General features: G+C 48.1%; 67 protein-coding genes (2 of these 67 running past the window's edge). 58 read left to right on the top strand and 9 right to left on the bottom strand.

Annotated features, from left to right (window positions below; translation table 11 throughout):
- From AXG56_RS12555 to AXG56_RS12365, 39 genes are all read left to right on the top strand, one after another.
- A protein-coding gene (locus tag AXG56_RS12555) for a type B 50S ribosomal protein L31 (protein WP_008632303.1) crosses the window boundary here: on the top strand, positions 1–103 show its final stretch. Its footprint begins 143 nt before the window's first position; only the last 103 of its 246 coding nucleotides appear in the window; its start codon lies off the left edge, out of view; the stop codon is at positions 101–103.
- A 369-nt stretch (positions 104–472) separates the two neighbouring features.
- Positions 473–1099, top strand: coding sequence for a thymidine kinase (locus AXG56_RS12550; RefSeq protein ID WP_008632306.1), 627 nt, complete (start codon positions 473–475; stop codon positions 1097–1099).
- Between the two features lie 128 nt (positions 1100–1227).
- Positions 1228–1518: a hypothetical protein gene (locus tag AXG56_RS12545; protein ID WP_026577865.1), complete on the top strand. Its 291-nt coding sequence runs from the start codon at positions 1228–1230 to the stop codon at positions 1516–1518.
- A 73-nt stretch (positions 1519–1591) separates the two neighbouring features.
- The gene (locus AXG56_RS12540) at positions 1592–1996 is read left to right on the top strand and encodes a YhcN/YlaJ family sporulation lipoprotein (protein ID WP_062514869.1); all 405 of its coding nucleotides are present in this window, start codon (positions 1592–1594) and stop codon (positions 1994–1996) included.
- 129 nt (positions 1997–2125) lie between these two features.
- Positions 2126–3196 carry a peptide chain release factor 1 gene (prfA, locus tag AXG56_RS12535; protein WP_008632311.1) on the top strand — a complete coding sequence of 357 codons (1071 nt, stop codon included), beginning with the start codon at positions 2126–2128 and terminating at the stop codon, positions 3194–3196.
- 1 nt (position 3197) lies between these two features.
- Positions 3198–4070, top strand: coding sequence for a peptide chain release factor N(5)-glutamine methyltransferase (gene prmC, locus AXG56_RS12530; RefSeq protein WP_062514864.1), 873 nt, complete (start codon positions 3198–3200; stop codon positions 4068–4070).
- Positions 4071–4154: 84 nt separating this feature from the next.
- On the top strand, positions 4155–4808 hold the full coding sequence (gene spoIIR / locus AXG56_RS12525) for a stage II sporulation protein R (protein ID WP_008632313.1): 654 nt from the start codon (positions 4155–4157) through the stop codon (positions 4806–4808).
- Between the two features lie 54 nt (positions 4809–4862).
- Positions 4863–5174 carry a hypothetical protein gene (locus AXG56_RS12520; protein WP_008632314.1) on the top strand — a complete coding sequence of 104 codons (312 nt, stop codon included), beginning with the start codon at positions 4863–4865 and terminating at the stop codon, positions 5172–5174.
- A gap of 237 nt (positions 5175–5411) precedes the next feature.
- A complete protein-coding gene (locus tag AXG56_RS12515; protein ID WP_008632316.1) occupies positions 5412–6446 on the top strand; it encodes an L-threonylcarbamoyladenylate synthase in 1035 nt (344 codons plus the stop codon).
- A gap of 60 nt (positions 6447–6506) precedes the next feature.
- Positions 6507–7043 (top strand): manganese efflux pump, encoded by a 537-nt coding sequence (locus AXG56_RS12510; protein ID WP_008632318.1) that lies wholly within the window; start codon positions 6507–6509, stop codon positions 7041–7043.
- A 71-nt stretch (positions 7044–7114) separates the two neighbouring features.
- Positions 7115–7729 carry a low molecular weight protein arginine phosphatase gene (locus tag AXG56_RS12505; protein ID WP_062514861.1) on the top strand — a complete coding sequence of 205 codons (615 nt, stop codon included), beginning with the start codon at positions 7115–7117 and terminating at the stop codon, positions 7727–7729.
- Positions 7730–7856: 127 nt separating this feature from the next.
- Positions 7857–8297, top strand: a complete 441-nt coding sequence (rpiB, locus tag AXG56_RS12500; protein WP_008632322.1) for a ribose 5-phosphate isomerase B — start codon at positions 7857–7859, stop codon at positions 8295–8297.
- Between the two features lie 107 nt (positions 8298–8404).
- Positions 8405–8974, top strand: coding sequence for a TIGR01440 family protein (locus AXG56_RS12495; protein WP_062514859.1), 570 nt, complete (start codon positions 8405–8407; stop codon positions 8972–8974).
- Positions 8975–9001: 27 nt separating this feature from the next.
- On the top strand, positions 9002–10258 hold the full coding sequence (gene glyA / locus AXG56_RS12490) for a serine hydroxymethyltransferase (RefSeq protein ID WP_008632329.1): 1257 nt from the start codon (positions 9002–9004) through the stop codon (positions 10256–10258).
- A 266-nt stretch (positions 10259–10524) separates the two neighbouring features.
- Positions 10525–11157, top strand: a complete 633-nt coding sequence (upp, locus tag AXG56_RS12485) for a uracil phosphoribosyltransferase (protein WP_008632331.1) — start codon at positions 10525–10527, stop codon at positions 11155–11157.
- Between the two features lie 32 nt (positions 11158–11189).
- On the top strand, positions 11190–12338 hold the full coding sequence (gene wecB, locus AXG56_RS12480) for a non-hydrolyzing UDP-N-acetylglucosamine 2-epimerase (protein WP_026577871.1): 1149 nt from the start codon (positions 11190–11192) through the stop codon (positions 12336–12338).
- Between the two features lie 109 nt (positions 12339–12447).
- Positions 12448–14598, top strand: coding sequence for a S8 family serine peptidase (locus AXG56_RS12475; protein ID WP_062514858.1), 2151 nt, complete (start codon positions 12448–12450; stop codon positions 14596–14598).
- Positions 14599–14918: 320 nt separating this feature from the next.
- Positions 14919–15137 (top strand): AtpZ/AtpI family protein, encoded by a 219-nt coding sequence (locus AXG56_RS12470; protein ID WP_008632348.1) that lies wholly within the window; start codon positions 14919–14921, stop codon positions 15135–15137.
- Position 15138: 1 nt separating this feature from the next.
- Positions 15139–15507 carry an ATP synthase subunit I gene (locus AXG56_RS12465; protein WP_008632351.1) on the top strand — a complete coding sequence of 123 codons (369 nt, stop codon included), beginning with the start codon at positions 15139–15141 and terminating at the stop codon, positions 15505–15507.
- Positions 15508–15531: 24 nt separating this feature from the next.
- Positions 15532–16254, top strand: coding sequence for a F0F1 ATP synthase subunit A (gene atpB / locus AXG56_RS12460; RefSeq protein WP_008632352.1), 723 nt, complete (start codon positions 15532–15534; stop codon positions 16252–16254).
- 50 nt (positions 16255–16304) lie between these two features.
- Positions 16305–16517, top strand: a complete 213-nt coding sequence (atpE, locus tag AXG56_RS12455) for a F0F1 ATP synthase subunit C (RefSeq protein ID WP_008632354.1) — start codon at positions 16305–16307, stop codon at positions 16515–16517.
- A 229-nt stretch (positions 16518–16746) separates the two neighbouring features.
- Positions 16747–17271, top strand: coding sequence for a F0F1 ATP synthase subunit B (gene atpF / locus AXG56_RS12450; protein WP_026577873.1), 525 nt, complete (start codon positions 16747–16749; stop codon positions 17269–17271).
- Entirely contained in the window at positions 17268–17813 is a 546-nt protein-coding gene (locus tag AXG56_RS12445; RefSeq protein ID WP_026577874.1) for a F0F1 ATP synthase subunit delta, read from the top strand. Before atpF ends, AXG56_RS12445 begins: the two co-directional genes overlap by 4 nt.
- 18 nt (positions 17814–17831) lie before the next feature.
- Positions 17832–19340, top strand: a complete 1509-nt coding sequence (atpA, locus tag AXG56_RS12440) for a F0F1 ATP synthase subunit alpha (RefSeq protein ID WP_008632357.1) — start codon at positions 17832–17834, stop codon at positions 19338–19340.
- Positions 19341–19373: 33 nt separating this feature from the next.
- Complete coding sequence (locus tag AXG56_RS12435; protein WP_008632358.1) at positions 19374–20237, top strand: F0F1 ATP synthase subunit gamma; 864 nt, start codon at positions 19374–19376, stop codon at positions 20235–20237.
- A gap of 42 nt (positions 20238–20279) precedes the next feature.
- Positions 20280–21692, top strand: coding sequence for a F0F1 ATP synthase subunit beta (gene atpD / locus AXG56_RS12430; protein WP_008632359.1), 1413 nt, complete (start codon positions 20280–20282; stop codon positions 21690–21692).
- A gap of 75 nt (positions 21693–21767) precedes the next feature.
- Positions 21768–22172, top strand: coding sequence for a F0F1 ATP synthase subunit epsilon (locus AXG56_RS12425; protein WP_008632360.1), 405 nt, complete (start codon positions 21768–21770; stop codon positions 22170–22172).
- 221 nt (positions 22173–22393) lie between these two features.
- Positions 22394–22627, top strand: coding sequence for a DUF1146 family protein (locus AXG56_RS12420; protein WP_008632363.1), 234 nt, complete (start codon positions 22394–22396; stop codon positions 22625–22627).
- Between the two features lie 98 nt (positions 22628–22725).
- Positions 22726–23436 carry a YwmB family TATA-box binding protein gene (locus AXG56_RS12415; protein ID WP_008632365.1) on the top strand — a complete coding sequence of 237 codons (711 nt, stop codon included), beginning with the start codon at positions 22726–22728 and terminating at the stop codon, positions 23434–23436.
- A 34-nt stretch (positions 23437–23470) separates the two neighbouring features.
- Positions 23471–24781 (top strand): UDP-N-acetylglucosamine 1-carboxyvinyltransferase, encoded by a 1311-nt coding sequence (gene murA, locus AXG56_RS12410; protein ID WP_008632366.1) that lies wholly within the window; start codon positions 23471–23473, stop codon positions 24779–24781.
- A 125-nt stretch (positions 24782–24906) separates the two neighbouring features.
- On the top strand, positions 24907–25953 hold the full coding sequence (spoIID, locus tag AXG56_RS12405; RefSeq protein WP_062514856.1) for a stage II sporulation protein D: 1047 nt from the start codon (positions 24907–24909) through the stop codon (positions 25951–25953).
- A 170-nt stretch (positions 25954–26123) separates the two neighbouring features.
- Positions 26124–27071 carry a M23 family metallopeptidase gene (locus tag AXG56_RS12400; RefSeq protein ID WP_235601502.1) on the top strand — a complete coding sequence of 316 codons (948 nt, stop codon included), beginning with the start codon at positions 26124–26126 and terminating at the stop codon, positions 27069–27071.
- 373 nt (positions 27072–27444) lie between these two features.
- Entirely contained in the window at positions 27445–27726 is a 282-nt protein-coding gene (gene spoIIID, locus AXG56_RS12395) for a sporulation transcriptional regulator SpoIIID (protein WP_008632369.1), read from the top strand.
- Between the two features lie 261 nt (positions 27727–27987).
- A complete protein-coding gene (locus AXG56_RS12390) occupies positions 27988–28986 on the top strand; it encodes a rod shape-determining protein (protein ID WP_008632370.1) in 999 nt (332 codons plus the stop codon).
- Positions 28987–29017: 31 nt separating this feature from the next.
- Positions 29018–29833: a flagellar hook-basal body protein gene (locus AXG56_RS12385; RefSeq protein ID WP_026577876.1), complete on the top strand. Its 816-nt coding sequence runs from the start codon at positions 29018–29020 to the stop codon at positions 29831–29833.
- Between the two features lie 14 nt (positions 29834–29847).
- Positions 29848–30672, top strand: a complete 825-nt coding sequence (locus tag AXG56_RS12380; RefSeq protein ID WP_082794483.1) for a flagellar hook-basal body protein — start codon at positions 29848–29850, stop codon at positions 30670–30672.
- Positions 30673–30692: 20 nt separating this feature from the next.
- Positions 30693–30983: a DNA-directed RNA polymerase subunit beta gene (locus AXG56_RS12375; RefSeq protein ID WP_008632376.1), complete on the top strand. Its 291-nt coding sequence runs from the start codon at positions 30693–30695 to the stop codon at positions 30981–30983.
- 150 nt (positions 30984–31133) lie between these two features.
- Complete coding sequence (locus AXG56_RS12370) at positions 31134–32465, top strand: NAD(P)/FAD-dependent oxidoreductase (RefSeq protein ID WP_008632377.1); 1332 nt, start codon at positions 31134–31136, stop codon at positions 32463–32465.
- Positions 32462–33544, top strand: a complete 1083-nt coding sequence (locus AXG56_RS12365) for a trans-aconitate 2-methyltransferase (protein ID WP_062514854.1) — start codon at positions 32462–32464, stop codon at positions 33542–33544. Before AXG56_RS12370 ends, AXG56_RS12365 begins: the two co-directional genes overlap by 4 nt.
- Before the next feature lie 42 nt (positions 33545–33586).
- On the opposite strand, the gene AXG56_RS19340 is transcribed toward AXG56_RS12365, so the two are convergent.
- On the bottom strand, positions 33587–33730 hold the full coding sequence (locus AXG56_RS19340) for a lmo0937 family membrane protein (protein ID WP_008632381.1): 144 nt from the start codon (positions 33728–33730) through the stop codon (positions 33587–33589).
- A 148-nt stretch (positions 33731–33878) separates the two neighbouring features.
- Between AXG56_RS19340 and fabZ the strand changes: the two genes are divergently transcribed.
- Both fabZ and AXG56_RS12355 read left to right on the top strand, forming a co-directional pair.
- Entirely contained in the window at positions 33879–34301 is a 423-nt protein-coding gene (gene fabZ / locus AXG56_RS12360; protein ID WP_008632383.1) for a 3-hydroxyacyl-ACP dehydratase FabZ, read from the top strand.
- Positions 34302–34415: 114 nt separating this feature from the next.
- Entirely contained in the window at positions 34416–34709 is a 294-nt protein-coding gene (locus AXG56_RS12355) for a hypothetical protein (RefSeq protein WP_152413287.1), read from the top strand.
- Positions 34710–34730: 21 nt separating this feature from the next.
- On the opposite strand, the gene AXG56_RS19540 is transcribed toward AXG56_RS12355, so the two are convergent.
- Together AXG56_RS19540 and AXG56_RS12350 are read right to left on the bottom strand one after the other, a co-directional pair.
- Positions 34731–34898 (bottom strand): hypothetical protein, encoded by a 168-nt coding sequence (locus AXG56_RS19540; protein WP_161484928.1) that lies wholly within the window; start codon positions 34896–34898, stop codon positions 34731–34733.
- Between the two features lie 46 nt (positions 34899–34944).
- A complete protein-coding gene (locus AXG56_RS12350; protein ID WP_062514851.1) occupies positions 34945–35124 on the bottom strand; it encodes a YjfB family protein in 180 nt (59 codons plus the stop codon).
- A gap of 195 nt (positions 35125–35319) precedes the next feature.
- Here AXG56_RS12350 and AXG56_RS12345 point away from each other — a divergent pair, with 195 nt between their 5' ends.
- From AXG56_RS12345 to AXG56_RS12330, 4 genes are all read left to right on the top strand, one after another.
- Entirely contained in the window at positions 35320–35940 is a 621-nt protein-coding gene (locus AXG56_RS12345) for a hypothetical protein (protein WP_026577878.1), read from the top strand.
- A gap of 290 nt (positions 35941–36230) precedes the next feature.
- Positions 36231–37580, top strand: coding sequence for an efflux RND transporter periplasmic adaptor subunit (locus AXG56_RS12340; protein WP_008632407.1), 1350 nt, complete (start codon positions 36231–36233; stop codon positions 37578–37580).
- Positions 37567–40641, top strand: a complete 3075-nt coding sequence (locus AXG56_RS12335; protein WP_062514850.1) for an efflux RND transporter permease subunit — start codon at positions 37567–37569, stop codon at positions 40639–40641. Before AXG56_RS12340 ends, AXG56_RS12335 begins: the two co-directional genes overlap by 14 nt.
- Before the next feature lie 138 nt (positions 40642–40779).
- Positions 40780–41733, top strand: a complete 954-nt coding sequence (locus tag AXG56_RS12330) for a class F sortase (protein ID WP_062514848.1) — start codon at positions 40780–40782, stop codon at positions 41731–41733.
- Positions 41734–41796: 63 nt separating this feature from the next.
- Here the strand turns inward: AXG56_RS12330 and AXG56_RS12325 are convergent, their stop codons facing one another.
- Positions 41797–42156 (bottom strand): PilZ domain-containing protein, encoded by a 360-nt coding sequence (locus AXG56_RS12325; protein WP_152413288.1) that lies wholly within the window; start codon positions 42154–42156, stop codon positions 41797–41799.
- A gap of 81 nt (positions 42157–42237) precedes the next feature.
- Positions 42238–42954: an HPP family protein gene (locus AXG56_RS12320; protein ID WP_008632413.1), complete on the bottom strand. Its 717-nt coding sequence runs from the start codon at positions 42952–42954 to the stop codon at positions 42238–42240.
- A 251-nt stretch (positions 42955–43205) separates the two neighbouring features.
- Between AXG56_RS12320 and AXG56_RS12315 the strand changes: the two genes are divergently transcribed.
- The 3 genes from AXG56_RS12315 (at position 43206) to AXG56_RS12310 (ending at position 44347) form a co-directional block, all read left to right on the top strand.
- The gene (locus AXG56_RS12315) at positions 43206–43535 is read left to right on the top strand and encodes a helix-turn-helix domain-containing protein (protein ID WP_008632415.1); all 330 of its coding nucleotides are present in this window, start codon (positions 43206–43208) and stop codon (positions 43533–43535) included.
- A gap of 339 nt (positions 43536–43874) precedes the next feature.
- Complete coding sequence (locus AXG56_RS19535) at positions 43875–44045, top strand: hypothetical protein (RefSeq protein ID WP_161484927.1); 171 nt, start codon at positions 43875–43877, stop codon at positions 44043–44045.
- Between the two features lie 56 nt (positions 44046–44101).
- Entirely contained in the window at positions 44102–44347 is a 246-nt protein-coding gene (locus tag AXG56_RS12310; RefSeq protein ID WP_008632417.1) for a hypothetical protein, read from the top strand.
- Between the two features lie 257 nt (positions 44348–44604).
- Here the strand turns inward: AXG56_RS12310 and AXG56_RS12305 are convergent, their stop codons facing one another.
- The 3 genes from AXG56_RS12305 to AXG56_RS12295 are packed head-to-tail and all read right to left on the bottom strand — an operon-like array spanning position 44605 to position 45419.
- On the bottom strand, positions 44605–44898 hold the full coding sequence (locus tag AXG56_RS12305) for a hypothetical protein (protein WP_008632418.1): 294 nt from the start codon (positions 44896–44898) through the stop codon (positions 44605–44607).
- A 1-nt stretch (position 44899) separates the two neighbouring features.
- Positions 44900–45220 carry a hypothetical protein gene (locus AXG56_RS12300; RefSeq protein ID WP_008632419.1) on the bottom strand — a complete coding sequence of 107 codons (321 nt, stop codon included), beginning with the start codon at positions 45218–45220 and terminating at the stop codon, positions 44900–44902.
- A 4-nt stretch (positions 45221–45224) separates the two neighbouring features.
- Positions 45225–45419 (bottom strand): hypothetical protein, encoded by a 195-nt coding sequence (locus AXG56_RS12295; RefSeq protein WP_008632420.1) that lies wholly within the window; start codon positions 45417–45419, stop codon positions 45225–45227.
- A 43-nt stretch (positions 45420–45462) separates the two neighbouring features.
- Here AXG56_RS12295 and AXG56_RS12290 point away from each other — a divergent pair, with 43 nt between their 5' ends.
- Positions 45463–45921: an Hsp20/alpha crystallin family protein gene (locus AXG56_RS12290; protein WP_008632421.1), complete on the top strand. Its 459-nt coding sequence runs from the start codon at positions 45463–45465 to the stop codon at positions 45919–45921.
- On the opposite strand, the gene AXG56_RS12285 is transcribed toward AXG56_RS12290, so the two are convergent.
- Complete coding sequence (locus AXG56_RS12285) at positions 45915–46349, bottom strand: Hsp20/alpha crystallin family protein (RefSeq protein WP_008632422.1); 435 nt, start codon at positions 46347–46349, stop codon at positions 45915–45917. The genes AXG56_RS12290 and AXG56_RS12285 overlap by 7 nt on opposite strands.
- A gap of 359 nt (positions 46350–46708) precedes the next feature.
- Here AXG56_RS12285 and AXG56_RS12280 point away from each other — a divergent pair, with 359 nt between their 5' ends.
- The 9 genes from AXG56_RS12280 to AXG56_RS12240 all read left to right on the top strand — a co-directional run.
- Complete coding sequence (locus AXG56_RS12280; protein WP_008632423.1) at positions 46709–48016, top strand: ABC transporter substrate-binding protein; 1308 nt, start codon at positions 46709–46711, stop codon at positions 48014–48016.
- 163 nt (positions 48017–48179) lie between these two features.
- Complete coding sequence (locus AXG56_RS12275; RefSeq protein WP_008632424.1) at positions 48180–49040, top strand: carbohydrate ABC transporter permease; 861 nt, start codon at positions 48180–48182, stop codon at positions 49038–49040.
- Positions 49040–49864: a carbohydrate ABC transporter permease gene (locus tag AXG56_RS12270; RefSeq protein ID WP_026577881.1), complete on the top strand. Its 825-nt coding sequence runs from the start codon at positions 49040–49042 to the stop codon at positions 49862–49864. Before AXG56_RS12275 ends, AXG56_RS12270 begins: the two co-directional genes overlap by 1 nt.
- A 21-nt stretch (positions 49865–49885) precedes the next feature.
- Positions 49886–50923 (top strand): LacI family DNA-binding transcriptional regulator, encoded by a 1038-nt coding sequence (locus AXG56_RS12265; RefSeq protein WP_008632432.1) that lies wholly within the window; start codon positions 49886–49888, stop codon positions 50921–50923.
- 25 nt (positions 50924–50948) lie between these two features.
- Positions 50949–51668: a trehalose utilization protein ThuA gene (locus tag AXG56_RS12260; RefSeq protein ID WP_008632434.1), complete on the top strand. Its 720-nt coding sequence runs from the start codon at positions 50949–50951 to the stop codon at positions 51666–51668.
- Between the two features lie 21 nt (positions 51669–51689).
- Positions 51690–52730, top strand: coding sequence for a Gfo/Idh/MocA family protein (locus AXG56_RS12255; protein WP_008632441.1), 1041 nt, complete (start codon positions 51690–51692; stop codon positions 52728–52730).
- Complete coding sequence (locus AXG56_RS12250; RefSeq protein ID WP_062514846.1) at positions 52727–53770, top strand: Gfo/Idh/MocA family protein; 1044 nt, start codon at positions 52727–52729, stop codon at positions 53768–53770. The genes AXG56_RS12255 and AXG56_RS12250 overlap by 4 nt, the downstream gene beginning before the upstream one ends.
- A 14-nt stretch (positions 53771–53784) precedes the next feature.
- Positions 53785–54753, top strand: a complete 969-nt coding sequence (locus AXG56_RS12245) for a sugar phosphate isomerase/epimerase (RefSeq protein ID WP_062514844.1) — start codon at positions 53785–53787, stop codon at positions 54751–54753.
- 41 nt (positions 54754–54794) lie between these two features.
- Positions 54795–55355, top strand: the 5' portion of a protein-coding gene (locus tag AXG56_RS12240; RefSeq protein ID WP_062514842.1) for a YesL family protein. The gene runs 135 nt beyond the window's last position; 561 of the gene's 696 nt are visible here — the first part of the coding sequence; it begins with the start codon at positions 54795–54797; its stop codon lies off the right edge, out of view.

Raw genomic sequence — 55355 nt, 5'->3', positions numbered from 1 at the left:
AGAGATTAGTTCTGCGTCTCACCCGTTCTACACAGGTAAGCAGAAAGCTGACAAAGCTGGCGGCCGTGTGGATCGCTTCAAGAAGAAATATAACCTTTCATAATTATGATACTCCCTCGTTTCGGGGGAGATTTCATCATTTTGAACAAAAACAGGCAAATTGTCTCAGAGGTTTGCCTGTTTTTTTGTCAAAAAATAGGGGTGTAGGGAGCTTTGTGTGACCTGTATCCGGTTTGATATATAGGAAGGGCTGTCCTTGGTGAAGTATTGCCGCCGATTCATCGGGGCTGATCGGGGTGGCTCTTTTTTTATGGTAGTCGGTTGATACATGGGAATAGAAGGAAAAGCGACACGGGAGCCGGCAGCATCTTTCGGCAGGACGGTCCAGGTGCATGGAAGGTGGATATGCCGTCTGCCGTGGCTTTTTCCTTTTATGGATTTTCTTGATTTATGAGAAGGGAGCGACAGTGACGTGTATGTAATGAAGCAGAGTGGATGGGTGGAACTCATCTGTGGAAGTATGTTCAGCGGAAAGTCTGAAGAATTGATTCGACGAGTGAGGCGGGCGACTTTCGGTCATTTGACCGTTCGTGTTTATAAACCTGCCATCGACAATCGCTACAAGGAGGATGCTGTAGTCAGTCATAATGGTACATCGATCATGGCTCGTCCCATTGAAAGTTCGCTTGCAATCCTGAAGCATGTGACGGATGATGTGGACGTCGTCGGTATTGATGAAATCCAGTTCTTTGATGAGCATATTGTCGAAGTCGTCGAATGTCTGGCGGACCGCGGCATACGCGTCATCGTTGCCGGTCTGGATACAGATTTCAGAGGTGAGCCATTCGGCAAGATGCCGGAATTGATGGCGCTCAGTGAAAGTGTGACGAAGCTGAATGCAATCTGTCCCGTCTGTGGATCTCCGGCAAGCCGTACCCAGCGTCTGATTGACGGTGAACCGGCTTCGTATGATGATCCGATCATTCTGGTAGGTGCATCAGAATCTTACGAGCCGAGGTGCCGCCACCATCATGAAGTTCCGAATAAGCCGCGGCAGCGTGATGTGGAAGCCGTTTATGAAGAAAAAACAATAAATTGACAGAAGAGAAGACAGCTGGAATCCGGCTGTCTTTTTTATAATTGTCGATGTGCTCGCTGCCGTTTATTGTGGGAGGTATTGTGATATTCTGATGGTAGGTGGTCATCATAGGGAGGAAGGGAGATACCATGAGACATCAGAGTAGTTCCATTCTGGTGAAAGCGAATCTGTTGGAAGAATGTATGAATGCCTTCAAGTATGCAGCGGAAGTGGTGGAGAAAGGCAGCCATATGAAAGACGAGCTGTGTCTATCCTGCGCGGAAGTGTGCAGGACCAGTGCGGAAGAATGTCTGTTACTGACAGGCTCGAAGGAGGACCCTGTCTACCGGATGTGTTTGGAATATGCCGACTTATGTGAAGGGCTTCGTCAGTATGTGACAGAACCGAAACGACGAACAGGCATGCGCAGGTCAGGGTGAAACAATTGTTTGTAAAAAATCTACATATCCACGCCTGAACCGGAGAAACTATCGGTAAAAAGAAGGTGAAGGTATGTGGAAGGTATATATAAGTCTCTTGGTTATGCTTGTTGTCGGAGCTGCCTGCGGTCTGCAGCAGGGAGATAAATATCAAGGAATGACAAGCAGAGACGATGTTGAAAACATGGGCATGAACAATGAAGTGACCCGTGATACGGAAAATCCCCGTTCCATCGACAAGGTTGGTTATACATGGGGGTTGAAGCAGGATCGGGAAAACATGAAAGAAGCGGTTCAACAGCTGCCCGGCGTCGATGTGAAACGGATCATCCTTGAAGCGGGAGATGCGTGGGTGACGGTTGATATCGACGGGGAAGCGGACATGAGTGATTCGGAACTTTCGGAATGGAAGAAACAGATACAGGAAGCCGTATTCCAAGCCGTACCAAGATACGATGTTCACGTGAAAATCAAGTAAGAGAAGGAAGACCTTCAAACCCGGTACACATGTGTATCGGGTTTCCTCGTCATGAGGGCGGATGTCCGGTTGTAACAGGGATTACTCTATAATATAATTAGAATGTTATGGAGAAAGAGGTGCATATCATTGATCGAACGTTTACAAACGCTGGAAGATCGTTACGAGAAATTAAATGAATTGTTAAGTGATCCTGAGGTCATTTCAGATACAAATAAACTGCGGGAATACTCGAAGGAACAGTCTGGTCTGCAGGCGACTGTCGATGCTTACCGTGAATATAAAGAAGTGACAGAGCAGCTTGCTGATGCAAAGGCGATGCTCGATGATGAGTCGGATGCGGATATGACGGAAATGGTAAAAGAAGAAATCAGAGAATTGTCCGGACAGAAGCAGGAACTTGAAGAACGCCTGAAAGTTCTGATGCTGCCGAAAGATCCAAACGATGATAAGAACGTTATTATGGAAGTGCGTGGAGCTGCCGGTGGAGACGAGGCTTCTCTGTTTGCCGGGGATTTATACCGCATGTATGCGCGTTATGCGGAATCTCAAGGCTGGAAGACGGAGGTTTTGGAAGCCAACCCGAGTGATGTTGGTGGTTACAAGGAAATCATCTTCATGGTTAATGGAAACATGGCTTACTCCAAGCTGAAGTTTGAGAACGGTGCGCACCGTGTGCAGCGTGTCCCTGAAACGGAATCAGGCGGAAGGATTCACACCTCGACTGCAACGGTCGTCGTCATGCCGGAAGCGGAAGAAGTGGAAGTGGAAATCCATGATAAGGACATTCGTGTTGATACCTTCGCGTCAAGTGGACCGGGAGGGCAGAGTGTCAATACAACGATGTCCGCTGTACGTTTGACTCATGAACCTACAGGGATCGTTGTGTCCATTCAGGATGAGAAGTCACAGATTAAGAACAAGGAAAAAGCGATGAAAGTACTTCGTGCCCGTATTTATGATAAATTCCAGCAGGAAGCGCAGGCAGAATATGATGAGAGTCGGAAGTCAGCGGTAGGAACCGGCGACCGTTCTGAACGTATCCGCACTTACAATTTCCCGCAGACGCGAGTGACGGATCACCGAATTGGATTGACGTTACAGAAGCTCGATCAGGTACTGCAGGGGAATATGAGTGAAATTATTGACGCTTTACTGATGGAAGAACAAGCGAAGAAGTTGGAACAGCTCGGTGAATGATATGCAGCCTGCTTTTACGACGATTCAAGAAGCCCGCCGCTGGGCTTCTTCTTTTTTGCGGGACAGGGACAGAGAAACGAGAGTCGCTGACATGCTGTTGGAAGATTTGTTCGGCTGGTCGCGGGCCAAGCTGATGGCGTTTGAGACCGATCCATTTCCGGAAGAGCACCGGGAGGCATTTGTCCGCTCGGTTCTGGCTCATGCGGAAACGGGAGTACCGGTACAGCACTTGATCGGCACGGCTCCGTTCTACGGCAGAGAATTCAAAGTCGATCGTCATGTGCTCATTCCCCGTCCAGAGACGGAAGAGTTGGTGCATGGGATCATCGGTATTGTGGAAAGCTGCGGCATGAAGAATCCCCGTATCGCCGATATCGGTACAGGAAGCGGCGTTATCGCTGTTACAGCGGCGCTGGAAATACCGGGAAGTACTGTTCATGCAGTGGATATTTCAGAAGCCGCGCTTAAAGTAGCTTCTGAAAACGCGCAGGCGCTCGGAGCGGACGTCACGTTTCATCAAGGGGATTTCTATCAACCATTAATGGATGTAGAAGTGGATATCCTCCTTTCCAACCCTCCTTATATAGCTTGGGAGGAAAAAGGAGAAATGGCTGATACGGTTGTGGATTTTGATCCTGAATTGGCTCTGTTCGCCGATAAGAACGGATTGGCAGCCTACTTGACGATCGTTGAACAGTTATCCACATGTAGACAACTACCGAAATGTATAGCTTTCGAGATCGGTTACCAACAGGGGCCGCAGGTGAAAGAGCTGCTGGCGGCGGCTTTTCCAACATATAATGTTGAGGTGAAAAAAGATATAAATGGCAGAGACCGCATGGTGTTCGCGTTTGCGCCTTGTATGCGTATGTGAAGATCCCAGATTCATAGATCAGCCTGTTTAAAGTTCCGCTCCTCTGACTATACTAGCGACTAGTAGAGTACAGGGGGAATGGAAATGAAAAACGCGTGGCTGCTATTATTATCCTTATCTATCATTCTTATCGTATTGCCATGGGGACAGAGAACGGATGCTGATCAAACAGGAGAGAACTATCAAGTGATTCCGGATGAAGCGATCCGATTGAGAATATTGGCGGACAGTAATGCGCCGGAAGCCCAAGCGTTGAAGCGCGAGGTCAGGGACCGCGTTAATGCAGAGATTACGGAATGGGTGGAAGAATTGACATCAATCGAAGCGGCGCGTCAGCTTATACAGGACCGTCTCCCTGAACTCGAGGCAATCGTTGCTCAGACGTTGGAGGATAATGGGGTGGAACAAACCTATCACGTCGATTATGGAAAGAATGTTACATTCCCGACGAAGCTGTATGGACCGTTCATTTATCCGGCGGGGGAGTATGAAGCAATTCTCATTACTCTTGGAGAAGGGGAAGGGGACAACTGGTGGTGCGTTTTATTCCCTCCGATGTGTTTCCTTGACTTCTCAGACGGCACGAGCGTAGCGGCGGAAGAAGAAACACCGATAGAAGAATCAGAAGCGGATCAGCTGGAAGCGATTGCGGAAGAAGAAACGATGAAAGAGACGACGGAAGAAGAGAAAGAAGTGAAATTCTTTGTCGTAGAAATATGGGAAAATATCTTTTCCTAGCATAGCAGGCACACCCCTTTTCATAGAATAGAAAGCAAAAGGGGTGTGTTTTGTATGTATATTGAGAAAACAGAGAGGGATTCCTACCAGATCAAAGGGCAAAACGGAAGTATCGGAAGCTTCCACATACGCCGGTTACCGGCCGGTATTGGAAAGCTGGAACGCCTGCAGGTCAGTAGAGAGGTAAAGCCTGGACACCTGCTTGCAGTGTTTGAATTGATACAAAAATACGTAAAGGAAACGGATCTTCGAGCGCTTCTCGTAGAAAGTCATTCGGAAACGCTGGATTTCTTGTTGCAGCACCAATCCTTTCAACGGGACTCTGTCGAATCAGGCGTGTGGATTTATGAGGTTAATAACAAGTGACTGTGGGTAAGTACCACACTTATACACAACGACTCATTTTTCTGTGTATAACGTGTGGATTATTTTTTATTCACACGCTTTCAAACTAACGGATTCTTTGGATATGTGGACAATATTGTGGGTAAGTTGGGGGCATCTTGTGAATAATGTCTATATTTGCGATATTTTGTTGAATTATTCATAATAGAGACTAGTAAATCACGATCGAGTAAGGTAGGAAAAAGGAGTACAGATGAGATGGATACAAAAATGTGGACAATGCCGGAGCAACCGGCGGTAACAGATGAAGCGATCGAAGAGGCGGCACGTCTGCTTCAATCGGGGGAGGTCGTCGCTTTTCCAACAGAAACGGTGTATGGACTGGGAGCGGATGCAACAAAGGAAGCTGCTGTTCAGCGCATATTCGATGCGAAAGGCAGACCTTCGGATAATCCTTTGATCGTCCATGTCGCTGATCGAGCTCAAGTGAAGGGCCTTGTATCTGAAATCCCTCCCGTTGCTGAACGTCTGATGGATGCTTTCTGGCCCGGACCTCTCACCCTGATCATGAAAAGCAACGGCACAGCTGCGGATAACGTGACAGCAGGATTATCATCCATCGGTATCCGCATGCCGGATCATCCGGTGGCTGCTTCGCTTATTAAAGCATCCCGCCTTCCGCTTGCTGCTCCAAGTGCCAACCGTTCCGGAAGGCCGAGCCCTACGCTTGCTGGGCATGTTCGTCAGGATTTAGACGGCAGAATAGCCGGTATTATAGACGGAGGAGCTACCGGAGTCGGTGTGGAGTCCACGGTTGTCGATTGTACGACGGAAGTACCAATTATCCTTCGCCCAGGTGGGATAACGAAAGAGGATCTTGAGCGCATTCTTTCAGAAGTGATTGTCGATCCCGCCTTAGCGAACGAGACGGAAAAGCCTAAATCCCCGGGCATGAAATATACCCATTACGCACCGGAAGCTCCGCTATGGCTTGTGGATGGAGAGGAAGATTTCTTTCTTTCCTGCCTTCAAAAGGAGAAAGCGAAGGGGCTTCGTGTTGGAGTCATAGCCAGCCGGGAACTGGCGCAGAAACTGGATCACTCCCGCGTTATTGCTTGTGGGTCGAGAACCGACGTGAAACAAATCGCCGTTCATTTGTATCAGGCGCTTAGGGAATTCAAAGAAGCCGACGTCGATGTCATTCTTTGTGAAACATTCCCGGAAACAGGTGTTGGAGCTGCTGTCATGAACCGGTTGACAAAAGCGTCCACGAAGAAACTCTCTCAGAACTAACATACCACTCCTTTTCTCGGCATACGATGATACAGCATGTCCGAGGAGGAGGATGAACAGTTGGAACAGCTGGTTTCGCTAGTTTTGTTATCGATTGCTTTAGGGTTGGACGCATTCTCTGTTTCGTTGGGGATGGGAATGCAAGCCGTCCGTCTGAAGCATGCGTTCTTTGCGGGCATTGTCATCGGAGCCTTCCATATATTAATGCCGGGACTCGGGATGGTCCTCGGTCAATGGCTTTCTGGAACGGCGAGTGAGTTTGCAGCCTTTGCCGGCGGAGTCATGTTATTTGGTCTTGGAGCCTACACGGTTTTCGCTTCTTTTACCGAAAAGCACTCGGTCTCCTATCGAATCACGGGAGTAGGGTTGTGGTTGTTCGCTTTAAGTGTGAGCATCGACAGCTTTCCTGTCGGTTTCAGTCTTGGTTTGAGGGATGCGGAAGTTATCCTTTCCGTATTGTCGTTCGGTTTGTTCAGTATGTTATTGACATGGGCAGGATTCGTGATCGGTCGGAGGGCCGGAAGCTTGTTGGGAACATCCAGTGAATTGCTCGGGGGAAGCATTCTGTGTGTACTCGGATTAAGTGCCATATTTTGACATGTTTTTCGAGTTGCCCATACCTGTGCTATTATGGAGAAAACGGACTATTGGTTAGGAGAAGAATGGCTATGAATATATTATTTGTATGTACTGGTAATACTTGCCGAAGTCCGATGGCTGAAGCGCTGTTAAAGTCAAAATGGGACAAAGGTGAGGTCCGCTCCGCCGGAATATTTGCAGGCAAGGGAGAACCATTGGCGAAGAATTCGGAACTGGTTTTGAAAGAGAAAGATTTGACGATGAATCATCAAGCGGTTAACGTGGATGATGATCTGCTGGAATGGGCGGACATAGTGTTGACGATGACGGATCGCCACAAGCAGACCTTAGCATTGCAGTATCCTTATCACCAAGATAAATACTTTACGTTAAAAGAATATGTGGTATTGGATGAGAACAAGTGGAACCGACTCAAGGATCTATACAGCAGCTTTGAAGAGAAGCGGTCGATTCTGCTGAGAAATGCTTCTGAAGACCACTCTGATCCCCAAGCGCTTGAGCAGCGTTTATACGAGGAATTGCAGCAGGAGATCGAAGAGATCAAGAGTCTAGAGGAAGAACTGCCGGATCTCAATATATCCGACCCCTTCGGAGGCAGTATCCATATTTACAGATCGACAAGGGATGAGATTGAAAAATATTTGGACCTGCTTGTAGCGAAATGGCAGGACGACAAGGCTTGAGAGTGCTCAAGTCTTTTTTTGTGGACAAAAAACAGTAGTCGTGGTGCTGGTCGTCGGGAGGATTGACACCTATAATGGAAACTGGCACGATTAGATATAATATTAATGAAAGATAGGAGTGTCGTAGATGAGAGTAATCCTTGCCTCTGACCATGGTGGAGTCAACCTGCGTAAGGAAGTGGCGGGTGTTCTGGAAGAGTTGGAAATAGAATTCGAGGATATAGGGTGCGACTGTGAAGGTTCCGTCGATTATCCGGATTATGCCATTCCGGCTGCGAAGCGGATTGCGGATGGAGAATTCGACAAGGGAATTCTGATCTGTGGCACAGGAATCGGCATGTCCATTGCTGCCAATAAAGTGAAAGGAATCCGGGCTGCGCTGGTCCATGATCTGTTCACGGCAAAGGTAACGCGGGAGCATAATGATTCCAACGTTCTTTGTATGGGAGAACGTGTTATTGGTCCGGGATTGGCGAGGGAAATCGCAAAAACCTGGGTTTCGACAAATTTTGAGGCGGGTCGGCACAAAACTCGCATAAGTAAGATTGCCGAATACGAAAATAAGTAATACAATGGGATGTAGAAAAGCGGATGCCGTCAAAAGCGGAAGCTGACAAAAAAGAGGAGCGGTATGGTGCTTCTCTTTTTTCATAGTTCTGCCAGGAGGTGGATGAGATGGTAGATGTACATGCTGTGCAGGAAGATGTCCGTAAGACAGCGGAGCAATTGTTAGAGGGTGGTTCCATCCGACGAGGGGTATTTGTCATCGGTTGTTCAACGAGCGAAATCGCCGGGGAACGGATCGGTACATCCGGAAGCGAAGCGATTGCGGAGGTCGTCTTTAAAGGCTTACAGCAGTTTCGGCGTGCCGGGGATTTGGAGCTTGCTTTCCAATGTTGTGAGCACTTGAACCGAGCATTAGTCGTCGAACGTCCAGTTATGGAAAAGTACCGCTTAATGGAAGTCGCTGCGGTCCCGGTTCCTAAAGCCGGTGGATCGATGGCATCGTATGCGTACAAGCATATGGAGGATCCGGTCTTGGTGGAAAGAATCGAAGCTTCAGGCGGACTTGATATCGGAGACACTCTGATCGGGATGCACTTGAAGCGGGTAGCCGTACCGCTCCGAATCGCGCAGAAATCCATTGGCCGGGCACATATTACAGCTGCCACAACACGTCCTCCTCTGATTGGCGGGGCTAGAGCTGTTTATGAGAGGGTTGCAGAAGAAGGTTCTTGTGATTAAAGGAATGGAAAGGGGAAAGTTTTGACAATGAATCATGTTAAATCAGTAGACGCAGAGGTTTTTTCAGCTATTCAGGATGAAAAAGGGCGCCAACAGGACAATATTGAATTGATTGCATCAGAAAACTTTGTTTCCGAAGCCGTTATGGAGGCTATGGGATCTGTTCTTACCAACAAGTACGCGGAAGGGTATCCTGGACGTCGTTATTACGGCGGTTGTGAACACGTGGATGTTGTGGAGAACCTTGCCCGTGATCGTGTGAAAGAGTTGTTCGGTGCCGAGCACGTTAACGTACAGCCGCACTCCGGTGCACAGGCGAACATGGCTGTTTACTTCACTATATTGGAGCCTGGTGATACGGTTCTTGGTATGAACCTGAACCACGGCGGTCACCTGACACACGGCAGCCCTGTCAACTTCAGTGGGAAGTTGTACAACTTTGAAGAGTACGGGGTAGATGAAGAAGGTCAACGTATCGATTATGATGCTGTCCTTGCTAAAGCAAAAGAAGTGAAACCGAAGCTGATTGTAGCTGGTGCGAGTGCTTACCCTCGTGAGATCGACTTTGCCAAGTTCCGTGAAATTGCTGATGAAGTCGGTGCCTACTTGATGGTCGACATGGCTCACATCGCCGGTCTTGTAGCTTCCGGTCTTCACCCGAACCCGGTACCTCACGCTCATTTCGTAACGACGACAACACACAAAACTCTTCGTGGTCCGCGAGGCGGCATGGTTCTGTGTATCGAAGAGTTCGCCAAACAAATCGATAAGAACGTTTTCCCTGGTATGCAGGGCGGTCCTTTGATGCATGTTATCGCAGCCAAAGCTGTATCCTTTAAAGAAGCCCTGCAGCCGGAATTCAAAGAGTATTCCCGTCAAGTCATCGCCAATGCGAAACAGCTTGCTGCCTCCCTTACGGAAAAAGGAGTCGATCTCGTTTCCGGCGGTACGGATAACCACTTACTGCTTCTTGATCTTCGCAGTAAGAATCTGACCGGTAAAGTTGTCGAGAAGGCTCTTGATGAGATCGGAATCACAACGAACAAGAACGGCATTCCTTTCGATCCGGAAAGCCCGTTCGTTACCAGCGGTATCCGCGTAGGTACGGCAGCGGTAACAAGCAGAGGCTTCAGGGAAGAAGAGATGAAAGAGATCGCTGACTTGATCGCTTTCACTCTGGATCACCATGAAGATACGGAGAAGATGAAGGAAGCGGAAACGCGTGTCCGTGAACTTACTTCCCGTTTCCCTTTGTATCAAACCCTTAACTATTCCTCTTTATAATTTTAAAAGGAAGCCCTCCCGGCCTTGCCGGGAGGGCTTTTTAGTATGTCGCAGAGATATTCTTCACAGGGGGAGGGACTCTTGCTCTTGCGGTTGTTTATGTTCATGTAATTATTTCCTTATCTTTGAGACTTCGGAACCGTCAATCCTTTTATGGCGTCGGTCTTTGTCTGGATAAATGACAAGATGTCGATTCCCGGGTTGCAGGGACACTACTTTTTCAGTACAATTTAAAGGATGTAAACACTGAGAAGGAGTGATTGGCAATGGCGAACGTTTATGTACTGGATCATCCATTAATTCAGCATAAGTTGACGTACATACGCAAAAAAGAGACAGGAACGAAAGATTTCCGTGAATTAGTTGATGAAGTAGCGGCACTGATGGCATTCGAAATTACCCGTGACCTGCCCCTCGAGGAAGTAGAAATCGATACACCAGTGGTGGAGAACGCCAAAGCGAAAGTGCTGACTGGTAAGAAGATCGGTCTTGTGCCGATTCTACGTGCCGGTCTCGGCATGGTAGACGGTATCGTTCAATTGATTCCTGCTGCGAAGATCGGGCATGTCGGCCTTTATCGTGACCCAGAGACGTTAAAGCCAGTCGAATACTATGTCAAACTTCCAAGTGATATTGAAGAACGTGAACTGATCGTTATCGATCCGATGCTTGCGACAGGTGGATCCGCAAATGAAGCCATTCACTCACTGAAGAAACGCGGTGCACGTCAAATCCGTTTGATGTGTCTCGTTGCAGCACCGGAGGGTGTGGAAGCTGTACAAGAAGAGCACCCGGACGTAGATATATATCTTGCGGCGCTTGATGAGAAGCTTAATGAGAAAGGTTACATCGTACCAGGCCTCGGAGATGCTGGGGACCGTTTGTACGGCACAAAATAAGAGGTACATTTCTTCATTAAAGGAGAATGATGATGGCAGATCGTATTAAAGTGATGACAATCTTTGGGACAAGACCGGAAGCAATTAAGATGGCTCCGCTTGTTCTTGAATTGAAGAAGCGGGCGGATCAGTTCGAACCGATTGTTACCGTTACGGCTCAGCACAGGGAAATGTTGGATCAGGTACTGGCAATTTTCGATATTCAACCCGATTTTGATTTGGATATTATGAAATCCCGTCAGACGCTTGCTCAAATTACGACCCGCGCGTTGGAAGGTCTCGATGAAGTAATGAAAGAAACCAAACCGGACATGGTTCTTGTGCATGGCGATACCACGACGACATTCGCCGCATCCCTTGCCGCCTATTATAATCAAATTCCAGTCGGCCATGTCGAAGCCGGTTTACGGACATGGAACAAATATTCTCCATTCCCGGAAGAGATGAATCGCCAGTTGACGGGGGTTATGGCGGACCTGCATTTCTCTCCGACCAACAAATCGCGTGATAACCTCTTGGCGGAAGGGAAGCCGGAGGAGCATATCTTCGTAACGGGTAACACAGCGATTGATGCGTTGAAGACGACGGTAGATGAAGGGTATTCTTCAGAAATCCTTAAAGAAATAGGGGATAAACGACTTGTTCTCATGACTGCCCACCGTCGGGAAAACCTTGGGAACAACATGCGGCAGATGTTCCGTGCGATCAAGCGTCTCGTGGAAGAGCATGATGAAATCCAGGTCATTTATCCCGTGCATTTGAATCCTGTTGTTAAAGAGACGGCGGATGATATTCTTGGGAATGATGATCGAATCAAGCTGATCGATCCGCTGGACGTCATCGATTTCCATAACTTCGCTTCCAGGGCACACTTGATTTTAACCGATTCCGGTGGAGTCCAGGAAGAGGCACCGTCTCTTGGTGTGCCTGTCCTGGTGCTTCGTGATACGACGGAACGCCCGGAAGGGATCGAAGCAGGTACATTAAAGCTTGCAGGTACGGAAGAAGATCATATTTTCCACCTTGCTCATGAACTGCTTTCAGATGAAGAGAAGCATCAAGCGATGGCTCAGGCTTCCAATCCTTATGGGGATGGAAAGGCGTCTGCGCGTATTGCGGAAGCGATCCGCTATTTCTTCAAACAGCGTGAAGATAAACCTGCCCCGTTTGAAATTGAATAGTCACACAACGACCGAACCCACTCCGGGGTTCGGTTTTTCTTTTGTCGGATGTACGTATAAATGAAAGGTTGAGACAGAAGCTAAAGGTAAAAAAAGGGGTCGCCGTCCTATGCGATTATGGTTGCTTGCCGTTATGGCTTTTGCTTTGTTGACTGGTTTTGACCCACCTGATCCTCCCGAACCATCAGAGGAAGTAACCATCATTGTGGAAGTAGAAGAGAAACCTTCTGATTTCCAGGAGATGTTGGAAGCCCGCCTTCCCCGGTTGGAAGTAGTCGCCGTCTATGATCGTTTGTTCAACGGCTTGGCGGTTCGGGGGAAAGCGGAGGAATTGGAGAAGCTTGCCCGGATGGATATGGTGACCAATCAATATCCGGTTCAAACGTATCGAGCACTTGGAGATGATGAAATGACGTTCTCGACGGAAAAACTGAGAGAAAATCTTTCCTCATCCTATACGGGCAAAGGTGTCAAAGTCGGCGTCATCGATACAGGCGTGGATTACACGCATCCGGACCTTAGGAAGAATTACATTGGAGGATTTGATACTGTTGATTTCGATAATGATCCGATGGAAACGAAAGGGGAAGGAGCGACCGCGCACGGATCTCACGTTGCTGGAGTAATCGCGGCAGACGGCAAGATGAAAGGGATTGCCCCTGACGCCAGGATTTATGCGTATCGAGCGCTCGGCCCTGGTGGTGTCGGTTCTTCCGTCCAGGTGATTGCAGCTTTGGAGGAAGCAGTGAAGGAAGGGATGGATGTCATTAATCTTTCTCTCGGGAATGATGTCAACGGCCCGGATTGGCCGACGACCCATGCCGTCAACAAAGCGGTTGAACTCGGGACCGTTGTCGTCGTTGCCGCCGGAAATTCGGGTCCTGATGCCTGGACGGTCGGTTCCCCAGCCACTTCCTCGGAGGCGATTACCGTGGGGGCATCGGCTTTATCGATGAAAATACCGGTTTTAAAAGTGCCGGGCGTACGTGCTAAAGTGCCGCTGCAATTGTTCGCCGGGTCGAAGCAGTGGCAGTTAAGCAGGAAGTATCCCGTTGTTTATGCTGGGAAGGGGGAGGGACATCTCGGAGACTTGCGCGGAAAGATAGCGTTAGTGGAACGTGGGACCATTCCTTTCGTGGAGAAAGCGATAAAAGCGTATCAAGCTGGTGCTGTTGCTGTTTTGATTTATAACAATGAAGAGGGGGCATTCCAAGGTTCCTTGGACGGTCAGAAGCTCCCGGTACCCGTCGCTTCTCTTTCCAAAGAGGCCGGTGAATTTTTGGTGGAGGAAGCGGTGGCACAGAATCAGTGGGTGGCGACGGAATGGGATACATTGAATGATCGTATCGCACCATTCAGTTCCCGGGGACTCGTTACAACCAACTGGGAAATCAAACCGGATATCGTCGCCCCTGGTGTGAACATTTGGAGCACGGTTCCGGGTGGATATCAGCCGATGCAGGGGACAAGCATGGCTGCCCCTCATGTCGCTGGTGCTGCTGCCTTATTGAAAGAAGCCCATCCGGAGTGGACCCCTGCCCAAGTAAAGACGGCCTTGGCTAGTACAGCAATTCCGATTAACGGAGAAGACTCTCTTCCTATGGAACAAGGGGCAGGAGCCATGGACATTGGGAAAGCGCTCCATCCGGATCTGATGATTGACCATGGAGCGCTTGCTTTTGGAAAAGTAGAAGGTGCTTTTTATAAGAAGAAGATCCGCTTCCGTGTAACTAACCCTACAGATGAGGTGGTCCGGTTGGAAATGGATCAGCCCAATATGAAGCATGGAGAATCCTGGTCCGTTCCGTTGTCGTTTGATTTATTGCCGGCAGAGGAGAAAGAGGTGGAAGTGGAGCTCAGGTTGACGACCTCCTTGCTTGACCCCGGTGTCCACCAAGGATATTTGACAATGAGAGGAAACGGTAAAGAGTACCTGCTTCCTTATGCGTACGTAAATGAGAAAGCATCCTATCAACAAATATCAGGATTTGAGCTCGTGGATGAAGGAAAAGGAAAGGAAGCCTCCTACCGCTTTCATCTGGCAGAAGAAGTAGAGCGGGTCACTGTCGATTTGTACAGGGCCGGGAGCTTCTTCTATGCCGGAGAGCTGCTTGATATCGACAATCCTGACGCAGGTATGAAAGAAGGAACGGCGAAGCTTGCTGCGGACCGTCTGGCCGGCAGTTACATCGCTGTCGCATTAGTGGAGACGAAAGATGGTATCGAACACTATGCGTTTCCTGTTTATATGGAAGGGTGAAATATTAAAAAAGGACAATCTGCTGCCGTAGCAGATTGTCCTTTTTATTTTTACTGCCATGCTTCGACAGCGTCTGTTATAATTGATAGCAGAAGTACCTAGTAAAGGAAAATTCTGGTGGTTAATAAGGAATATTTTGTATTGTCAGAAATGTGACGAAAATGTGAGCAAAGCATGTCGTGCATTTGTATTTTTAATCACAAACGCATTGACATGAACCTACCCCTATTGTATTCTTACATAGGGTAGAATGATAAGGTTTTCATCAGTGACACCATAGGTTTTCAACAGATCATTCCATTGTCGGGAAAGGTAGAACTATGAACCAATCAAAACCCCCTTTTCGTGCGATGGCTTTGACAAGCAGCATCCTTTCCCAGCTCGCAGGCGGACCACTTGCCGGCGCATTTCTCGGGAACTGGCTTGACAGTCATCTTTCCACAGGACCCACATTTCTGATCATAGGACTTCTCTTAGGATTAGGAGCAGGTACATACGGAACCATTCATTTAGTACGAACGTACACGGGAGACGATTAATATGCAGACATATCAGCACATGATAGCCCGTCAAAGAAAATGGATGTTCTATCTTCTGGCTCTTTTCGTACTTGGATGGGGCGTAACCCCATGGCCGTCAATTTTCCTCGGACTTCTACTTGGAAGTGCATTGAGCTTCTACAACCTCTGGCTTATGCAGCGTAAGATTCGCATGCTCGGCGAAGCTTCTGCGGAAAACCGCAAAGTAGGAGGAATTGGCACCTTTACGCGATTGGCTTCCGGCGCACTGGCCGTAGTCATAGCCCTTCAGTTTGAAGAATATTTCCATTTAATTTCAGTAGTATTGGGCTTAATGGCAGCCTATATTGTCATTTTAATAGATTATCTGTTCCATAAATCAACAGTTTAGCAAGATGGAAGGTAGGTGAACAGTTTGAATCACGAATCACCGATATTAGAGGATGCGTTTGGGATCTCTTGGCTGGATTTCAACTTATCTAACGTATTGATGATGTTTGTTGCTTCCTTGATTGTATTTATCCTCGGCGTAGCGGCGACAAGGAATATGAAGCGATATCCGAAAGGGTACCAGAATTTCATGGAATGGCTGATCGATTTCATTAAAGGAATCATTGGATCAAACATGGACTGGAAGACGGGAAGGCTATTCTTGCCACTCGGCCTTACTTTATTCGCCTACATTTTCGTTGCCAACATGCTCGGGGTCGTAACCAATGGTGTCGTAGGGCATACGCTTTGGTGGAAATCACCGACGGCGGATCCCGGAATCACGTTGACGCTTGCAACCTTGGTCGTTGTGCTGACTCATTATTACGGTGTCAAGTTACGGGGCGGCAGAGAATATGCTAAAGGATTTATTCGTCCTTTGCCACTATTGCTTCCTTTCAAGATCATCGAGGAATTTTCCAATACGCTGACACTCGGTCTGCGTCTTTACGGTAACATTTATGCAGGAGAGATCCTTTTAAGCCTGCTCGTTACAATGGCAGCGGGTGGTATAGGAGGATTTATCGGGGCAACCCTTCCGATGATTGCATGGATGGGCTTCAGTACATTCATCGGCTTTATCCAGGCGTTCATTTTCGTTATGTTAACGATGGTTTATATGTCTCACAAAGTGAGCGAAGACCATTAATATAAAGTAATATAATCAACTTTTTTAAAATATTAAGGAGGATTTTCATTATGGGTCTATTAGCAGCTGCAATCGCAGTAGGTTTAGCGGCACTTGGTGCTGGTATTGGTAACGGTCTAATCGTAAGTCGTACTGTAGAAGGGATTGCGCGTCAACCAGAATTGCGCAGTGCTCTTCAAACAACAATGTTCATCGGTGTCGCACTAGTAGAGGCGATTCCTATCATCGGCGTTGTTATTGCATTCATCGTAATGGGTAGATAAAGCGGACGAGTATATACGCTTATGGCGAAGTTCAACTCCATCGATCTTCGCCTTTCCTTTATACTTTACGAAAACTATATACCCGCAAGTCATGGTAAGAAAACTTCGACGGAAGCTGTTTAACAGCGGAAGCCGGGTTTTTCGCTTGTAAGGCACCGCCATCGAGGTGGGATGAGCAGTGCCTCAGGCAAAAAACTGTTACGAGATGGTGTGGAGAGGAGTGAAAACTGTGCAAGGATTCACAAATAGTCTGGTCCTCGGTGCTGAAGGAGGACTACATGTTGGTGACATGATCATTCAGCTCATTTTCTTCCTGTTGCTGCTTGCTCTTTTGGGTAAGTTTGCTTGGGGACCATTGATGAATATGATGAAAGAACGTGAAGATTACGTAGCTAATGAAATCAATACGGCGGAGAAAAGCCGTGAAGAAGCGCAGCGCATGCAGAAGGAAGCTTCTGATGAGCTGAAGGCGACTCGTCAGGATGCACAGAATATCATTGAGGATGCCCGTAAGACGGCTGTCCAACAGGAAAAAGATATTCTGGAATCGGCCCGTGCCGAAGCAGAGCGCATGAAAGAATCGGCTCGACAGGAAATCGAACAGGAGAAGGAGAAAGCTGTCCAGGCTCTTAAAGATCAAGTTGCATCCATGTCTGTCATGATTGCATCGAAAGTGATCGAGAAGGAACTCTCCGAGAAGGATCAGGATACATTGATCAATCAATATATCGATGAGGCAGGTAAAGAGCGATGAGCGAAATGATCATTGCAAAACGCTATGCGGAAGCTCTTTTTCAACTTGGAAAAGAGAGATCTAAACTAGAGCAGTTCGAAACGGAATTATTGACATTGCGTGAAGTATATAAGGGCGATGCCCAATGGTTGGCTTTCCTTAAGCATCCACGTGTGACTATCGATCAGAAGAAAGAAGCGGTGCGCCAGTCGCTCCAGTCTTTCTCTGTTGAAATCGTAAATACGGTTCAGCTCCTCGTCGAGCGTCACCGGGAGGATATCATCGTGGAGATGATCGGGCAGTTCATCACTATGATGAATGATGCCAAAGGAACGGCGGATGCGGATGTTTACTCTGTGCGCGAGCTCTCTGAAGAAGAGAAGCAGCGTGTATCAGCGGCCTTCGCACCAAAAGTCGGTAAACAGTCTTTGAACCTTAGAAATATTGTAGACCCTTCCATTCTCGGCGGTCTACGTGTAAGAATCGGCAATCGGATCTTCGATGGATCGGTCAGCGGGAAGCTGCGCCGCATCGAACGTAAGCTGATATCTACGAACAAATGATGATAGGGGTGAAATGGCATGAGCATCAAAGCTGAAGAAATCAGTGCGCTGATTAAGCAGCAGATTGAAAACTATGAATCAGATATAGAAGTCAATGATGTGGGGACCGTAATCGAGGTCGGTGACGGGATCGCACGTGCTCATGGTCTTGATAACGTCATGGCCGGTGAGCTGGTTGAGTTCTCCAATGGTGTTATGGGCTTGGCACAGAACTTGGAAGAAAGTAACGTTGGTCTTGTCATTCTTGGACCATATACAGATATTAAAGAAGGCGATGAAGTTCGTCGTACAGGACGTATCATGCAGGTGCCTGTAGGAGAGGAAATGCTTGGACGTGTCGTAAACCCTCTAGGCCAGCCGGTCGACGGACTCGGACCGATTGAAACGACGAAATCCCGTCCAATCGAATCTCCGGCACCAGGGGTTATGGATCGTAAATCCGTACACGAACCTCTTCAAACCGGCATTAAAGCGATCGATGCACTTGTTCCAATTGGACGTGGGCAGCGTGAATTGATCATTGGTGACCGTCAAACCGGTAAAACATCTGTCGCGATCGATGCGATTTTGAACCAGCACGATCAAGACATGATATGTATCTATGTAGCGATCGGGCAGAAAGAATCTACTGTCCGTGGTACGGTGGAAACATTGCGCCGTCACGGGGCTTTGGATTACACGATTGTCGTAACTGCAAGTGCTTCCCAACCTGCACCACTTCTTTACCTGGCACCATATGCCGGCGTTGCAATGGGAGAAGACTTCATGTACAACGGAAAGCACGTACTTGTCGTTTATGATGACTTGTCCAAGCAGGCAGCTGCTTATCGTGAACTTTCCTTGCTGCTTCGTCGTCCACCAGGCCGTGAAGCATTCCCGGGAGACGTATTCTATCTTCACTCCCGTTTGCTGGAGCGTGCCGCGAAGCTTAGTGATGCGAAAGGCGGAGGATCTTTGACTGCTCTTCCATTCGTAGAAACACAGGCGGGCGACATCTCTGCCTATATTCCAACGAACGTTATCTCCATTACAGACGGACAGATCTTCCTTCAGTCCGACTTGTTCTTCTCCGGTGTACGTCCGGCGATCAACGCAGGTCTTTCTGTATCACGTGTAGGGGGATCCGCACAAATTAAAGCGATGAAGAAGGTTGCAGGTACCCTTCGTTTGGATCTGGCTTCTTATCGTGAACTGGAAGCATTCGCTCAGTTCGGTTCCGACTTGGATAAATCGACACAGGCGAAACTGAATCGTGGTGCCCGTACAGTAGAAGTACTGAAACAAGGCCTGCATCAGCCGCTTGCTGTTGAAAAACAGGTCATGATCATTTATGCACTGACTAAAGGTTTCCTTGATGATATTCCAGTACAGGATATCACTCGTTTCGAATCCGAGTTCCACCTGTGGTTGGACAACAACCGCAAAGAGCTGCTTTCCCAAATCCGTGAGACAGGTAAACTTGGTGAAGACAGCGATATGAGCGAAGCTGTCAAAGCGTTCAAGAAAACGTTTGTCGTTTCGGAGTAAATGAATGATAGCTGGAAAGGGTGGTGAAACAGCGTGGCATCCCTTAGAGATATAAAAGGTCGGATTACGTCTACGAAGAAGACGAAACAAATTACGAAGGCAATGGAAATGGTGTCGGCTTCCAAGCTGAACCGTGCCGAGCAGAATGCCAAAAAATTCGTTCCTTATAGTGAAAAAATCCAGGATGTCGTTGCGAGTATCGCAAACGGCGGTGGTGATGCAAGTCACCCGATGCTGGAGGCACGGGATGTGAAGAAGACGGGATATCTCGTCATTACATCAGACCGTGGGCTTGCGGGAGCATTTAACAGCAGCATTCTGCGTAAGGTTTACAACCAGATCCGTGATCACCATACATCTGCAGAGGAATATACCCTGATTACGATGGGACGTATCGGCCGTGACTTCTTCCGAAAGCGGAACATGCCTGTAGATATGGATATCACCGGTATCTCGGATCAGCCTGAATTCGCTGATATCAAGGATATTGCTTCCGATACAATTCAATTATATACAGATGAAAGAATTGATCAGCTGTATATTTACTATAACCACTATGTCAGTGCGATCACTCAGGAAGTGACGGAGAAGAAAATTCTTCCACTGACAGATTTGAGTCAAAGCGGCAAAGCCAGCCGAAGTTCTTATGAGTATGAGCCGAACCAAGAAGAGATTCTCGAAGTACTGCTTCCTCAATACGCAGAGAGCTTAATATATGGTGCCCTGCTTGACAGTAAAGCAAGTGAACACGCGGCACGGATGACGGCAATGAAGAGTGCGACAGATAATGCTGATGATTTAATCGGAGATCTGACGCTATCTTACAACCGTGCACGTCAAGCTGCCATTACCCAGGAGATTACCGAAATCGTCGGCGGTGCAGCCGCTCTCGAATAGGGAAAACCGTTTTTTGTTCAAAGTAAGTTAGGAGGGAAATCGATGAGTAAAGGACGCGTGACTCAGATCATGGGACCGGTTGTGGACGTTACATTCGACGAAGGCAGCCTCCCGGATCTTAATAACGCATTGCATGTCAGCTATGATGCGCAATCTGAAAATGAAACAAACGTCGACCTTACATTGGAAGTCGCTCTTCACCTTGGTGACAATACCGTCCGTACGGTAGCGATGTCATCTACCGAAGGTGTTATGCGCGGCACACCCGTTACAGACACAGGGAAACCGATCTCTGTACCTGTCGGAGACGTGACGCTTGGACGTGTATTCAATGTACTTGGTCAAAATATCGACCTGGATGAGCCACTGGGGGAAGACGTCCGCCGCGACCCTATCCACCGCAGTGCTCCCACGTTTGAAAACCTGGCGACAGAGACAGAAATCCTTGAAACAGGAATTAAAGTCGTCGACCTGCTTGCCCCTTATGTTAAAGGTGGTAAAATCGGACTCTTTGGTGGAGCCGGAGTAGGGAAAACCGTATTGATCCAGGAGCTTATCAATAACATCGCCCAGGAACACGGTGGTATTTCCGTATTCGCGGGCGTCGGAGAACGTACTCGTGAAGGAAATGACCTTTACTGGGAAATGACGGATTCCGGAGTTATTAAGAAGACGGCGATGGTCTTCGGTCAGATGAACGAGCCGCCTGGAGCACGTATGCGTGTCGCTCTTTCCGGACTTACCATGGCGGAATACTTCCGTGATGAGCAAGGTCAGGACGTTCTGTTCTTCATCGATAACATCTTCCGTTTCACACAAGGTGGTCTGGAAGTATCCGCCCTACTCGGACGTATGCCGTCAGCTGTAGGTTACCAGCCGACATTGGCAACAGAGATGGGTCAACTTCAGGAACGAATCACGTCCACGGATAAAGGATCTGTTACGTCGATCCAGGCGATTTATGTCCCTGCCGATGACTACACGGACCCTGCTCCAGCGACAACGTTCGCTCACTTGGATGCGACGACAAACCTTGAGCGTAAGCTTTCTGAGCAAGGGATCTACCCTGCCGTAGACCCGCTTGCCTCTACATCCCGTGCCCTTGATCCGGATATCGTCGGAGAAGAGCACTACGAGGTGGCGCGTGAAGTTCAGCGGACGCTTCAACGTTACAAAGAACTGCAGGACATTATCGCGATTCTCGGTATGGACGAGCTTTCCGATGAAGATAAGATGACGGTTGCACGTGCGCGCCGTGTTCAGTTCTTCCTGTCCCAAAACTTCCACGTTGCCGAACAGTTCACTGGTCAGCCGGGTTCTTATGTTCCCGTTGCGGAAACAGTGCAAGGCTTCAAGGAAATTCTTGAAGGTAAATATGACGATCTTCCGGAAGATGCTTTCCGCCTTGTCGGTCGCATCGAAGAAGTGGTTGAGAAATCAAAACAAATGCAATAAACGATTCGTGAAAGCGGAGGGGCTCTCCGGTAGAGTTCCTTCCTTCTTCACGATCACTGCCGAGGAGGAATACGTATGAGTACACTGACGGTGAGTGTCGTCACTCCTGATGGCCCGGTGTTGGAAGATGCATTTGAAATGGTGAGTTGTAAGGCGGAGAGCGGGGAACTCGGAATTCTTCCGGGGCACATTCCTATGGTGGCTCCGTTGACGATCAGTGCTGTGCGCCTGAAGGGCGGAGAGCGGTCGGAACGGATTGCTGTAAGCGGAGGATTTCTTGAAGTCCGTCCGGATAAAGTGACCATCCTTGCACAATCTGCTGAAAGGCCGTCGGATATTGATGCCGATCGTGCACAAATGGCAAAAGAACGTGCGGAACGCCGACTCCAAGATAAACAAGCCGATATCGATTTCCAACGGGCTGAAATGGCGCTCAAACGAGCCATCAATCGTTTGGATGTTTACGATAACACTTTCTGACTGCTTTCACATGAGAGCAGTTTGTTTTTTTGTAGAAAGTCCGAGTTTTGTTTCTATTTATTTCTAATTGTGGCTTAAAAAGTAAAATCCGCCAGAACAAACGGTTATTCCCCGGGAAATGAATCGTTTTATTTCCTCTTTTGTCGCTCGTTTTCCTATTCACAGCAACCGTTTGATAGTATGATGGGAAAGTCGACATTATTTAAGAAGGAGTGTTTGTTTTGGAACAGTATTTTGCTGAAGAAGCCATTCTCAGTATGACGTCCCATTTAATCTTCATCATCATTACGTGGCGTGTGCTTCAATCAGTGAATTTCGATTCGTTGTTCAGAAGAAACAAAGTTTTCGAAGCACGGATTCTCGTCATCCTAATCACGATCGCCATCGGCACGACGGTCAGTAATTTCTTTCTTGATTTCATTAAATGGTCGAACAGCCTGGTCTATTTGTTTTAAGGATTCATTTGTCTAATGTTGTTAGCAAATGTCCTGTATGAATCCCGCCTGCCAAGGTCAAACTTATAGTAAGTTGATGCTTGGGGAGGCATATAAAAATGAAGAGTGTTTTAACTGGAATTATTGCATTGCTTATCATCGGTACAGGTGCTTATCCACAGGAAATGATAGAAGGCCATGAAGAGCTCATGGACATTGCGTCATTTGCTGAGGATAAGCAGCTAGAAGTGAATGAGTGGACAATTACAATAAAAGAAACGATCGATGCTTCATCATTCGAGAAGATGCAGAAGGAAATCCTCTCTCTTACGGACCACAGGGAAATGAAGCGGGAAAATTTGAAGAATGCTGTAAAATATTCGGTGAAAAACCGACATAAACATTCAGATATCGTCGAATCTTATATATTGATTGTTCCCAAAAAAATGAAGAGCAGTGTGGAAATGGTTTATGCCATCGGAGGACAGGGAACACCCTCTTTAGAACAAGCGCAATCATCATCTTTACTGAAGGAAGTAAAAAGTCGACTTTTCTCGAAAACTGCTACCATTTTCTCTTGTCTTAAGGCGAATTATAATGGTATTATTAACGATGTTTTAGTATATCAAGAATTCAAAGAAGCTTTCAACGTTACAACAATAGATGAAGTCGACGAAGAAGGCTGGACTAGCAGATCCGGCCATACAACCGAATGGGGTCAGTCAATACCTACGGGGGATCAACCGATGAATGTTCAATTCGCATCAAGAACTTTGGGCGGGGAGACAAACATCACTATTGGCACACCCATTATTACTGCTGAATATTAATAATAGTGAATATGGACGCGGAGGAGAATGAACCTTGGAAAAAATCATCGTCCGTGGTGGGAGGCAGCTGAATGGTACCGTCAAAGTAGAAGGTGCCAAGAATGCCGTACTGCCTGTCATCGCAGCAAGTATAATTGCAAGTGAAGGAAAAAGCGTACTCCACGAAGTACCTGCTTTAGCCGATGTACACACAATTAACGAAGTAATCAGACATATGAACGCAGACGTCAATATGGTTGGAAATACAGTTACAGTGGATGCTTCTGGCAGGTTGGAAACAGAAGCACCAATCGAATATGTGAGAAAGATGCGCGCTTCTGTTCTTGTACTGGGACCACTTTTGGCCCGCTATGGCCATGCTAAGGTTGCCCTCCCTGGTGGTTGCGCAATCGGTTCCCGTCCTATCGATCAACACCTGAAAGGGTTTGAAGCGATGGGAGCAGAAGTAACCGTTGGTAACGGTTATGTCGAGGCGGAAGTAAACGGACGCCTGCAGGGCGCCAAAATCTACTTCGATGTTCCGAGTGTAGGGGCAACGGAGAACGTGATGATGGCTGCAGCATTGGCGGAAGGGAAAACCGTACTTGAGAACTGTGCCAAAGAGCCGGAAATTGTTGACCTTGCCAACTATTTAAACAAGATGGGTGCCAAGATTGTCGGTGCCGGAACAGAAACAATCCGCATCGAAGGTGTGGAGAAGCTTACAGGAGCTGTACACACCATCATTCCTGACCGCATTGAAGCGGGTACCTTCATGGTGGCTGCGGCTATCACCGGCGGTAACGTCCTTGTAAAAGGAGCGCTGCATGAGCATCTACGTTCTCTTGTATCCAAGATGGAAGAGATGGGTGTCATCATCGAAGAAGAGGGCGATGGGTTACGTGTTATTGGTCCTGATATCCTGAAAGCGACGGATATTAAGACGATGCCTCACCCGGGATTCCCGACAGATATGCAGTCACAAATGATGGCTTTGATGCTGAATGCCCCTGGGACCAGCGTCATTACAGAGACCGTTTTTGAGAATCGTTTCATGCACGTCGAAGAGTTCCGTCGCATGAACGCTAACCTTAAAATCGAAGGACGCAGTGTAATCGTCGAAGGTCCTTCCACCCTTCAAGGTGCAGAAGTACAGGCGACAGACCTGCGTGCAGGTGCGGCACTTATTCTGGCCGGCCTCGTCGCAGATGGCTACACGCGCGTAACAGAACTGAAACACTTGGATCGCGGTTATGTTGATTTTGCAGGTAAACTTGCCGGAATTGGTGCGGATATTGAACGCATCCATGAAGATGAGCATTATGCAGAAGAACATGAGCCGAGCGAATCTGTATCGACATTATAATATATACATCCTCATTGCTTGTCTGTTTCAATATTTTTGAAACGGGCAAGCTTTTTTGGTTCTATCATCTCCCATTTCTGGATACATTTTAGTAGAGATCTACTTTTGGAACCAGGAGGATGCGGATGAAGAAGAAAAGCAATGGAGTCGGACTACTCGCATTAGGGAGTTTGTTTATCGTGATACTAATCATTCCAACCTTGATCGTCGTACCTTTCACCAATTCCAACAAGACAGAAACCGTTCAGGAGCACCCTGAGGAACAAAAAGCTGCCAAATCGGCTTCAGCAGAAAGTTCTTCCCTCGCTGTCAAGGTTCTGCGCAGCAACAGTCAGGAAGTGGAGCAGGTACCGATCGAAACGTATGTTGCAAGGGTGGTAGCTTCGGAAATGCCTGTTAACTTCGAATTGGAAGCATTGAAGGCGCAGGCACTCGCAGCAAGGACGTATATCACTAGATATTTAGTCGAAGGCAGCAAAGTATCGGAACAGGCGGATGTCACAGATACCGTTAATCATCAAGTGTATAAAGATGAAGATGAGTTGAGAAATTTTTGGAAAGATGATTATGATGCAAATATGGCGAAAATCACCGAAGCTGTGGAAGCGACGGCTGGTGAGATCATCACGTACGACCATGAGCCCATCACGGCATCCTTTTTCTCTACGAGTAACGGCTATACGGAAAATGCCGGCGATTACTGGGAGAATGATATCCCCTATCTGCAAAGTGTAGAGAGCCCATGGGATGCTGATTCACCGAAGTTTACGGATCAAAAGGTTGTATCTGTATCTGAGCTTCAACAGACGCTCGGCGTTACCGTGGATGGTCTGAGTCAAACGTCCATTACGAAGACAGAAGGAAACCGGGTGGATGAAGTCCATTTCGGCAATCAAGTGTTTACAGGAAGAGAAGTGAGAGAAAAGCTCGGTCTTCCTTCCAGTGATTTCACGATCCAGCAGAAGGACGATCACATCATCTTCACGACAAAAGGCTATGGGCACGGTGTCGGCATGAGCCAATACGGAGCGAATGGAATGGCCAAATCGGGAAAAACATATAAAGATATCATTCAGCATTACTATCACAACACAGAAATTTCCCCATTAAGCACTCAGACGGCAGCCCTTGCTTCTGCTGAGGGTACATCGGAGGATCCATCGTCTGACTAAAGAGCGGCTCTTCGGAGCGGCTCTTTCTCTTATATTCGCATTCTTGAGCGTGTGTGCCTGGATTCCTCATTCGTTCATCATAAATTTTTCCTGTTCATGTATATATTGGCTCATAACTGTTCAGAATGGTTTTTGAGGTGATGAACATGAAAGAGGAAGGTAAGAAAAGCGTGACAAAATTAAAGTTTAAACGCTTGATGCGCAAGAAGTGGTTGTATCCAGCTTTGTACTTGTCTGTAGCAGCTCTGGTGCTCGTCGGTGTGTTCTGGTATCAAGGATCAAATGATGGACAAGATCAGGTTGCGGAAACACCGCAGTCCGACGTACAGGATGAATTCCTGACGAAAGACGGAGAAGAAGCAGTACCGGTCATGGACAGCAAAGAGAATCTGAAGATGCCCGTAGCGGACGAACAAGCAGCTTCCATCGTTACAAAATTCTATGATTACAACTCGTCTGAAGAAGAACAGGAAAGTGCACTGGTCCTATACAACAATAAATACTATCAAAGTGAAGGCGTCGACATCACTAGGGAAGATGGGGAAACGTTTGAAGTAACGGCTTCCTTATCAGGGACAGTCACGGAAGTGAAAGAAGATCCATTGTATGGTAACGTTGTAGAAATCAGTCATGAAGATGAAGTCGCAACGGTTTATGCAAGTCTTGAGGATGTAGAAGTGAAAGCGGGATCGGACGTTGCTCAAGGGGACGTTATCGGTTCTGCCGGACGCAACTCCTTCGGCCAGGCAAGCGGTGTACACGTCCACTTTGAAGTTCGTAACGAAGGACAGCCGATCAACCCGGAAAGCTTCTTCGGACAGCCGATGACTCAAATTAAAGAGAAGGCTCAAGAAGCTGAAGAAGCGAAAGAAGAAGCACCTGCAGAAGAGGATGCGCAAGGAACAGAAGAAGCTCCTGCCGATGATCCAGCAGAGGGTGCGGAAGAACAGACTTCCGACGATGCTTCTGAAGAGGCGCCATCTCAAGATCAGGCGGAAACTCCTGAAGATGGAAGCCAGGAAGATGCAGACGTGGAAGAAGATCCAACTCAAACCGAAGAAGGAGAGCAGGCACCGGATGAAGAAAGTGCTTCCTCCATCTCTTCTACACAAGCATAAAAAGAGGGCATCCGCCCTCTTTTTTTTATTGGTCGAATCGTTCCTTGTTTTGGAAGAAGGTCCCATATAATATAAAACGGCGCCTTCCCCGTATGTGGGAATATCCGCTGCCTCTAAGCAGCCCTCCTTTGGTGAAAAGGAGGGCTGCTTATTCCATGAAAAAATGGGCATAATCCGAAAGAACAGCAACACACTTGCATCCTGTGGCATATCCGGCAGGTTTTATTAATACAATGAGGATAACCGAGCACTCGGTAACATCCAGGGTGATACATCAGGATAAACACCTATGAACCTAAACGCCCACTTAATATCGCTGCGCTTTCCAATGAAGCCCACCCCCTTGGATAGTCAATCACAGGAGGCGAGTGGAGTGCATGATTACATCAAAGAGAGGACTATCAAGATCGGGGAGCACATTATCGAAACAAAGAAAACGGTGAGAGTGATTGCTAAAGAATTCGGTGTTTCCAAGAGTACGGTACACAAAGATTTGACGGAACGGCTTCCGGAAGTGAATCCGGAGCTTGCGAAGGAAGTCAAAAAGATCCTTGATTATCATAAAGAAATCCGTCATCTGCGCGGCGGAGAAGCTACGAGGCGCAAATATAAAACCCAAATCATAGAAGATCATCCGGTGCAGCCTCTCGCTTAAATAGATAAGTCCCCTCCCTTTGTCAAAAATCCTCGACATTGGTAACTTTTTTCTTTTCCCATGAGACGAATGTCGTAATTTTGTGATAGAATATAGAATTAGATGTGTAATGTACAAAGCCAAAATATACTCGAATCATTTGGGAAAAACTAAGTCAGCGAGATGACTGAAACGCCAATGTCCCAACGTATATCCGTTTCTCTTGAGCGGATTAGGTTTGGAGAGCGGTTATGCTTATACAATAGGGAGGATCTACAGAACATGTTTGCGAGAGATATAGGAATCGACCTCGGTACAGCGAATGTACTCATTCATGTAAAAGGTAAAGGAATCGTATTGAATGAACCATCCGTCGTAGCGATGGACCGGAATACAGGAAAAGTATTGGAAGTGGGCGAAGAAGCCCGTCGTATGGTAGGACGTACGCCTGGAAACATCGAAGCGATCCGACCACTTAAGGATGGCGTCATTGCGGACTTTGACGTGACGGAAGCGATGCTTAAGCACTTTATCCAAAAGACGAACGTGAAGGGATTCTTCTCTAAGCCGCGCATGCTGATCTGCTGCCCGACAAACATTACGAAAGTGGAGCAGAAGGCGATCAAAGAAGCGGCGGAGAAATCCGGCGGGAAGAAAGTGTACTTGGAAGAAGAACCGAAAGTGGCTGCGATTGGTGCTGGTATGGATATTTTCCAACCGAGCGGTAATATGGTTGTAGACATCGGTGGAGGAACAACGGATGTAGCTGTGCTGTCTATGGGAGATATCGTAACGGCGTCTTCCATTAAAATGGCCGGAGACAAGTTCGACCATGAAATACTTCAATACATCAAGAAACAATACAAACTTCTAATTGGGGAGCGTACGGCGGAAGATATTAAAATCAGTGTCGCTACGGTCTTCCCTGGTTCAAGAAATGAAGAGATCGAAATCCGCGGTCGTGACATGGTGTCAGGGCTTCCGAGGACGATTACGGTCAACTCAGAAGAAATTGAGAAATCACTGCGCGAATCTGTTCAGGCGATTGTTCAGGCAGCCAAGCAGGTACTGGAGCGTACGCCGCCGGAATTATCTGCGGATATCATCGATCGTGGTGTGATCATGACTGGTGGAGGAGCACTTCTTCACGGAATCGATCAATTGCTTGCAGAGGAGCTGAAAGTTCCGGTTCTGGTTGCAGAAGCACCGATGGATTGTGTGGCGACAGGTACAGGAATTATGCTTGAAAATATCGATAAACGGATTTCGACGAAGTTTTAATTTTTCTTGAGATTCGGAAGGAGCGATCACCTTGTTGAGAGGATTCTACACAGCTGCCTCAGGTATGAAGGCGAATCAGCGGATGCAGGAAACATTATCGAATAACATGGCCAATGCTTATACTCCAGGGTACAAAGCGGATCAAGGGACGATGCGGTCTTTCCCTGAGCTTCTGATTGAACAAATGGGAAGCCGCACACTGCCTACATCACGTGGAACGAAAATACCTGTCAACAGAGAAGTAGGATCCCTTAACACAGGTGTATATGTGCAAGAATCTATCCCTTCCTTCGTCCAGGGAGACGTAAGGGAGACGGGTGTCGGGACGGATCTGGCTCTCGTTCAGCAAGGCGTACCGGATGACGGAGGGATGGTATTCTTCCGTGTCAGCAACGATGCTGGGGAAGAACGCTATACGAGAAATGGAAACTTCACGGTGGATGGAGAAGGGTTCCTTACGACCAATCAGGGCGGGTATGTCCTTGATGAAGCCGGGAATCCAATCAATACGTCCGGAATCGATTTTGTTGTAAACACGGATGGTACGCTTCAATTGGACGGGCAGCAGGTGGCTTTAGGCTTTGCCTACAGTGCTGATCCGGCATCCATGGTCAAGGAAGGCAGCGACTTGTTCCGTTCGGAGGAAGACCTGGCGGATGCCGGGGGAAATGAAGCCGTCCGTTTTGATGTGGTGCAAGGACAATTGGAACAGTCCAACGTTGATCCTGCGACCACGATGACGGAAATGATGAATACATATCGTTCGTTTGAAATGAATCAGCGTGTGTTGAAAGCATATGATGAAAGCATGCAGAAAGCTGTAACAGAAATCGGCAGAGTCCGGTAAAGGGAGGAACAGCCATGATCAATCGTTCCATGATTCAATCAGCAGTAACGATGGGCCAGCTGCAGACGAAGCTGGACTTGATCGGTAACAACCTGGCCAATAGTCAAACGACAGGATATAAAAGCCGTAGTGCTGATTTTTCCTCTCTTTTGTATCAGCAGATTGATAATCAGTCAGATAATCTTGCGGATACGGGACGGCTCACACCGGACGGAATCCGAATCGGTTCCGGTGCCAGGATCGGACATACGAATATTGATTTGAGTCTTGGAAGCCTTCAGGAGACGGGGCGCACCCTTGATGCGGCTTTTCTTCAGGAAGGGCACATGTTCGAGGTTTTAGTTCCGACAGAAGCAGGTATAGAAACACAGTACACCCGTGCCGGGGACTTTTATCTAAGTCCGTTGAATGACGGTGAAGTCATGCTGACGGATACGAATGGCAATCCAGTTGCAGGGGAAGACGGGGAGCGGATTGTCCTGGAAGATGGCTTTCAATCCATTACACTGAATGCGGACGGATCCGTTGTTGTACGGCGTAATGGAGCAGAAGAAACAGCAGGTAGGCTTGCTGTCGTTGATGCGGTCCGACCACGTATGCTGGAAGCTGTCGGCGGCAATCGATTCCGTATTCCGGACGGTATTGCTGCGGATGGACTGGTTACCGCGGTCCAGCCGGGAGAAACGGTATTAAAAAGTGGGACGCTGGAAACGTCTAATGTAGACGTTTCGAAACAAATGACGGATATGCTGATGGCTCAGCGTGCTTATCAATTCAACGCGAAGTCGATTTCGACAGGAGACCAGATGATGGGGCTTGTCAATCAGCTGAGATCATAATAGTAAGGAGTTAGACGACCATGGCAACAGATCCTAAAGCAAAAGGGACAAAGCAAATGAAAGAGAAGGAAACTGCCGTCAAACCGAAGGCAGGGAAGAATAAACCGAAGAAAGAGAAGACCACAAAGAAACCCCGCAGGCGGATTCTTCCGATATGGCTTCGGATCCTCATCGTTCTCCTCCTCAGTGCTCTTGCCTTACTGATAGGATTGATGGTCGGATATGGTGTGATCGGTGATGGTGATCCTACAGATGCGCTGAAAGTGGAAACGTGGCAGCATATATGGGACATCGTGACGAAAACAGAATAAAAACCGGGCTTGTCTTCATTATATGTGGAAGCCTCCGGAATATGACGACACGGACTCATGAGAGTCCGTGTTTTTTGTGTTCTTCCAATGTTTTCAAATTCCCCTATGGGGTATGAGGTAGATACAGCGAAGTCAGCCGGGAGGGAAACTATGAAAACAGATGTATTCATTGCAGGCGGCGGTGTAGGGGGCCTGATGCTTGCTGCGAAGCTTGCCAGCAGAGGAGTTCATGTCGTCATTGCAGAGCAGATGAACAGGAAATCGCCTGCTTATAAGGGGGAACTCCTTCAGCCGAAGACCATTGCTATATTAGACCGAATCGGCGTTGGAGAACAGGTGGAAGCGTGCGGTCATCCGATCGATCAGCTCCGTTTTCAGGAAGTCCACCGCAGGAAAGGGCGTCCGCCTGAAGAAATCAGTTTGACCGAGCTTGACTACGGCAGAGTAGCGAGCGTATATGATCATGCATTGATGGTCCCTCATGAGAAGACAAAGGATATCCTCAGAAATAAAGGGAAATCGTTTGAGCAATACTTTCACTACCTCCCGGGTGCCCGGTTCCTGGGCTTTGAGAACGGTGTAGCTGTCGTTAAACAGAAGAGGGAGAGAATATCAATCCAGGCGGATGTGTATGTCGGAGCGGAAGGGAGAAGCTCACCGACGCGCGATGCGATGAACGTCCATATGGAACGGAAAGAGTATAATCATCATTTCCTCACGGTCACTATTCCCCGTCCGGAACGTTTCACGAAGGGGAAAATCATTACAACTTCGAATGGTTTCCTTGGTTTATTCCCTTTGCCGGACAAAGAGATCCGTACCGTTTACCTCATTGAAGCAGGGAGTTATAAACAAATCAAAAAACAGGGACTCGAGCGGTTCTATGAAGCATACAGCGAGCTTGCGCCTGAATTAAAGGACGGCGTCCGCGCCATCAGAGACTGGCGCGATATCCAGCTTATGATTCCCTATACCTATCATGTCGATCGGTACTATGCCGGTAACCTTGTATTGATCGGCGACGCTGCCCACACCGTACATCCCATGGCGGGAGAAGGCATGAACTTAGCGGTGCAGGATGCCGACGTGCTCGGGGAACTGCTGGCCTGGTGTAAAGAAGAGGGAAAAAGCTATCATGAATACCTTCACTATTATGAAGAAGTAAGAAAGCCTCGTGTCTCCTTTCTCCTTACCTTGAGTCATATGTCCGCCCTCGTTTATTCTTTCCGGTACGAGTGGTGGAGAAAGCTAAGATGCAGGGCTGTGGAGCGGATGTATGAAGATGATAAGCTGCACGTTAAGCAGATGCTGAACATATCCGGATTAGGAAAATGGGATTTCACATTAACCGACAGGGCGGTTCAGGGAAACATGCTTCCGGCAAGAAAGAGGCGGGTGAAGGATACGGAACAGTACCGGCGCTTATTCTCGGAAGCGGAAGATTACCCTTGGATAAAAAATGAGAAAGGAAGGATCAGATGAATGAATGGATCACCGTGATGCAGGCGAGGAAGTGGATGAAGAAGAATGAATCCTTTTTACCGATTTGGCATGCATATGTCGGATCGGAGCTCGACTTGTTTGATGAATTCGAAACGGCACGAACCATTGATGTAATTAGTGAGAAGACGGGGTATCCGATGGACCTGCTCTCTTCCTGGGTCAAAGTCGGTGTTGCTGTGAAGCATCTGAAGAAACGGCCTGGCGGGCGCTACCGCACTTCGAAGAAACATTGCGCAAGCCTCATGGGTGAACGATCGTCTCCAGGGGTGAAGGCGCTGCTTAAAGAAATGATGGAACTTCATATCCCTACTTTGTTGCAGTATCCGGATATAATGCGGTCGTTGGAGCGGGCGGAGTTCGATCATGACAGGCATGGAGAAGTCGTTGCCGAAACGTCTGCTCTGCTTGAGCATTTTGCCATGAAGAAAATAATGAAGACACTACGTGATAAAGACATCGACACGGTCATTGATCTTGGATGCGGAAACGGTTGTTATTTACGAAAACTGGCTGAAACTTATCCTTCCGTCCGTATGATCGGGGTCGATATCAACCAGAAGGTGATTGAGAGCGCCCGCGCGGCATCGGAGGGATACCCGAATATCGAATTTGTCGTCGGGGACGTCCATGACTGGAGCCCGGAGGATAGGAAGGCGGATGTGGTGCTGCTGCACAATCTCTTTCATTATATTCACCCGGATGAGCGGTCGGGTCTGCTCGAGCAGATGCATGGATATGTGAAGCCGGACGGTCTTATTTCCGTCATTACTCCGATGAATGAAACGATGTACGGAGAAGCCTTTTCCTCTGCGTTCAATAGTTTCTTCGTTGCCCATTCCAATTTATTTGCCCTTCCAGACAAAGCAGAGCTCGAACGTGTAACGAATAAAAGCAACTATGACCTGTTTGATCTGGACCCTATCGTTAAAGAGGGATCCTGGTACACGTGCTGGCTGAGTCCGTCCTCTCCGGTTCAGGAAGCCAGACAGACTGGTACAGACAGCAGGGAGCAGGTGCCGGTTTCTGCCGGGGAAAGTGCCTGGACAAGGAGTTCATGAAAAAAAGGCTGCCGCAGTAGTTATGCAGGCAGCCTTTTAAAGCTATAATCGTTTTCCTTGGACGAGGCGGATGATGAGTACAACCAGTGCGACCACTAAGAGAATGTGGACGAGGTTCCCTGCAATACCACCGATGACGCCAAGCAGCCATAATACCAATATGATAATAAAGATAGTCCAAAGCATGATTGTTCATCCTCCTTCCTTTAGATGTGTCATCTAGAAATTAGCATTCCCTAATTTCGGTATGTCAAACGAAATTGCGGAAAACGATTTGTTCCACGTGGAATCTACGCTTATAATGGAGAACAGGACTGATGAAAGGAGCAAGATGATGCTGGATATTGAACAAATCAAAGAAATTATTCCCCACCGTTACCCGTTTCTATTAATCGACCAGGTAGAGGAGATTGTCGAAGGCGAGCGTGCGGTTGGATACAAGAATGTAACGATAAACGAACCCTTCTTTCAGGGCCATTTTCCGGATTATCCGGTGATGCCCGGCGTACTTATTACAGAAGCCTTAGCGCAGATGGGCGCGGTTGCGATGCTTAAGAAAGAAGAAAACCAAGGGAAATTGGCGTTCTTCACAGGTATCGATAAGTGCCGCTTTAAGCGTCAGGTTAAACCGGGCGATCGGTTGAAGCTGGAAGTGGAAATTGTCCGTTTGAAAGGACCGATCGGCAAAGGGAAAGCGAAAGCCACCGTCGACGGGCAGCTTGCCTGTGAAGCGGAAATCATGTTTGCATTGAAATAATGGAGAGACCCGGCAGCTGCTGCCGGTTTTTTTTATTTTCTTGGTGGAATATGGATGGATTCTCTTCTTCTGGACATACTAGAGCACGTAATCATCAAAAAGGAGGAAATGTCCATGAAAGCTTTGTTACTTAAATTGTTGGTCGCTTTGTTCGCTGTTTCTCTTTTAGGTGCGTGTGCTTCGGAAGAGGAGCCCGCGGAGGACGATAACAACACAGAAGAGAATATGCAGGAAGAAGAAGATAACATGGAAGAGGATATGCAGGAAGACGAGAACAAGATGGAAGAAGATATGCAGGACGATGAGAACAAGATGGAAGACGATATGAATGAAGAAGAGAAGCAGAACGAAGAAGACATGACGAACGAAGATACGATGGAAAACGATGAAAACAAAGACAACGAATAATAAGTCTTAAAAAGCCGCTGTTCAGCGGCTTTTTTTCATGGACAGAAATAAGGCGATAATCAGTAGACAGAGACCACCGATGGTAAAGATCGGTACGAAGACCGGCTGAGCTTTGGGCGGGGACAGGAGAAATAAAGCGATGCCTGCTAAGAAAAGGGAGTAACCAGTCCATGCCATTCTTTTGTCCATTCGCTCAGCTCCTTTATGATCACGCCCGCCGGTGGCAATCTTTTGATTACGCCTTTATATCAAGGCTGTTTCCGAGATCCGGGTGGGGGATGGAGTTCTCCATCATCTCCACCATCCGCGCCCCTTTTGTATCGGCGTTCCCCATCACTTTATCCATCAATGCCAGGTTCGTCTGCTGTTTCAACTGTGTTGTGCTCAGCGCCATTGATAAGGCTGCAATATCCATTTGATCCCTCCTTCTTTTCTTGTATCGGAATACGAGAGAAGAGGATGAAGGGATATTTTGACCAGAGATTGTCTATATCCTTTGGAAAATAGGCGTCGGTTCGGTAGAATGAAGATAGAACAATTCATAAAAACTTTACAATTATAAGTTTCCAGTTTTTAGATGCGTGGAATAAGCGAATAGAGGTGATTATTGATGAAGTACAGAACGGCACAAGATTTAAAAGAATTATTGTTAGAAGAGCGAGAGAGAGTGGTCAACAACATTCCGCAGGAAAAACTGGATGTTTACCTTTACCTGCATACGGTGTTTGAAGATACGTATGTCCCGGATGACAAGCTCTATCAATTTATCTTCCGGCATTTCTTCCGATTGGATAATCCGAGTTTGACGAAGGAGTTTGAGAGCTGTTACTTCAAACTGATGGAAGAACAGCGGGACCATGAACGACCGAATATCGTCCAGATAACGAAACGTCTGTACGAAGTAAAGAACCACAAAGGGAATCCTACGATGCAGTTTCCACTTGCTGCCTCTATGCTGCATACCCTGAACCCCAGCTTCCCCTCGTATGACAGCGATATTGTTAAAGCGTTCGATTTCTCATCCACGTATCATCTGTCCGGTTTTGATAAGAAAATGAAACGCTACATCGCCCAGTACCAGCATACTTTCCATACGTTCGGTGAAATGATGGAGGATGAAGCACTGGAGCCGCTTTTTACTCATTTTGATCAGCGTTTCCCGGAATATGAGCTTCCCAAGATTAAGAAACTCGATCTGCTCGTGGCACAGCTCGGAAACAGCCTCCAATAGGCATCACGGCCGAACCGATCCGGTTTGGCTTTTTTTGTGCCCTCGTCGCATAACGTCTGTTATTTATTACCACAATAAGGGGCAGATGAAACGAAAGTACAGCATATTCCGACACGGGAAGCAGACACAATTTTGTCATTTTCCCCGGAATGCTGCAAGTTGCAATACATAGGGGAGTTTAGTAACATTAATCGTAATTATGACTACATGGTCAGCGGTTTGTATTCGGCGTACATAAAAGGTTCAGGGGAAACACATCGAAGAGAGTCTTTGAAGGAGAGGAAGTCTTGATGAAACAGCTGGTAATGGTGTTGTCGCTGGTAGTATTGGCGGCGTGTATGCAGGAAGAAACGGGTTCAGAGAAAGCGGAGGAGCGTGTGACCCCTGTTCAGGTGGATACAGTCCAAAAAGATGATTTCGTCATCGAACGGGAAATTTCGGGATCCGCAACGGCCGGGGAGCAGGCGCCTGTGACAGCCAAGACGCCTGGTGAACTGGTTACCTTGAATGTGGAGAAAGGCGACAGAGTGGAGAAGGGAGAGACGATCGGTGTCGTCGATCCTGGTAACGGAGAAAGTCAGGTGGAGCTGCAGGAATTGGCGGTCCGTCAAGCGGAGCAGCAGCTTGAGAATGCCCGGTTGTCCAAAGAACAAGCAGCAGCCGGCGTCGAGAATGCGGAAGATCAGGTGACGCTTGCCAAGCAGGCTTCTCAATCAGAAAAGAGTCAGACGGCCCAGGCGGCGGAAGCGGCTGAACAGCAGTACGAACAGGCAAAACAGCTGGCTGATGAGACACAGAAGCTGTTTAAAGAGGAGAAGATTCCTGAAGCGCTGTATGAGCAGGCGGCAAATCGTGCGGAGCAGGCACAGGCACAGATGAAGCAGTTGAGTGGGCAGGCGCCTGCATCTGCTTCCGCTGTCGCCCAGGCAGAAGCTCAAGTCGATCAGGCCGAGCAGCAGATCGAGCAGGCGGATATGGCCGTAGAACAGGCAGAGCTTCAAGTCGAGCAGGCGAATGTCCAATTGGAACAGGCGAAGGAGCAGGCGGCGAACGAAGCAGTGACTGCGCCGGTTTCCGGAGAAGTGGCTTCCCTGAATGCATCAGAGGGGGACCTCGTTACGAACCAACAGCCGTTTGCTACCGTTGTCAGTTTGAATCCGATGACGATTACTGCTTCCGTGACTGCTGAACAATTGGATTTGTTTAACAAAGAGGAAGAACTGAAGGTCGATATTGGGGCTCTTGAAGACGAAGTCACTGCGACCGTCACGTATGTTTCATCTGTCCCGGACGACACCGGATTGTATCCTGTTGAAGCACGCGTAGATAATGGAGAAGAGACGATCAAACCCGGCATGATGGCAACTTTCCTTTTACCGGAAAAGGTGGTCGAGGATACGTTAATCATTCCGACAGACAGTTTAGTAGAAGAAAATGAAGAGACATTTGTTTATCAGATCGTGGACGAAAAAGCGGTGCAGGTTGCTGTGGAAGTCGTGGAAAGACAAACGGATCAGGTTGCTGTTACCTCGGAAGATCTTCCTTCAGATGCAGATGTCATCACTTCCGGGCAGTTGACCCTTACGGACGGGGATCTTGTACGTGTCATGAAGGAGGATTCTCCGGATGAAGCTCGTTAATCTTTCCGTCAAGAGACCTGTCGGGGTCATTATGGTTGTTGCCGCCATTCTTGCCCTCGGCTTCGTTTCTCTGCGTAATTTAACGATCGATCTCTATCCTGAAATTGAGCTCCCTATCGCTGTTGTTTCGACGTCCTATGAAGGGGCGGCACCTCAGGAAGTAGAGAAGCTTGTAAGCAGGCCGGTGGAGTCGGCAGTAAGCAGTATTGAAGGGCTTGAAGTTCTTCAATCCAGGTCTCAGGCAGGCTCTTCCCTCGTGCTGCTTCAATTCAATACAGGAGTAAATCTTGACAGTACGCTGCTTGAGGTGAGGGAAAGCGTCGATCAGGTAACGGGCGTCCTTCCCGAAGAAGCTTCCGATCCAAGTGTGCTGCGCTTCGATCCGCAGCAGCTGCCGATCATGACGATCGGCTTATCCGGCGGATCTCCGGCAGAGTTACAGCAGGTTGCCGAAAGTCGGATCGTCCCTTTTCTTGAGCGACAGGATGGTGTCGCCTCTGTCAGCGTGGAAGGTGGACAAGTAAGTGAGGTGCAGGTCCTTATCGACCGTGCACAGATGGCTCAGTATGGACTGGATTCGCAGACAGTCATTCAAGCGTTGAATGCCGCTAATCAATCCGCATCGGCCGGGAATATCGAGTCCGGTCAGAAAGATTTGCAGCTTAGACTGGAAGGGGAGTTTTCCTCGGTGGATGATGTGCGTGAGACCATCATTCAGTCTCCATCGGGTGCGAAAGTGACGCTCGATCAAATCGCGGATGTCGAGGAAACGCTTGTCGATGCCAATTCGATCAGCAAGGTCGATGGAGAGTCTTCGGTCGTGCTGTCCATCTTGAAGAAAACCGATGCCAACAGTGTAGAAACGGCGGATAATGTAAGAGCGGCACTTGGAGATTTGGATGAGGATTTACCGGAAGGGGTCGGGACGAGCATCGTCCTGGACACGTCCGACTTTATCAAAACATCCATAAACAGTGTCGTCTTGAATATTATTATCGGGGGAATCATATCTGTTCTGGTGTTACTCTTGTTCTTAAAGAGCTTCCGGGCAACACTGGTCATCGGTCTTTCGATCCCGATCGCCATCATTTCGACGTTCACGTTGATGTATTTCACTGGAGAGACGTTGAATGTCCTGACGATGGGTGGACTGGCGCTTGGAATTGGAATGATGGTGGACAGTTCCATTGTCATCCTGGAGAATATCGTCCGCTACCGGCAGCAGGGGTATTCTATGGTGGAAGCGGCAAAAGTGGGGGCATCGGAACTCGCGCCTGCCGTCGTTGCTTCGGCTACCACAACCTTGGTTGTTTTCCTGCCGATCATCTTTGTAGAAGGAATTGCATCAGAATTATTCACACCGCTTGCCTTGACGATCATGTTCGCACTGATTGCATCGCTTGCTGTATCGGTGACACTCATTCCGATGCTGTCTTCGAAATTGTTAACGAAGTCGTTGAAGGAAAACGGCCGGCGTTATTGGTTTGACCGCTTCCTTGATAAGGTGAATGACGTGTACCGTTCTGTACTGCGCTGGGTGTTGAAGTTCAGAAAAACGACGCTGGCGATCACGACGGCCTTGATTGCTGCAGCGATAGCGGTCATTCCATTGATCGGAACCGAATTCATTCCTCCTTCCGATCAAGGGCAGGTGGAAATCCAAGTCGAAATGCCTGCAGGTACATCGCTTTCCGAAACGGAGTCCGTCACAAATCAAGTTGATGAACAAATTGCAAAGTTCAAAGATATCATTGACGTCAGTTATTTATCCATTGGCAGCGGTGGTATGGGAAGCTTTGGTAACGGTTCTACCGATTCGGCATCCTATACGATTCAGCTCATTGATCCTGAATCCAGGGAGAAGACAACCCAGGAAGTGATGGGGGAGCTCGATGAAGCCGTTGCTGGAATCGCAGGAGCGGAAATCGAGGTGAGTGAACTCGATGCCGGCCTTGGAACCGGAGCACCTCTTCAGGTCCAGTTGAACGGGGAAGAATATGACGTCCTTGATGAGCTTGGAGAGCAGGTTGCTTACGTAATGAACGAAGTCGACGGTGTAAATAACGCCACTTCTTCCACAGAGGAAGGACGTCCGGAAATGCAAATCAACGTCGATTCCCAGAAAGCGGCCCAATATGGATTGACGGATCAACAGGTCATCAGTCAAGTCCAGCTTGCCTTCAATGGTCAAATTGCGACAAGGTACCGGAACGGCACGGACGAAGTCGACGTCCGATTCATCTTCCCTGAGGAGGACCGGCAGACGATTGCCGATCTCGAAAGTATGCCGGTTCAATCTCCGGGCGGGGGGATTGTTCCTCTTGCGACGATCGCAGAACTGGAACAGGTCCAGGGGCCCGTCTCTCTGTTACGGGAAAATCAGCAGCCCCAGGTGAATGTAGAAGCGGAAGTCAGCGGTATTGATCTAGGAACAGCGACCGAACAAGTAAGAGCGGAACTGGAACAGCTGAATTTCCCGGATGGATATTCCTACACCATCGGCGGTCAGGCGCAGGATATGCAGGATGCGTTCGGCGATTTAGCTATCGCCCTTGTATTCTCTATTTTCCTTGTTTACGCCGTCATGGCGATCCAGTTCGAGAACTTCCTGTTCCCGTTCATCATCATGTTCTCGCTGCCGGCAACGATTGTCGGTATATCGGGTGGTCTTCTGTTGACTGGTCTGCCGTTCAGTCTTCCGGCTTTTGTGGGTATCATTATGCTCGCAGGGATAGTCGTTAACAACGCAATTGTTCTCGTGGATTACATCAATATTCTGCGTAGGAAATCGTATGACCGGTTGGAAGCGATTCTCGAGGCAGGACCGAACCGCCTGCGTCCGATTCTCATGACGACGCTGACGACGATCCTCGGCATGGTGCCGCTCGCCCTCGGTATCGGTGAGGGATCCGAAGCCCAGCAGCCTCTGGCGGTGACAATCATCTTCGGGTTATCCGTTTCCAGCTTGTTTACACTCGTGCTCATTCCGGTCGTGTACACGTATTTCGATGATATATCGAGAAAAGTGACTGGTTTCTTTCAGAGGCGGGTAGAGAAATAGTAGTGATTCCAAAACCCAAGCTTGTAAACACAGGCTTGGGTTTTTATTAAATGATTTTTTTATGAAAAAGGTGATCCAAATAGAACGTTGAAACGATAGCTGTTTAAGTACACGTCCAGGAAAAAGGAGGGGCAGACAGTGGAAAGAAAGTGGAAAATTTACTTTTCTATCGTGGGCACGATCGCCCTGTTGATGTTCTTATATCAGTCCAACGTGTTTGCCATGTGGACATCTGATGAGCCGGTGAGCAAGGGGAGCCGTAACGTCGTGAATACCGATATCTACCCATCGGGAGAGCAGGCGGACGAGCAGACGGTAACAGAGGAATTCCGAGTCTTGAATGAAGAGAATAAAGAGCGGGCGGAAGAGGCGGAAGCAGGAATAGTCCCGGTAAATATTAAAATTCCTGCCATCGACGTCGATGCCGCTGTAGAAAATGTCGGTGTCCTTGAGAACGGGGAGATGGGAGTGCCGGAAGACCCGTCAAAAGCGGGCTGGTTCGAGCCTGGGACTCAGCCGGGAAAAACAGGGAACGCAGTCATAGCGGGCCATGTAGACAGTCACACCGGTCCTGCTGTCTTCTACGATCTGGAGAAGCTGGAGCCGGGGGATGAGATAACGGTTACGGATGACGAAGAAAAAGAGAGAACGTATGTAGTGGAACGGATGGAGAGCTATCCGTGGGATGAATCTCCGATTGAAGAAATTTTCGGTCCGACGAGTGAAAAGAGGCTGAATGTAATTACCTGTACCGGTGAATTCATCCGGGATAAAGGAGGTCATCAAGACCGGCTCGTAGTCTACACTACTCTGAAGGAAGAAGTGGAAGATGAAACAGAACTTCCTTCTCCGACAGCCGTGGAAGTGAGTGGTTCCTTCGTAAACTGGCACGCCGTCCGTAAAGACGATGTTATCGGATACCGGGTGTACCGCAGCGCAGATGGCGAAGACTTCGATCAAGTGGCCAGCATCTCTGCGCATGAAAGAAAGACATATGTCGACCCTGAGGCGGGAAGCCATATCTATTACGTTACGGCGGTTGATGCGGAAGGGAATGAATCCGCGCCATCTGTGAAATCGAATGAGAATTGATTAAAAAACTGGGGTTCCAACCGCATGCTGATCAGTAGGCGGTGGTCCTCCAGTTTTTTTGTTTTAAGGATGATGGATAATTGCTTCTGACATCGATTCCCCAAGTGTATGGATTATCTGTTTCAACGGTTCGGGATAGTCGAAGACGTGGACTCCGCAGGACATCTTCTTTTCTTCTTTCTGCAGCCAGATGACGCGCCCCTCGGCAATAAACGTGCGGTTTTGAATCATCATTGTCACAAGCAATTCGTCCTTCATCATCAAATCAGGATGAAGGGCGCTCGTGAAGCGTAAACCGTTAAGACTTATGTCATTCACTTCTAAAGGACCTGAAACTTGGCGGTTCCACTTCTTGTTATAAAAGCCTGGCAGAGGTGATTGGAAGGTGTAACGAAAGGGCTCGCTCCTACGTTCATGCATCATACCCCATCCCCTTTATGCTCCTTATTTATATAATCATATAATGTGGAGGGAAGAGGTTCAACGTTTTTGCAACATAATTTTTTAACCTTCCCCGCGCCGGTCCACCTTGATCAAGTCCCACGTTGTAACGATGCCCATCGGTAATTCGTTGGAGGACCCGGTTTCTGTGACAAGCACCGCTTTCAGTTTCCTGTCTTGATCGAGACTGTTCTCAAACCTCTCTTCCAAATCGAAAACAGTCCGGTCGGCTGCCAGGAATTCGACGTTCGCTTCTTTTTCATGCTGGAGGATGTCTGCGGCAGTCACCCCTTTCAGTGACAGGTGCTCATCGGCAGTGGCAGAAGCCATCCAGTGGAGAATCCCTTCATTGGTCAGCAGGCCGAGGAAGGAACGGTCTTTGGTATAGATAGGAAATTGGGAGATTCGGTGTTCGTCGAACGCTTCGACCAAGTGAATGAGCGTCGTATCTTCCTTGAAGTAGAGGACGGGACGAGTGGCGAACTGCAGCGCTTCCGGTGGTTGATCAAGCGTTCGTTTAATTTCCTGCAGCTTCCGTACGACGTCTTCGTGGGGACTGGCTATATAATAATCCCCGCTGATCCGTTCATGGACGATGGCGTTCCTCAACTTGGCATACTGCTTCAGCTGATCAAAATGGATACGGATGACGCTGTGTTTCAGCTTGGATCGCTGCAGCAGTTCGACGAAGTTGTCGTTTTTCGGGTAGCCGTTCAGCTCTTTTAAATGCTGATGAATCTGATTGAATGTGATTTCGAACTGTTCCACGGTATCATTCATGTCGCTCACCTTTCTCATCATTTAATCCTAGTATTGCATTTCTCGCTTCACTCATACTCATTTAAAGAACGTTTATAAAAAATTGCTTTATCATTTTTGTCATTTTCCGATATAAATAAATGGGGAATTCGATGTATACATAGAAATGAAAACCCTTTTTGAATTAGGCCGGGATATTTATTTTTCGTGCTTTAAATAGAACGGCCTGTCGTGTTGTGTTATACTCAAATTACATAGAAAGAGGTGAGAGTATGATCGGTGAGCGGATTAAGAAAATACGTAAAGACCGTCATATGTCGCTGTCTGAATTAGCCGAAAGAGCAGGGGTGGCGAAGTCGTACCTAAGTTCCATCGAGCGGAATATCCAAACGAATCCTTCCGTTCAGTTTCTGACAAAAATATCTCAGGAGTTGGGCGTTACCATTAATTTTCTTCTCCATGGGGAAGCGGAACCTCAGGATGAGAATCTGGATGAAGAATGGATGAACCTCGTTCAAGAAGCAATGAATTCAGGGATATCGAAAGATCAATTCAGGGAATACTTGGAGTTCAATAAGTGGAGGATCCACCAAAGTAAATAAATGCAGACTGCGTAGTCATGCCTTTCTTGAAGGGTCTAAAAAGTGCGCCGGGGTTCCGGCGCAGAAGGGTTTTTCTAAAAAGCTGCCGATCCCTTCCACACGTGGAAGCCTCATCTGACATGTTCGAATGCCACCCGGTTACGGGTGGCATTTTTTCGTGTATTAGAAAAAGGGGGATAATTGTCCTTTTATGTCTTGGTATACCTCTCTTTTTCTGAATCCGGCTGATGAAAAGCGAGAATACAGCGATTCAGGATTGTTAAACAGGGAAATGGCGTACTCGTGTTCAGGAGGCGAGAAGGGTAAAGTAGAGACACCCAGGAAAAAGGAGGAAGGGCCATGTTGATGGAAGACAGATTAAAAGCGCTCCAGGAAGCAAGTCGTATTTGCTGGAAGTGTAAGGCGGAACTGCGGGAAGAGGAGGTGATGACGGTCACGGACGGTCACTCGATCTCCATTGACTTCTGTTATCGCTGTTATGAACAACATAGGGGGAAGCGACATAGGTAAAGGCACATATCCCGGACGTGCGAATAGGATATCGGTATAAGGTGAGGTGAATTGAGATGCCAGTATCCGTTGTGTTCAATCAGATTGCCGTCAATGCGCTCAATGAGAACGGTACGATAACGACAGGTCAGAATAACCAGCCGGACTGGACGTGGCAGGGGAAGAACAACAATGCCGCGGGAATAACGGTCGGATTCTTTATTGCAGCAAACAATGTCAATACAATCTTTGATAACGATGTCACAGATAGTCCATTCTTCGTCCCTACAGCCAATAACCCTCAACCGAACGTTCAGTACTAAGGGGGAGATTTCATCGATATTCGTTTCGATTCCATTTATGTTAATCAGATCGAAGGGAATTCCGGGATTTTCGTCGGTCCCAACACCCAGAACGGCTGGAGTACCTATCGCAAGGAGAATGTCGGGCTGGGATCTGTGATCGGGGAAGGCAATATGATTACGTATAACATCAATGTCGTGCACGATGATGACCTCGTTGATATGCCGGTCTACAGTCCGTCCACGTCTTCCTCTCATAAACAAAACAAGGCAGGAGATCAACCCGAAGGCTGATTCTCCTCCATTTTATGTTTGATGAGGTCTGTGAGCCATTCAGGCATCTCTTGTTCTTTATCAGCCATCATCATGTCGAGGAGAGCGGAATCACTTAGAATGGAACGCAGCCCTTCCAGCGTATTTTCATCACCATGAACGGTTCCGAACCCCTGATTAAGCTTCTGATGATTCTCAAATCCGTTCGGGACGTTGTTGCCCATGTTCAAGCACGAGGCATTCTCAATCGCTCCGATCCGGATGTTTTGGATGAAGAAGTTTGGGGACAAAAAGGCCATGTCAGTCCTCCTTCGGTTTAAACGTTATTTTCATGCCGTCTTTCGTCGGCTTCGCTTCCGGTTTAGGGTCCTTTTTGACGTGGACACCAAAATTATTGCCCATGTTCAAAGCTCCGCTCAACTCTTTAATATCCAAGTTGTCCAGTTGAAAGGTCAGTTGCTCAAGCTTTGGATCGTGAATATCGACATGATCAATATGAAGGTGGTACTCCACGTGTTTCTCCTGAAGATGCTCGACGGTCTGGCGCAGACGCTGAAGCTCTTGCAGCAATTCCTTCAAATCGTTGGTGGGAGGAGGCGTTCGTTTACGAAAGAAAAACATAGCCTCAATCTCCCTGCGGCTTTTTGATGACAAGGTGTTTGTTGGATTGGAGGATGTTCCTGTCACCGACCACCTTGCCGTTTCCTTCCCATTTCTTCTGAGTGGAGCGGAATCCGGAAGGGATGTTCGTACCGGAATATATACCAGAGGCGTTGGAGATTTGATGGACGGATAATTGATCGAAAATGATGCGGCACATGTCGTCACCTCCTATCACTAATGTATGAAAGGAATAGTCAAGCATGAAAGACTTTATGAATTGGTTCCCGTCTTTTGGAAAACAAGGAGAAGGAAATCCATCGAATTCCCCTTTTGGGAACGGATTTCCGAATCAAATGATGGATATGTTCAAAATGAATGAATTCGTTCAAAAGCAGATGGAAGAAGCATTATCCCCCAATCCATTTATGCAGCAGCCAGCCGCCAAAGAAAAAGAGAAGGTCCCATACAAAGTGATCGAATTAGTCAATGAAGTCGTCGTCACGATCACCGTTCCTCTGGAAGTAGCTGTCGAGGAACTTCGGCTGACTGTAGGGAACGGAAAATTGTTTGTAGATGGAGTCGGTCAGGAACGCCTTGCAATTGCACTTCCCGCTCAGACGAGTCGGCGTAATATCCATGCCCAGTACCACGAGGGAATTGTCGAAGTGAGGCTGCCAAAACGTCACTCCGATGAAAAGGAAATATTCCTGCGCTATTGAGGGTCGAAATGGATGCGTACTTCGTTACTGTCCGCATGTTTGCGCAAGGTTATCACCATCAGGCCGTCGCTGTAGGCCGTTGTAATATCGTCAATGGAAAAGGGGAACGGAATCGGAATGATGCGCTTGAAACTGCCTTTCATCCGCTCGTCATGAATCAATTCCTCGACCGGAACAGGATAGGGAGGCGTGACGGTTCCTTTTACAATCAGGCGGGTGCCTTCCTGTGTCATCTGCACATGATCGTTCTTGGTCATACCGGGAAGTTCGATGACGAGCACCCCTTGATCTTTTGTTTGAAAAAAGTCATAGGAAGGACCTTTCTTCGGAATGACATGATGCATGTCGTTCCAAAAATCCTCTCCAAGTACTTTCTCCACATTTTCAGAAAACGCATCCCAATTGAGCTGCCCTTTTTTCTTTGTCATGAAACTCACCTCTTTCCATCAATTTATGAAGGATAAGGGACATTCATGCGAGGGAAGGATAAGGTATACGTGAAAGCGTTACCTATTTGGAGAATTATTTGAAAAATGTTGTTGTAATTGGTTTTTTTGCATGTTATGATTTACTCAACTTCATTAATCAATGAATTTATGCAAACGTATTCACATGCGCCATAGCAATATTTTTTACTCATTTTGTACAAGCTGATGAGTTTTTTACATGCCATTTGTGCAAACGTATGCACGGTCTGTTGCACGAAGGCATACCACGAAAGCTCTTTTTTTACATGTGATATGTAAGCGGATTCAAAGGTTAATAGGATGAATAAGGAGTGGATGAGATGAAAAGAAACAAATGGTCCGCGGGGATTGCTACAGCAGTACTCGCTTCGACGGTTGCCCTGGCTGGTTGTTCCTTCGGTTCCGGTGATGGAGATTCAGAATCAAGTGGAAACTCCGGAGATGCTGTTACAGTAGATGTTTTCCAATTCAAAGTGGAATTCAAAGATCAGTTTGAAGAATTGGTATCCATGTATGAGGAAGAGAATCCGGACGTCGATATCAATGTCAAGACAGTCGGTGGAGGAAACGATTATGGGGCCTCTCTGAAAACGTCCTTCTCCTCTGGTGAAGAACCGGACATCTTCAACGTCGGTGGTCCGACAGATGTCGATCAATATGAAAAATACTTAGCAGATCTATCTGATACGGAAGCTGCCAAAGCGGCGCTTGATGGAACGCTTTCCGGCGTATCCAGAAACGATCAGGTCCTCGGTCTTCCTTTCAACCAGGAAGGTTACGGCCTGCTTTACAACAAACAGGTGTTTGAAGATGCCGGGATCAAAGCAGAAGATATCAAGACACTGGATGACTTGGAAGAAGCAGTGAAGACGCTTGACTCCAAGAAAGGCGACCTTGGTATCGACGCACCATTCGCTTTCCCTGCGAAAGAGAAGTGGGTAATGGGTAACCACCTGGCGAACGCTTATCTTGCAGACGAATTCAATCATGATGTCATGGAAGCATATGAAGCTGATACGGTCGAATTCCAAATGGGCGATCAGATGAAGCGTTTCACAGACATTCAGAACGAGTATTCCATTCAACCTACATTGAGCCTCGACTATTCTCAACAGGTAGAAGAGAACTTCTCACTGGGTAAAGTAGCGATGATCCAGCAAGGTAACTGGGTGTACAACACCATCGAGTCCATGGATCCGGAATTCGCGGAAAACAATGTCGGTCTTCTTCCTATTCCTGTAGAAGGATATGAAGGAAGCATCCCTGTCGGCGTTCCTAACTACTGGGTTGTAAACAAAGAATCCGATGACGAAGTCGTGCAGGCGAGTAAAGACTTCCTTGATTGGATGTACACATCTGATGCAGGCAAGAAGTTCGTAACAGAAGAGTTCAAGTTCATCCCGGCATATGAAGGGTATGAAGATCAGAATATCGCTGATCCGATTTCTCAGGAAATCTACAACTATGCTAATGAAGGCAACACGCTTGGATGGGTCTTCCTTGGTGCTCCTACGAGCTGGACAGAAAACGCACTTGGTGTAGCGATGCAGGAATATATCGCAGGCGACATCGAGTGGGAAGAGGTAGAAGAGAAAGCTACGAAAGCTTGGGAAGACGCCCGCCAATAACGGTCGTACCTTATAGGGTCGGCAGGAGCAGCTCGCTCCTGCCGGCATTATAAAATATCCCCTCTATTAGGATATTTATAAGGTAAGTATGTTAATAGACGGGATGTTTTATTTAAAGGCAGATATGAAATCGTTATCATAATAAGCATTGGAGGAGTTCTACATGCAGAACCGCAGTTTGTCCTTCTGGCTGTTCCTCACCCCCGTCATCCTCGGGTTGGGAATCGTCGTCGTCATTCCTTTCATCTATGGTCTTTTCTACTCGTTCACCGATTGGGACGGAATATCAGCGACCCAGTTCCTCGGTCTTGAAAACTATATCAATCTATTCCAGGAGCAGGAATTCGTAGATTCCATCTGGTTTACAGTACAATTCGCAGTCGTCACCGTCATTTTATTAAACGTGATGGGTCTCGGGCTTGCGCTTCTTGTCACAAGAAAAATCCGGTCCGGAAACCTGCTTCGTACGGTTTTCTTCATGCCTAACTTGATCGGCGGATTGATTCTCGGGTTCATCTGGCAGTTCATATTCATCAGCGTGTTCGGAGATGTCGCCAACCTGACCGGTATCGAAGGCCTGAACGGCTGGCTTTCCACGAAGGGCACCGGTTTCTGGGGGCTTGTCATTTTAACAGCCTGGCAGATGGCCGGCTATATCATGATCATCTATATCGCATACTTAGAAAACATTCCGAAAGAACTGATCGAAGCAGCGAAGATCGACGGTGCGAGCAGCTTCCAGCGCTTCAAGAACATCACGTTCCCACTTGTCGCACCAGCTTTCACGGTCAGTATGTTCCTGACATTGTCGATGGCATTCAAAATTTATGACCAGAACTTGTCGTTGACGAACGGCGGGCCGTTCAACTCGACACAGATGGTAGCAATGGAAATCGTCAACACAGCATTCCAGGATAACGATATGGCCTACGCACAGGCGAAAGCCGTCATCTTCTTCCTGATTGTCGCGGTTATTGCGTTGAGCCAAGTGTATTACAACAAGAAGCGGGAGGTGGAGATGTAATGAAGCGAAATAAAGAAAGAAGAAATTTAATTTCCATTGAAGTCCTCGGCCTTCTGCTCGGCTTGATTTGGATTGCACCGTTTTACTTGATGATCGTCAATGCGTTTAAAACAAAACGGGGCATCTTTGAAGGTGTCCTCGGTCTTCCTGACGAATTCGTTTTCTCAAACTTTGTGGAAGCGTTCATCGATCTGGAATTTCTAAAGTCGTTGTTCAACTCGTTGATGATCACGGGCTTAAGCATTGCGATCATCATCCTGTTCTCTTCCATGGCCGGCTACGCGCTAGCCCGGAATAAAAGCAAGCTCAGCGGCATCATCTTCTTCGTGTTTGTAGCGGCAATGCTGATTCCGTTCCAGTCTGTCATGATTCCGCTTGTTTCGATTTTCGGACAGGCAGACATGCTGAACGCCGGCGGTTTGATCTTTATGTATCTCGGATTCGGATGCAGCCTGTCGATCTTCTTGTATCACGGAGCAATGACGGGTGTATCTACATCCATGGATGAAGCAGCCATCATCGATGGAGCGAACCGCTTCCAGCTATTCTGGCACATCATCTTCCCGCTGCTTAAACCGATTTCCGTAACAGTCGCGATCTTGAACGTCATCTGGATTTGGAACGATTACCTCCTTCCATCTCTTGTCTTGAATGAGTCGAATGCGACGATCCCGTTGAAGATGTTCTATTTCTTCGGACAATATACGAAGCAGTGGCACCTGGCGCTTGCAGGATTGACAATTGCCATCCTGCCGGTCATCATCGGCTACTTCTTCGCTCAGAAGCAAATCATTGCCGGTGTTTCAGAAGGTGCCGTCAAATAATCAGCAGGGGAGTAGATGGGTATGTCCGTAACGATAAAAGATGTAGCGAAGAAGGCGAACGTGGCTCCCTCTACTGTTTCCCGCGTTATTTCAGACAGTCCGCGTATCAGTGAGAAGACGAAGCGGAAGGTAAGGAAAGTAATGGAGGAGCTCGGCTATCATTTGAATTACAACGGCCGGGTCCTTGTCAGTCAGTCCACCCAGACAATCGGCATCGTAACGAAGGTATCCTCGATCCACTCCTTCGACAACCCGTTTTTTTCGGAATTGTTGAGAGGGATCAGCGATGCCTGTCATGATAGTGACTACAGTATTTACTTAACGACGGGAAACACAGAAGAAGCTATTTATAAAGAAGTCGTCAAGATGGTCCAGGGAAAGCGTGTCGACGGCTGTATCGTCCTTTATTCCCGCGAGGATGACAAGGTTGTCCCGTATTTAAGGGAATGCGAATTTCCTTTCGTCATGATCGGCAAACCGGTCGATTCTCCGGGAGACACCCTCTATGTCGATAATGACAACGTACAGGCGAGTAAAGATGCGACGAACCATCTGATCAAGCTCGGCCATGAGAAGCTCGGTTTCATCGGCGGCGACGCACAGTACGAAGTAGCCCGGGATCGTCTGCAAGGATTTAAGCAGGCGCTTCAGGCGAACGGACTGGATGAAACGGCGCACATCTGGAAGAACATCCAGGCGGATCAGTCGGGAGCGGAAGAAGTGGCTGCTGCATTGACGGCTCTCTCCGACCCGCCGACGGGACTCGTGATCACGGACGACTACAATGCCATGATGGTCATGCGTGAATTGACGACCAAAGGCTGGAAGCTGCCGGAGCAGATGAGTGTGATCGGATTTAACAACACGATGATCGCCCGGCTCTCCAGCCCTCCGCTGACGACGGTTGATACCCAGTCGTTCCAGCTCGGCCATGAATCGGCACGCAACCTTATTGAATGGTTGAAACATCCGGACAGAATCAAGAAGAGCGTCATTATTCCGACGATCATTATCGAACGCGAATCCTGCAGCAGGAAATCGCCGATCCGTCCGTCTTAACTATAAAAAGAAAAGGGGAATGAACATGAACGTCCTAGTATGGAACGAATACCGTCATGAAAAAGAAAGCGAGATCGTCCGCGATATTTATCCGGAAGGAATCCACGGTGCGATTGCCGAATTTTTGGAAGAGGAAAACGTAACCGTTCGTACAGCAACTCTGGATGAGGAAGAACACGGGTTGACCGACGACGTGCTGGATGGAACCGATGTCCTCGTCTGGTGGGGACACAAGGCGCACGATGAAGTAGAGGATCATATCGCAGAGAAAGTGAAGCAGCGGGTATTGGACGGTATGGGTCTGGTCGTGCTTCATTCCGGTCACTTCTCCAAGCCGTTCAAGAAACTGATGGGAACGTCCTGTGATCTGAAGTGGCGCGAAGCCGATGATAAGGAACGGATCTGGGTCGTCGATCCATCCCACCCGATTACAGAAGGAATCGGAGAGTATATCGAGCTTGAGAGAGAAGAGATGTACGGGGAACACTTCGACATTCCGACCCCGGATGAACTGATTTTCGTCAGCTGGTTTGAAGGCGGAGAGGTATTCCGAAGTGGAGCGACCTTCCGACGCGGCAAAGGGAAAGTCTTCTACTTCCGCCCGGGACATGAAACGTACCCGACTTATCATAATAAAGAGATCCAGCACGTGATCAAGAATGGTGTGAAATGGGCCCGTCAAACGGAAACGCCGACACCTGTATATGGAAACGCACAGCCACTCGAAAAGATTGCGCCGAAATAAACAATAAAGGAGCCTGATATCATGTCTACATTGAAAATTGCCGTCATCGGCTGTGGAAGCATCGCTCAGCACCGTCACCTCCCGGAATACAACAATAATCCAAATGCAGAAATCACGGCTGTCTGCGATATTGTCGAAGCCCGTGCCGAGGAAATTGCAGCTGAATACGGAGCGAAAGCGTATACGAGCTATGAAGAATTGTTGGAGAAAGAATCCGTAGATGCTGTCAGCGTCTGTCTGCCGAACTACCTCCACGCACCTGTTTCCATCGCAGCACTGAATGCAGGCTGCCACGTCCTATGCGAGAAACCGATGGCGACGTCGAAAGAAGAAGGTGAAGCGATGATCGCAGCTGCTGAAAAAGCAGGAAAGAAATTGATGATCGGCCACAACCAGCGCTTCGTACCTTCTCATGAAAAGGCGAAAGAACTGCTTGCAGCAGGTTCCATCGGAAAAGTATACAGCTTCCGTACGGCATTCGGTCATGGCGGACCGGAAGGCTGGAGTGCAGAAGGGAAAGACAGCTGGTTCTTCAAGAAAGAAGAGGCGTTCATCGGAGCGATGGGAGACCTTGGTGTACATAAGGCAGACCTGATGCGCTACGTGCTGGGGGAAGAGTTCACGAACGTTGCCGGCTTCATCGAAAGCAGTGCGAAAGAAAACAGCACGGTGGATGATAATGCCGTCTGCATCCTCCGTTCTGAATCAGGTATTGTCGGTACAATGGCTGCGAGCTGGGCATACAACCCGAAGGAAGACAATTCGACGGTCATCTACGGATCAGAAGGAACGCTTCGCTTAGAAGATGATCCGACGTATTCTTTGATTGCCAACTACAACAACGGGGACACCGTCCGTTACGAGCTTGGAAAAATCCAGTCCAACGATGAGGGTGGACAAAGCAATTCTCACGTGATCGATCATTTCCTTGACAGCATTATTAATAAGAAAGATCCGTTGATCACCGGAGAAGAAGGACTGAAGTCACTGGAAGTCATTCTGGGAGCGCTTCGTTCCAGTGAAACAGGTCAAATTGCAAGCTTGGAGAAAGTCACGAAATGACCCGTCTCCGTATAGGTTTGATTGGAGTAGGGGGAATTGCCCAAGGGAGGCATATTCCCTCTTTCCTTGAATTACAGGAGGATGTCATCCTGCATGCTGTCCAGGATGTGAATGAACAAAGAGCGAAGGAAGTAGCAGAAACACACGGCATTCCGCACGTATATGAAGATTATCCTGCGATGTTTCAGGATATCGACGCCGTTATCATCTGTACACCGAATAAATTTCACGCCGAGATTGCGGTTGCGGCATTGGAAGCGGGCGTGCACGTCTTGTGCGAGAAGCCGATGGCGATTACGACAGAGGAATGCGAAAGAATGATCGAAGCGGCAGAGAAAAATGACCGCCTTTTGTCGATTGCGTATCATTATCGTTTCACTCCGGAGGCGAAACTTGCGAAAAACGCCATCCTTGAGAAAGAGATTGGTGATCCGCTTGTGACCCGTGTCCAGGCGATGCGGCGGAGAAAAGTCCCGGGATGGGGCGTCTTTACGAATAAAGAGCTGCAGGGGGGAGGCAGTTTGATTGATTTCGGCTGCCATCTTCTCGACCTTGCTCTCTGGCTGCTGGATGATCCGGAGCCTGTAGAAGTGATGGGACGTGCCTATGACCGGCTGAGTAAGACGCCGGGGCAGGTGAATGACTGGGGAACGTTTGATCATGAAACGTTCAACGTCGATGATCATGTGACCAGTTATATCACGTTTGCGGATGGTTCTTCCATGCAGTTCGAATGCTCCTGGGCAGCGAATATCAAAGAAGACCATACATCGCTTTCTATATCCGGAGTCGATGGAGGACTCAGCGTTTATCCGCTGGAGCTTTATCAGGCGAAGTTTGGTGCTCTGGTCGATAGTACGATGAAAATAAACGAAGGATACCCGGAGCCGGGCGTGGCCCAGGCAAGGAACTTCGTGGACAGCTGTCTGGGGCGTACAGAGCTTGTCGTTCAGCCTGAACAGGCGCTTAAAGTGACGCAATTGATGGAAGCGATCTACGAAAGCAGTCGGACCGGTTCCAGTGTGAAAATAAATCAATAATGGAGGAATGAGCGATGAAACTAGGCGTATTTACGGTATTATTCTCTGATAAATCGTTTGAAGAAATGCTTGACCATGCAAAAGAATCCGGATTGAAAGCGGTGGAAATCGGAACAGGCGGTTATCCGGGTAACGCTCACTGTGACGTCGATGTTCTTCTTGAGAGTGAAGAGAAGCGGAAGGAATACTTGGCGAAGGTGGAGGATCGTGGTCTGACCATCAGTGCCTTCAGCTGTCACGGCAACCCGATTTCTCCGGATAAAGCTTTCGCTGATCAATGCCACGAAACGTTCGTCAAGACGGTGAAGCTCGCCGGATTAATGGGAGTCCCTGTCGTCAACACGTTCTCCGGAACCCCTGGTGGAAGTGAACAGGATACGGCGCCGAACTGGCCTGTCACACCTTGGCCGCCGGAATACTCCGATATTCTGGAGTGGCAGTGGACGGAAAAACTGATTCCGTACTGGAAGGAACAAGCGAAGCTTGCCGAGGAGAACGGGGTCAAGATCGGACTCGAGCTTCATGCCGGATTCCTCGTTCATACGCCTTACACGATGCTGAAGCTTCGCGAAGCGGCAGGGGAGGCGATCGGAGCCAATCTCGATCCGAGTCACTTATGGTGGCAGGGCATCGATCCGGTCGCGGCCATTAAGATACTTGGAAAAGAGAATGCCATCCATCACTTCCATGCGAAGGATACGTATATCGACCAGGAAAATGTAAACATGTACGGGTTGACCGACATGCAGAATTACGCAGCCGTCCAGACGCGGGCTTGGAGTTTCCGTTCCGTCGGCTACGGCCACAGTGTCAAGGAATGGTCGGATATTATCAGTGCACTAAGGACGTTCGGATACGATCATGCCGTCAGCATCGAGCATGAGGATCCGATCATGTCGATTGATGAAGGTTTCCGCCAGGCCGTGAAGAATTTGAAGTCCGTCTTGATAGAAGAACAGCCGGCCGATATGTGGTGGGCGTAAACAGCACGTACAGTCTGTAAGGGAAAGAAAGGGGAATGGATATGGATCGGATGAAGGGAATCAGGGGTGGCTTATACGCGGTCAGTGAGTGGATCTCCAAGTTTGCGCTGACGAATCTGCTGTGGACATTGTTCAATTTGCCGGTCGTGTTGATTTTGTTAAGCATCCTCGGCATTGGGGAGAGGGGACAACTCTGGTATCTGCTGCCGCCGCTCGTCTTACTTCTTCCGATCGTCTTCTTCCCGGCGACGACCGCTCTGTTCGCGAAAGCACGGGAATGGGTGCGGAAGGAGGAGAAACACGGCAGGGAATACAGCTATTGGTACTATTACAAAGAAAACTACGTTGGAAGCGTGAAGGTTGGAGCACTGCTGACTTTTCTCTGGGTGGTTGTCGCAGCAGATGTGTATTATTTCTCTGGGACGAATCCGTTAATGATGAACGCCTTCCTCGTCTCGAGCATCATCCTTTTTGTTTATACCATCAACGTATTTTCGGCCATGGTGCATTACGACCTTAAGGTGGGTGGTGTGCTGAAACAGGCGTTCTTCCTGACGTTCTCGAGTCCGGTGTTGTTCCTCGCCGTTGCAGTGACGGCCGGT

The organism is Halobacillus sp. KGW1 (genome assembly GCF_001592845.1).
Taxonomy (GTDB): domain Bacteria; phylum Bacillota; class Bacilli; order Bacillales; family Halobacillaceae; genus Halobacillus.
The sequence above is the reverse complement of the archived record's forward strand: the minus strand, read 5'-3'. Positions and strand labels throughout refer to the sequence as shown.

What these genes read in the sequence shown, in the direction of transcription:
- AXG56_RS19540 (WP_161484928.1), bottom strand. Translation starts at nt 34,898, where the DNA reads ATGGACAAAAGAATGGCATGGACTGGTTACTCCCTTTTCTTAGCAGGC.
- AXG56_RS12390 (WP_008632370.1), top strand. Translation starts at nt 27,988, where the DNA reads ATGTTTGCGAGAGATATAGGAATCGACCTCGGTACAGCGAATGTACTC.
- AXG56_RS12305 (WP_008632418.1), bottom strand. Translation starts at nt 44,898, where the DNA reads ATGGCCTTTTTGTCCCCAAACTTCTTCATCCAAAACATCCGGATCGGA.
- AXG56_RS12545 (WP_026577865.1), top strand. Translation starts at nt 1,228, where the DNA reads ATGAGACATCAGAGTAGTTCCATTCTGGTGAAAGCGAATCTGTTGGAA.
- AXG56_RS12275 (WP_008632424.1), top strand. Translation starts at nt 48,180, where the DNA reads ATGCAGAACCGCAGTTTGTCCTTCTGGCTGTTCCTCACCCCCGTCATC.
- glyA (WP_008632329.1), top strand. Translation starts at nt 9,002, where the DNA reads ATGAATCATGTTAAATCAGTAGACGCAGAGGTTTTTTCAGCTATTCAG.
- AXG56_RS12300 (WP_008632419.1), bottom strand. Translation starts at nt 45,220, where the DNA reads ATGTTTTTCTTTCGTAAACGAACGCCTCCTCCCACCAACGATTTGAAG.
- AXG56_RS12380 (WP_082794483.1), top strand. Translation starts at nt 29,848, where the DNA reads ATGATCAATCGTTCCATGATTCAATCAGCAGTAACGATGGGCCAGCTG.
- AXG56_RS12310 (WP_008632417.1), top strand. Translation starts at nt 44,102, where the DNA reads ATGCCAGTATCCGTTGTGTTCAATCAGATTGCCGTCAATGCGCTCAAT.
- AXG56_RS12415 (WP_008632365.1), top strand. Translation starts at nt 22,726, where the DNA reads ATGAAGAGTGTTTTAACTGGAATTATTGCATTGCTTATCATCGGTACA.
- AXG56_RS12375 (WP_008632376.1), top strand. Translation starts at nt 30,693, where the DNA reads ATGGCAACAGATCCTAAAGCAAAAGGGACAAAGCAAATGAAAGAGAAG.
- AXG56_RS12255 (WP_008632441.1), top strand. Translation starts at nt 51,690, where the DNA reads ATGTCTACATTGAAAATTGCCGTCATCGGCTGTGGAAGCATCGCTCAG.
- AXG56_RS12470 (WP_008632348.1), top strand. Translation starts at nt 14,919, where the DNA reads ATGAACCAATCAAAACCCCCTTTTCGTGCGATGGCTTTGACAAGCAGC.
- AXG56_RS12260 (WP_008632434.1), top strand. Translation starts at nt 50,949, where the DNA reads ATGAACGTCCTAGTATGGAACGAATACCGTCATGAAAAAGAAAGCGAG.
- upp (WP_008632331.1), top strand. Translation starts at nt 10,525, where the DNA reads ATGGCGAACGTTTATGTACTGGATCATCCATTAATTCAGCATAAGTTG.
- AXG56_RS12335 (WP_062514850.1), top strand. Translation starts at nt 37,567, where the DNA reads ATGAAGCTCGTTAATCTTTCCGTCAAGAGACCTGTCGGGGTCATTATG.
- AXG56_RS12505 (WP_062514861.1), top strand. Translation starts at nt 7,115, where the DNA reads ATGAATATATTATTTGTATGTACTGGTAATACTTGCCGAAGTCCGATG.
- AXG56_RS12355 (WP_152413287.1), top strand. Translation starts at nt 34,416, where the DNA reads ATGAAAGCTTTGTTACTTAAATTGTTGGTCGCTTTGTTCGCTGTTTCT.
- AXG56_RS12320 (WP_008632413.1), bottom strand. Translation starts at nt 42,954, where the DNA reads ATGAATGATACCGTGGAACAGTTCGAAATCACATTCAATCAGATTCAT.
- AXG56_RS12245 (WP_062514844.1), top strand. Translation starts at nt 53,785, where the DNA reads ATGAAACTAGGCGTATTTACGGTATTATTCTCTGATAAATCGTTTGAA.
- AXG56_RS12250 (WP_062514846.1), top strand. Translation starts at nt 52,727, where the DNA reads ATGACCCGTCTCCGTATAGGTTTGATTGGAGTAGGGGGAATTGCCCAA.
- AXG56_RS12365 (WP_062514854.1), top strand. Translation starts at nt 32,462, where the DNA reads ATGAATGAATGGATCACCGTGATGCAGGCGAGGAAGTGGATGAAGAAG.
- AXG56_RS12465 (WP_008632351.1), top strand. Translation starts at nt 15,139, where the DNA reads ATGCAGACATATCAGCACATGATAGCCCGTCAAAGAAAATGGATGTTC.
- AXG56_RS12285 (WP_008632422.1), bottom strand. Translation starts at nt 46,349, where the DNA reads ATGACAAAGAAAAAAGGGCAGCTCAATTGGGATGCGTTTTCTGAAAAT.
- AXG56_RS12350 (WP_062514851.1), bottom strand. Translation starts at nt 35,124, where the DNA reads ATGGATATTGCAGCCTTATCAATGGCGCTGAGCACAACACAGTTGAAA.
- wecB (WP_026577871.1), top strand. Translation starts at nt 11,190, where the DNA reads ATGGCAGATCGTATTAAAGTGATGACAATCTTTGGGACAAGACCGGAA.
- atpA (WP_008632357.1), top strand. Translation starts at nt 17,832, where the DNA reads ATGAGCATCAAAGCTGAAGAAATCAGTGCGCTGATTAAGCAGCAGATT.
- AXG56_RS12540 (WP_062514869.1), top strand. Translation starts at nt 1,592, where the DNA reads ATGTGGAAGGTATATATAAGTCTCTTGGTTATGCTTGTTGTCGGAGCT.
- AXG56_RS12475 (WP_062514858.1), top strand. Translation starts at nt 12,448, where the DNA reads ATGCGATTATGGTTGCTTGCCGTTATGGCTTTTGCTTTGTTGACTGGT.
- spoIID (WP_062514856.1), top strand. Translation starts at nt 24,907, where the DNA reads ATGAAGAAGAAAAGCAATGGAGTCGGACTACTCGCATTAGGGAGTTTG.
- atpE (WP_008632354.1), top strand. Translation starts at nt 16,305, where the DNA reads ATGGGTCTATTAGCAGCTGCAATCGCAGTAGGTTTAGCGGCACTTGGT.
- AXG56_RS12425 (WP_008632360.1), top strand. Translation starts at nt 21,768, where the DNA reads ATGAGTACACTGACGGTGAGTGTCGTCACTCCTGATGGCCCGGTGTTG.
- AXG56_RS12315 (WP_008632415.1), top strand. Translation starts at nt 43,206, where the DNA reads ATGATCGGTGAGCGGATTAAGAAAATACGTAAAGACCGTCATATGTCG.
- AXG56_RS19340 (WP_008632381.1), bottom strand. Translation starts at nt 33,730, where the DNA reads ATGCTTTGGACTATCTTTATTATCATATTGGTATTATGGCTGCTTGGC.
- AXG56_RS12520 (WP_008632314.1), top strand. Translation starts at nt 4,863, where the DNA reads ATGTATATTGAGAAAACAGAGAGGGATTCCTACCAGATCAAAGGGCAA.
- rpiB (WP_008632322.1), top strand. Translation starts at nt 7,857, where the DNA reads ATGAGAGTAATCCTTGCCTCTGACCATGGTGGAGTCAACCTGCGTAAG.
- AXG56_RS12270 (WP_026577881.1), top strand. Translation starts at nt 49,040, where the DNA reads ATGAAGCGAAATAAAGAAAGAAGAAATTTAATTTCCATTGAAGTCCTC.
- AXG56_RS12495 (WP_062514859.1), top strand. Translation starts at nt 8,405, where the DNA reads ATGGTAGATGTACATGCTGTGCAGGAAGATGTCCGTAAGACAGCGGAG.
- AXG56_RS12515 (WP_008632316.1), top strand. Translation starts at nt 5,412, where the DNA reads ATGGATACAAAAATGTGGACAATGCCGGAGCAACCGGCGGTAACAGAT.
- AXG56_RS12445 (WP_026577874.1), top strand. Translation starts at nt 17,268, where the DNA reads ATGAGCGAAATGATCATTGCAAAACGCTATGCGGAAGCTCTTTTTCAA.
- fabZ (WP_008632383.1), top strand. Translation starts at nt 33,879, where the DNA reads ATGCTGGATATTGAACAAATCAAAGAAATTATTCCCCACCGTTACCCG.
- AXG56_RS12290 (WP_008632421.1), top strand. Translation starts at nt 45,463, where the DNA reads ATGAAAGACTTTATGAATTGGTTCCCGTCTTTTGGAAAACAAGGAGAA.
- AXG56_RS19535 (WP_161484927.1), top strand. Translation starts at nt 43,875, where the DNA reads ATGTTGATGGAAGACAGATTAAAAGCGCTCCAGGAAGCAAGTCGTATT.
- prmC (WP_062514864.1), top strand. Translation starts at nt 3,198, where the DNA reads ATGCAGCCTGCTTTTACGACGATTCAAGAAGCCCGCCGCTGGGCTTCT.
- AXG56_RS12345 (WP_026577878.1), top strand. Translation starts at nt 35,320, where the DNA reads ATGAAGTACAGAACGGCACAAGATTTAAAAGAATTATTGTTAGAAGAG.
- AXG56_RS12325 (WP_152413288.1), bottom strand. Translation starts at nt 42,156, where the DNA reads ATGATGCATGAACGTAGGAGCGAGCCCTTTCGTTACACCTTCCAATCA.
- atpD (WP_008632359.1), top strand. Translation starts at nt 20,280, where the DNA reads ATGAGTAAAGGACGCGTGACTCAGATCATGGGACCGGTTGTGGACGTT.
- AXG56_RS12295 (WP_008632420.1), bottom strand. Translation starts at nt 45,419, where the DNA reads ATGTGCCGCATCATTTTCGATCAATTATCCGTCCATCAAATCTCCAAC.
- AXG56_RS12340 (WP_008632407.1), top strand. Translation starts at nt 36,231, where the DNA reads ATGAAACAGCTGGTAATGGTGTTGTCGCTGGTAGTATTGGCGGCGTGT.
- spoIIR (WP_008632313.1), top strand. Translation starts at nt 4,155, where the DNA reads ATGAAAAACGCGTGGCTGCTATTATTATCCTTATCTATCATTCTTATC.
- AXG56_RS12280 (WP_008632423.1), top strand. Translation starts at nt 46,709, where the DNA reads ATGAAAAGAAACAAATGGTCCGCGGGGATTGCTACAGCAGTACTCGCT.
- AXG56_RS12265 (WP_008632432.1), top strand. Translation starts at nt 49,886, where the DNA reads ATGTCCGTAACGATAAAAGATGTAGCGAAGAAGGCGAACGTGGCTCCC.
- AXG56_RS12370 (WP_008632377.1), top strand. Translation starts at nt 31,134, where the DNA reads ATGAAAACAGATGTATTCATTGCAGGCGGCGGTGTAGGGGGCCTGATG.